65 protein-coding genes and 2 CRISPR repeat arrays (2 of these 67 running past the window's edge) are annotated in these 57,671 nt (G+C 31.8%); of the genes, 50 read left to right on the forward strand and 15 right to left on the reverse strand.

Annotation, left to right across the window (positions count from 1 at the left end; genetic code table 11):
- On the reverse strand, positions 1–690 hold the 5' portion of the coding sequence (gene aroE / locus HZC47_09540) for a shikimate dehydrogenase (protein MBI5681124.1). Its footprint begins 153 nt before the window's first position; only the first 690 of its 843 coding nucleotides appear in the window; the start codon lies at positions 688–690; the stop codon falls past the left edge of the window.
- A 236-nt stretch (positions 691–926) separates the two neighbouring features.
- On the opposite strand from aroE, the gene HZC47_09545 reads away from it, so the two are divergent.
- The 30 genes from HZC47_09545 (at position 927) to HZC47_09690 (ending at position 23,933) form a co-directional block, all read left to right on the forward strand.
- On the forward strand, positions 927–1,601 hold the full coding sequence (locus HZC47_09545) for an RNA ligase partner protein (protein MBI5681125.1): 675 nt from the start codon (positions 927–929) through the stop codon (positions 1,599–1,601).
- Between the two features lie 132 nt (positions 1,602–1,733).
- Complete coding sequence (locus HZC47_09550) at positions 1,734–3,026, forward strand: histidine--tRNA ligase (protein MBI5681126.1); 1,293 nt, start codon at positions 1,734–1,736, stop codon at positions 3,024–3,026.
- A 5-nt stretch (positions 3,027–3,031) separates the two neighbouring features.
- A complete protein-coding gene (gene hisI, locus HZC47_09555; protein MBI5681127.1) occupies positions 3,032–3,427 on the forward strand; it encodes a phosphoribosyl-AMP cyclohydrolase in 396 nt (131 codons plus the stop codon).
- 42 nt (positions 3,428–3,469) lie between these two features.
- The gene (tadA, locus tag HZC47_09560; GenBank protein MBI5681128.1) at positions 3,470–5,293 is read left to right on the forward strand and encodes a Flp pilus assembly complex ATPase component TadA; all 1,824 of its coding nucleotides are present in this window, start codon (positions 3,470–3,472) and stop codon (positions 5,291–5,293) included.
- Between the two features lie 58 nt (positions 5,294–5,351).
- On the forward strand, positions 5,352–6,104 hold the full coding sequence (locus tag HZC47_09565) for a sugar phosphate isomerase/epimerase (protein MBI5681129.1): 753 nt from the start codon (positions 5,352–5,354) through the stop codon (positions 6,102–6,104).
- Positions 6,105–6,314: 210 nt separating this feature from the next.
- Positions 6,315–6,821 (forward strand): DUF308 domain-containing protein, encoded by a 507-nt coding sequence (locus tag HZC47_09570; GenBank protein ID MBI5681130.1) that lies wholly within the window; start codon positions 6,315–6,317, stop codon positions 6,819–6,821.
- A gap of 68 nt (positions 6,822–6,889) precedes the next feature.
- Positions 6,890–8,293, forward strand: a complete 1,404-nt coding sequence (locus HZC47_09575) for a glutamate decarboxylase (protein MBI5681131.1) — start codon at positions 6,890–6,892, stop codon at positions 8,291–8,293.
- A 233-nt stretch (positions 8,294–8,526) separates the two neighbouring features.
- Positions 8,527–9,201 (forward strand): NADPH-dependent F420 reductase, encoded by a 675-nt coding sequence (npdG, locus tag HZC47_09580; protein MBI5681132.1) that lies wholly within the window; start codon positions 8,527–8,529, stop codon positions 9,199–9,201.
- 29 nt (positions 9,202–9,230) lie between these two features.
- Positions 9,231–9,818 carry a 6-phospho-3-hexuloisomerase gene (hxlB, locus tag HZC47_09585; protein ID MBI5681133.1) on the forward strand — a complete coding sequence of 196 codons (588 nt, stop codon included), beginning with the start codon at positions 9,231–9,233 and terminating at the stop codon, positions 9,816–9,818.
- 102 nt (positions 9,819–9,920) lie between these two features.
- The gene (gene endA, locus HZC47_09590) at positions 9,921–10,424 is read left to right on the forward strand and encodes a tRNA-intron lyase (GenBank protein MBI5681134.1); all 504 of its coding nucleotides are present in this window, start codon (positions 9,921–9,923) and stop codon (positions 10,422–10,424) included.
- 103 nt (positions 10,425–10,527) lie between these two features.
- Positions 10,528–11,634 carry a tryptophan--tRNA ligase gene (locus HZC47_09595; protein ID MBI5681135.1) on the forward strand — a complete coding sequence of 369 codons (1,107 nt, stop codon included), beginning with the start codon at positions 10,528–10,530 and terminating at the stop codon, positions 11,632–11,634.
- Positions 11,628–12,281 (forward strand): stage II sporulation protein M, encoded by a 654-nt coding sequence (locus HZC47_09600; protein ID MBI5681136.1) that lies wholly within the window; start codon positions 11,628–11,630, stop codon positions 12,279–12,281. The genes HZC47_09595 and HZC47_09600 overlap by 7 nt, the downstream gene beginning before the upstream one ends.
- Before the next feature lie 80 nt (positions 12,282–12,361).
- Positions 12,362–13,558, forward strand: a complete 1,197-nt coding sequence (locus tag HZC47_09605) for a threonine synthase (GenBank protein MBI5681137.1) — start codon at positions 12,362–12,364, stop codon at positions 13,556–13,558.
- A 237-nt stretch (positions 13,559–13,795) separates the two neighbouring features.
- Positions 13,796–13,999: a histone family protein gene (locus HZC47_09610; protein ID MBI5681138.1), complete on the forward strand. Its 204-nt coding sequence runs from the start codon at positions 13,796–13,798 to the stop codon at positions 13,997–13,999.
- Positions 14,000–14,531: 532 nt separating this feature from the next.
- Positions 14,532–14,903, forward strand: a complete 372-nt coding sequence (locus HZC47_09615; GenBank protein ID MBI5681139.1) for a 50S ribosomal protein L7ae — start codon at positions 14,532–14,534, stop codon at positions 14,901–14,903.
- 58 nt (positions 14,904–14,961) lie between these two features.
- A complete protein-coding gene (locus tag HZC47_09620; GenBank protein MBI5681140.1) occupies positions 14,962–15,168 on the forward strand; it encodes a 30S ribosomal protein S28e in 207 nt (68 codons plus the stop codon).
- 16 nt (positions 15,169–15,184) lie between these two features.
- Positions 15,185–15,346 carry a 50S ribosomal protein L24e gene (locus tag HZC47_09625; GenBank protein ID MBI5681141.1) on the forward strand — a complete coding sequence of 54 codons (162 nt, stop codon included), beginning with the start codon at positions 15,185–15,187 and terminating at the stop codon, positions 15,344–15,346.
- Complete coding sequence (gene ndk / locus HZC47_09630) at positions 15,343–15,795, forward strand: nucleoside-diphosphate kinase (protein ID MBI5681142.1); 453 nt, start codon at positions 15,343–15,345, stop codon at positions 15,793–15,795. Before HZC47_09625 ends, ndk begins: the two co-directional genes overlap by 4 nt.
- Before the next feature lie 36 nt (positions 15,796–15,831).
- Positions 15,832–17,610 (forward strand): translation initiation factor IF-2, encoded by a 1,779-nt coding sequence (gene infB, locus HZC47_09635; protein MBI5681143.1) that lies wholly within the window; start codon positions 15,832–15,834, stop codon positions 17,608–17,610.
- An 81-nt stretch (positions 17,611–17,691) separates the two neighbouring features.
- On the forward strand, positions 17,692–18,078 hold the full coding sequence (locus tag HZC47_09640; protein ID MBI5681144.1) for a 30S ribosomal protein S6e: 387 nt from the start codon (positions 17,692–17,694) through the stop codon (positions 18,076–18,078).
- Between the two features lie 35 nt (positions 18,079–18,113).
- Positions 18,114–19,340 carry a translation initiation factor IF-2 subunit gamma gene (locus HZC47_09645; GenBank protein ID MBI5681145.1) on the forward strand — a complete coding sequence of 409 codons (1,227 nt, stop codon included), beginning with the start codon at positions 18,114–18,116 and terminating at the stop codon, positions 19,338–19,340.
- A 27-nt stretch (positions 19,341–19,367) separates the two neighbouring features.
- Positions 19,368–19,727, forward strand: coding sequence for a twitching motility protein PilT (locus HZC47_09650; GenBank protein ID MBI5681146.1), 360 nt, complete (start codon positions 19,368–19,370; stop codon positions 19,725–19,727).
- 199 nt (positions 19,728–19,926) lie between these two features.
- Positions 19,927–20,448: an inorganic diphosphatase gene (locus tag HZC47_09655; protein MBI5681147.1), complete on the forward strand. Its 522-nt coding sequence runs from the start codon at positions 19,927–19,929 to the stop codon at positions 20,446–20,448.
- A 16-nt stretch (positions 20,449–20,464) separates the two neighbouring features.
- Positions 20,465–21,019 (forward strand): DNA-directed RNA polymerase, encoded by a 555-nt coding sequence (locus HZC47_09660; protein ID MBI5681148.1) that lies wholly within the window; start codon positions 20,465–20,467, stop codon positions 21,017–21,019.
- Complete coding sequence (locus HZC47_09665; GenBank protein MBI5681149.1) at positions 21,019–21,201, forward strand: DNA-directed RNA polymerase, subunit E''; 183 nt, start codon at positions 21,019–21,021, stop codon at positions 21,199–21,201. Before HZC47_09660 ends, HZC47_09665 begins: the two co-directional genes overlap by 1 nt.
- Positions 21,202–21,232: 31 nt before the next feature.
- The gene (locus HZC47_09670; protein ID MBI5681150.1) at positions 21,233–21,736 is read left to right on the forward strand and encodes a GTP-dependent dephospho-CoA kinase family protein; all 504 of its coding nucleotides are present in this window, start codon (positions 21,233–21,235) and stop codon (positions 21,734–21,736) included.
- Positions 21,736–22,047: a 30S ribosomal protein S24e gene (locus HZC47_09675; protein MBI5681151.1), complete on the forward strand. Its 312-nt coding sequence runs from the start codon at positions 21,736–21,738 to the stop codon at positions 22,045–22,047. The genes HZC47_09670 and HZC47_09675 overlap by 1 nt, the downstream gene beginning before the upstream one ends.
- Positions 22,047–22,202 carry a 30S ribosomal protein S27ae gene (locus HZC47_09680; protein MBI5681152.1) on the forward strand — a complete coding sequence of 52 codons (156 nt, stop codon included), beginning with the start codon at positions 22,047–22,049 and terminating at the stop codon, positions 22,200–22,202. Before HZC47_09675 ends, HZC47_09680 begins: the two co-directional genes overlap by 1 nt.
- A gap of 37 nt (positions 22,203–22,239) precedes the next feature.
- On the forward strand, positions 22,240–23,649 hold the full coding sequence (argH, locus tag HZC47_09685) for an argininosuccinate lyase (GenBank protein MBI5681153.1): 1,410 nt from the start codon (positions 22,240–22,242) through the stop codon (positions 23,647–23,649).
- Between the two features lie 143 nt (positions 23,650–23,792).
- Positions 23,793–23,933: a hypothetical protein gene (locus HZC47_09690; GenBank protein MBI5681154.1), complete on the forward strand. Its 141-nt coding sequence runs from the start codon at positions 23,793–23,795 to the stop codon at positions 23,931–23,933.
- Positions 23,934–23,974: 41 nt separating this feature from the next.
- On the opposite strand, the gene HZC47_09695 is transcribed toward HZC47_09690, so the two are convergent.
- Both HZC47_09695 and HZC47_09700 read right to left on the reverse strand, forming a co-directional pair.
- A complete protein-coding gene (locus HZC47_09695) occupies positions 23,975–24,997 on the reverse strand; it encodes an ATPase (protein MBI5681155.1) in 1,023 nt (340 codons plus the stop codon).
- Positions 24,998–24,999: 2 nt separating this feature from the next.
- The gene (locus tag HZC47_09700; protein MBI5681156.1) at positions 25,000–25,911 is read right to left on the reverse strand and encodes a phosphoadenosine phosphosulfate reductase family protein; all 912 of its coding nucleotides are present in this window, start codon (positions 25,909–25,911) and stop codon (positions 25,000–25,002) included.
- 213 nt (positions 25,912–26,124) lie between these two features.
- Here HZC47_09700 and HZC47_09705 point away from each other — a divergent pair, with 213 nt between their 5' ends.
- Together HZC47_09705 and HZC47_09710 are read left to right on the forward strand one after the other, a co-directional pair.
- A complete protein-coding gene (locus HZC47_09705; protein MBI5681157.1) occupies positions 26,125–26,736 on the forward strand; it encodes an N-acetyltransferase in 612 nt (203 codons plus the stop codon).
- Positions 26,737–27,157: 421 nt separating this feature from the next.
- On the forward strand, positions 27,158–27,364 hold the full coding sequence (locus HZC47_09710; GenBank protein MBI5681158.1) for a histone family protein: 207 nt from the start codon (positions 27,158–27,160) through the stop codon (positions 27,362–27,364).
- A gap of 164 nt (positions 27,365–27,528) precedes the next feature.
- On the opposite strand, the gene HZC47_09715 is transcribed toward HZC47_09710, so the two are convergent.
- Positions 27,529–28,125: a CRISPR locus-related DNA-binding protein gene (locus HZC47_09715; protein MBI5681159.1), complete on the reverse strand. Its 597-nt coding sequence runs from the start codon at positions 28,123–28,125 to the stop codon at positions 27,529–27,531.
- A gap of 268 nt (positions 28,126–28,393) precedes the next feature.
- Here HZC47_09715 and HZC47_09720 point away from each other — a divergent pair, with 268 nt between their 5' ends.
- The 11 genes from HZC47_09720 to HZC47_09770 all read left to right on the forward strand — a co-directional run bounded on the left by HZC47_09720 (position 28,394) and on the right by HZC47_09770 (position 42,315).
- Entirely contained in the window at positions 28,394–28,717 is a 324-nt protein-coding gene (locus tag HZC47_09720; GenBank protein ID MBI5681160.1) for a zinc ribbon domain-containing protein, read from the forward strand.
- A gap of 169 nt (positions 28,718–28,886) precedes the next feature.
- Positions 28,887–29,609, forward strand: coding sequence for a CRISPR-associated endoribonuclease Cas6 (gene cas6 / locus HZC47_09725; GenBank protein MBI5681161.1), 723 nt, complete (start codon positions 28,887–28,889; stop codon positions 29,607–29,609).
- 61 nt (positions 29,610–29,670) lie between these two features.
- A complete protein-coding gene (locus HZC47_09730; GenBank protein ID MBI5681162.1) occupies positions 29,671–31,149 on the forward strand; it encodes a hypothetical protein in 1,479 nt (492 codons plus the stop codon).
- Positions 31,150–31,162: 13 nt separating this feature from the next.
- Positions 31,163–32,116, forward strand: a complete 954-nt coding sequence (gene cas7i / locus HZC47_09735; protein MBI5681163.1) for a type I-B CRISPR-associated protein Cas7/Cst2/DevR — start codon at positions 31,163–31,165, stop codon at positions 32,114–32,116.
- Between the two features lie 12 nt (positions 32,117–32,128).
- Entirely contained in the window at positions 32,129–32,794 is a 666-nt protein-coding gene (gene cas5 / locus HZC47_09740) for a CRISPR-associated protein Cas5 (GenBank protein ID MBI5681164.1), read from the forward strand.
- 58 nt (positions 32,795–32,852) lie between these two features.
- Positions 32,853–35,306 (forward strand): CRISPR-associated helicase Cas3', encoded by a 2,454-nt coding sequence (gene cas3 / locus HZC47_09745; protein ID MBI5681165.1) that lies wholly within the window; start codon positions 32,853–32,855, stop codon positions 35,304–35,306.
- Positions 35,307–35,520: 214 nt separating this feature from the next.
- Entirely contained in the window at positions 35,521–36,972 is a 1,452-nt protein-coding gene (locus HZC47_09750; protein ID MBI5681166.1) for an ATP-binding protein, read from the forward strand.
- Positions 36,973–36,981: 9 nt separating this feature from the next.
- Entirely contained in the window at positions 36,982–37,497 is a 516-nt protein-coding gene (gene cas4, locus HZC47_09755) for a CRISPR-associated protein Cas4 (GenBank protein MBI5681167.1), read from the forward strand.
- A 34-nt stretch (positions 37,498–37,531) separates the two neighbouring features.
- Positions 37,532–38,497, forward strand: coding sequence for a type I-B CRISPR-associated endonuclease Cas1 (gene cas1b, locus HZC47_09760; GenBank protein MBI5681168.1), 966 nt, complete (start codon positions 37,532–37,534; stop codon positions 38,495–38,497).
- A gap of 25 nt (positions 38,498–38,522) precedes the next feature.
- Positions 38,523–38,786, forward strand: a complete 264-nt coding sequence (gene cas2 / locus HZC47_09765) for a CRISPR-associated endonuclease Cas2 (GenBank protein ID MBI5681169.1) — start codon at positions 38,523–38,525, stop codon at positions 38,784–38,786.
- Positions 38,787–39,140: 354 nt separating this feature from the next.
- A CRISPR array of direct repeats spans positions 39,141–41,041; the repeat unit is 30 nt; unit sequence GCTTAAATCAGACTATTTTAGGATTGAAAT.
- A 3-nt stretch (positions 41,042–41,044) separates the two neighbouring features.
- Positions 41,045–41,929: a CRISPR direct-repeat array (repeat unit 30 nt; unit sequence GCTTAAATCAGACTATTTTAGGATTGAAAT).
- Positions 41,930–42,051: 122 nt separating this feature from the next.
- The gene (locus HZC47_09770; protein ID MBI5681170.1) at positions 42,052–42,315 is read left to right on the forward strand and encodes a hypothetical protein; all 264 of its coding nucleotides are present in this window, start codon (positions 42,052–42,054) and stop codon (positions 42,313–42,315) included.
- 115 nt (positions 42,316–42,430) lie between these two features.
- Here the strand turns inward: HZC47_09770 and HZC47_09775 are convergent, their stop codons facing one another.
- Positions 42,431–43,075: a YkgJ family cysteine cluster protein gene (locus HZC47_09775; GenBank protein MBI5681171.1), complete on the reverse strand. Its 645-nt coding sequence runs from the start codon at positions 43,073–43,075 to the stop codon at positions 42,431–42,433.
- Between the two features lie 255 nt (positions 43,076–43,330).
- On the reverse strand, positions 43,331–43,468 hold the full coding sequence (locus tag HZC47_09780) for a hypothetical protein (GenBank protein ID MBI5681172.1): 138 nt from the start codon (positions 43,466–43,468) through the stop codon (positions 43,331–43,333).
- 304 nt (positions 43,469–43,772) lie between these two features.
- On the opposite strand from HZC47_09780, the gene HZC47_09785 reads away from it, so the two are divergent.
- Together HZC47_09785 and HZC47_09790 are read left to right on the forward strand one after the other, a co-directional pair.
- Entirely contained in the window at positions 43,773–43,994 is a 222-nt protein-coding gene (locus tag HZC47_09785; protein MBI5681173.1) for a hypothetical protein, read from the forward strand.
- A gap of 75 nt (positions 43,995–44,069) precedes the next feature.
- Positions 44,070–44,471 carry a cupredoxin family copper-binding protein gene (locus tag HZC47_09790; GenBank protein ID MBI5681174.1) on the forward strand — a complete coding sequence of 134 codons (402 nt, stop codon included), beginning with the start codon at positions 44,070–44,072 and terminating at the stop codon, positions 44,469–44,471.
- Positions 44,472–44,691: 220 nt separating this feature from the next.
- On the opposite strand, the gene HZC47_09795 is transcribed toward HZC47_09790, so the two are convergent.
- The 6 genes from HZC47_09795 to HZC47_09820 form a co-directional block, all read right to left on the reverse strand.
- Positions 44,692–45,591: a PAS domain S-box protein gene (locus HZC47_09795; GenBank protein MBI5681175.1), complete on the reverse strand. Its 900-nt coding sequence runs from the start codon at positions 45,589–45,591 to the stop codon at positions 44,692–44,694.
- Between the two features lie 5 nt (positions 45,592–45,596).
- The gene (locus tag HZC47_09800; GenBank protein MBI5681176.1) at positions 45,597–46,040 is read right to left on the reverse strand and encodes a response regulator; all 444 of its coding nucleotides are present in this window, start codon (positions 46,038–46,040) and stop codon (positions 45,597–45,599) included.
- A gap of 61 nt (positions 46,041–46,101) precedes the next feature.
- Positions 46,102–46,404 carry a hypothetical protein gene (locus tag HZC47_09805; protein MBI5681177.1) on the reverse strand — a complete coding sequence of 101 codons (303 nt, stop codon included), beginning with the start codon at positions 46,402–46,404 and terminating at the stop codon, positions 46,102–46,104.
- A 310-nt stretch (positions 46,405–46,714) separates the two neighbouring features.
- Positions 46,715–49,189 (reverse strand): PAS domain S-box protein, encoded by a 2,475-nt coding sequence (locus tag HZC47_09810; GenBank protein MBI5681178.1) that lies wholly within the window; start codon positions 49,187–49,189, stop codon positions 46,715–46,717.
- Positions 49,190–49,413: 224 nt separating this feature from the next.
- Positions 49,414–50,067 carry a ribonuclease III gene (rnc, locus tag HZC47_09815; GenBank protein MBI5681179.1) on the reverse strand — a complete coding sequence of 218 codons (654 nt, stop codon included), beginning with the start codon at positions 50,065–50,067 and terminating at the stop codon, positions 49,414–49,416.
- A 192-nt stretch (positions 50,068–50,259) separates the two neighbouring features.
- Positions 50,260–50,646 (reverse strand): hypothetical protein, encoded by a 387-nt coding sequence (locus HZC47_09820; protein ID MBI5681180.1) that lies wholly within the window; start codon positions 50,644–50,646, stop codon positions 50,260–50,262.
- A gap of 355 nt (positions 50,647–51,001) precedes the next feature.
- On the opposite strand from HZC47_09820, the gene HZC47_09825 reads away from it, so the two are divergent.
- Positions 51,002–52,777 (forward strand): ribosome biogenesis/translation initiation ATPase RLI, encoded by a 1,776-nt coding sequence (locus HZC47_09825; GenBank protein MBI5681181.1) that lies wholly within the window; start codon positions 51,002–51,004, stop codon positions 52,775–52,777.
- A 42-nt stretch (positions 52,778–52,819) separates the two neighbouring features.
- Here the strand turns inward: HZC47_09825 and HZC47_09830 are convergent, their stop codons facing one another.
- The 3 genes from HZC47_09830 to HZC47_09840 all read right to left on the reverse strand — a co-directional run bounded on the left by HZC47_09830 (position 52,820) and on the right by HZC47_09840 (position 55,681).
- Complete coding sequence (locus HZC47_09830; GenBank protein MBI5681182.1) at positions 52,820–53,977, reverse strand: pyridoxal phosphate-dependent aminotransferase; 1,158 nt, start codon at positions 53,975–53,977, stop codon at positions 52,820–52,822.
- Between the two features lie 204 nt (positions 53,978–54,181).
- Positions 54,182–54,877, reverse strand: coding sequence for a DNA repair and recombination protein RadB (radB, locus tag HZC47_09835; protein MBI5681183.1), 696 nt, complete (start codon positions 54,875–54,877; stop codon positions 54,182–54,184).
- A 192-nt stretch (positions 54,878–55,069) separates the two neighbouring features.
- Positions 55,070–55,681 carry a threonylcarbamoyl-AMP synthase gene (locus HZC47_09840; protein MBI5681184.1) on the reverse strand — a complete coding sequence of 204 codons (612 nt, stop codon included), beginning with the start codon at positions 55,679–55,681 and terminating at the stop codon, positions 55,070–55,072.
- Between the two features lie 118 nt (positions 55,682–55,799).
- Between HZC47_09840 and HZC47_09845 the strand changes: the two genes are divergently transcribed.
- The 4 genes from HZC47_09845 to HZC47_09860 form a co-directional block, all read left to right on the forward strand.
- Positions 55,800–56,381: a CDP-alcohol phosphatidyltransferase family protein gene (locus HZC47_09845; GenBank protein MBI5681185.1), complete on the forward strand. Its 582-nt coding sequence runs from the start codon at positions 55,800–55,802 to the stop codon at positions 56,379–56,381.
- Between the two features lie 15 nt (positions 56,382–56,396).
- Positions 56,397–56,642, forward strand: coding sequence for a DUF357 domain-containing protein (locus HZC47_09850; protein MBI5681186.1), 246 nt, complete (start codon positions 56,397–56,399; stop codon positions 56,640–56,642).
- A gap of 80 nt (positions 56,643–56,722) precedes the next feature.
- On the forward strand, positions 56,723–57,376 hold the full coding sequence (locus HZC47_09855; GenBank protein MBI5681187.1) for a DUF434 domain-containing protein: 654 nt from the start codon (positions 56,723–56,725) through the stop codon (positions 57,374–57,376).
- A 119-nt stretch (positions 57,377–57,495) separates the two neighbouring features.
- Positions 57,496–57,671, forward strand: partial view of a hypothetical protein gene (locus tag HZC47_09860; protein MBI5681188.1) — the 5' portion only. The gene runs 169 nt beyond the window's last position; only the first 176 of its 345 coding nucleotides appear in the window; the start codon lies at positions 57,496–57,498; its stop codon lies beyond the right edge, outside the window.

Below are 57,671 nucleotides of genomic sequence, written 5' to 3' on the forward strand. Positions count from 1 at the left end.
AAGAGGATTATAAACAAGATCATTTACAACCAGATTTTCATGCATCATATTGGACTTAACTAATGGCTCTTGATCAATATTAGGATACATCCCAATAGGGGTGGTATTTATTAGAATATCTGCATTTAAAAGATGATTTTCAAGCTTTTTACCAAGACCAATACATTCCACATTTCCATCAAGCTTTTCAATAATATCTTTTTGAAGATCTAATGCATTTTCTGGAGTTCTATTTGCAATCACCAGCTTATCAGCACCATTTAATAATATTTGGAAAGAAACTGCCCGCGCTGCACCGCCTGCACCTAATACGACTATTTTTTTATTTTTAACACTTTTTATTTCTTCAATAGCATTTACAGCACCGATACCATCTGTATTATAACCTTTTGCATGATCACCAGTGAATTTTATGGTGTTTACTGCCCCAATAAGTTCTGCTGCAGTATCAAGTGAATCTAAATATTTTATTACATCTGTTTTGTGTGGGATTGTTACATTAAGTCCTTTTATATTTAAAGACTTTGCACCCATTATTGCAGTACTAAGCCTATTTTTATCCACTAAAAAGGGTATATAAACATAATCCATGTTTAAATATTTAAAAGCAGCATTATGCATTATGGGGGACATACTGTGTTCTACAGGGTTGCCTATTATTCCTACAACATTTGTTTTACCAGTTATCATGCTATCATCTAAATTAAATTATAGAATACTTTATATTTATTGATTAATTAAAGATTAATGGTAATTAATGAAATAAATTAATAAAAATAAAATAATTAAATCAATATGACTGAATAGTGACTTTGTGCAAAATCTTTGATTGCATATTCAGAATGTAATAAGCTTTATAAGGCTCAGCTCATGATTAAATCAGATTTAAACTTTTTAAATCACTTAAAAATGTTAGGGGAGATATAATGCCTGTAAAACAGAGGTTTGTTTTGGATACAACTGCATTTACAGATAATAAGCTTAGAGATGAATTTGGGGAAGGCCAACTGACAAATACTGCTAATTTTTTAATAGATTTAATTGCAGAATCAAGAATAAAGCTTAATATGAGCTGTCACATGCCTCCAATTACTTATAAAGAACTTGTAGATTATCTGGGAAGGTATGAATGTCCTGAAGAGGTGCTGGTAAAGGCTGAAACATGGATTGTAAAAAAATCTCCCAATAGATATGATACTAAAATACCCTCAGAAATATTCTATGAGTATGTGCAGGACATGAGAGAAAGAATGAACAAGGGCATGAGAATATCTGAGAATGCAATATGGGAGTCTGCTGCAGAGTCCATGGTAATGTTATCTAGAGGCGAAAAAAAGTCAGATATTGAATTAAATATTGTTGGAAATGCAATAAAAGACTTTAGAAAAAAATATCGGGCAGCTTTAAGGAAAGGAACTCTTGACAGCGCTCCTGATCTGGATGTTTTGCTTCTTGCCAAAGAATTAGGTGCAGGGGTTGTAGCAGCTGATGAAGGAATAAAAGTTTGGGCTGAAAGACTTGGACTAAGATTTTTAAGTGCTAAATCATTTCCAAAGATGGTAAATGAATATTTAAAGTATTATGAGTTGAAAAATCCTTAAAACTCAACCTTTTTTTAAAGATTAATCCCAAATTATTTTAAATAAATTTTATAAATACTTATGAGTATTGAAAAACTGTCATTTTCAAATTAATAACAAATAAAAAAATTTATTCTGATTGGACTGATTAAAATGGAAATATCAAGACCCCGAGGAACACGCGATTTTCTATCTAAGGAAATGAAACAGAGAAAACACGTAGAAAACACACTAAAAAAAGTATTCGAAAATTATGGGTATGGTGAAATAAAAACACCAATATTTGAAGATTTAACACTTTTTACTGAAAAATCAGGAGAAGCAATTAAAGAAGAAATATATCACTTTAAAGACAAGAAAAAAAGAGATTTAGCTCTTAGACCTGAGCTTACAGCTCCTGTCGCACGACTTTATCTTAATGAACTTCAAAAACATGTAAAACCAATAAAAATGTACTATTTTGGGAGTTGTTTTAGGTATGAACGGCCTCAAGCAGGTAGATTTAGGCAGTTCTGGCAATTAGGCTGTGAACTAATTGGAGGGAAATCTCCAGAAGCTGAAGCAGAAGTTATAACTATGGCTGCACACTGCCTTGACGAAATTGGCCTGAAAGATTACGAATTCCATATCGGAAGCTTAGGCATCATCAGAAGTCTATTAAACGACGCAGGCATTTCTGGGGAAGAACAGGGACAAATAATGGGTTTAGTAGATAAGGGTGATGTCGAGGAACTTCAAAAGTTTTTAAATAATATGGAAACTTCTGCATCACTTAAAGAAATTCTATTACAGCTAATTGAAATTAAGGGACATAATGAAGTGATAGATGAAGTTAAAAATATTATTAAAAATTGTGACGAGGCCTATAATGCATTAAATGACCTTGAAAACTTATTAAACCACCTTGAAGCATTTGGGTTTTCTAATTACATTGTAAATATGGGAATAGCACGTGGACTGGATTATTACACTGGAATTGTATTTGAAATTTATGTACATGGGCTGGGAGCACAAAAACAAATAAGTGGTGGAGGAACATATAATTTAATAGAAATATTTGGCGGTGAGCAAGTTGAATCCACTGGATTTGCATTTGGCTTTGACAGGGTTATGGAAGCCCTTAAAAAGCAAGATGTGGTGATTCCAGTTGAAAATAATGTAGATGTATTTGTTGCCCCATTTTCAGATGATATGAGGAAAGAATCATTTAAAATAACTCAAAATCTAAGAAGGAACGGAATTTCGGCAGATGTAGACCTTGCAAGGAAAAAAATCAAAAAAGTTTTAGCATATGCAGATAATTTAGGAGTTAAATATGTTGTTTTGGTTGGTGCAAGGGATATTGCAGATGGAAAAGTAGCTTTGAAGGATATGGAATCTGGAGATCAGGAATTAATCGATCTTGACAGATTATCTCAAGAATTAATGGATAAGATCCAGGGATGATTATTATGGATATTGGAGAATCTAATTTAAATTTCAGGCATAAAATAGGGGATCAGGACCTTATTATAGCCATAGCTCAAGATTATAAAAGCAATAAAGTTCTTATGGTGGCTTATATGAATCGTGAAGCTTTCCAAAAAACAGTAGAAACCAAAAAAGCCCATTATTGGAGTACGTCACGCCAAAAATTATGGCTTAAAGGTGAAAGCTCCGGAAACTTCCAAAATGTTAAAGAAATTTATGTTGACTGTGATGAAGATGCAGTCCTTATAAAAATCAGCCAAAAAGGCGGCGCTTGCCATGAAGGGTATGAATCATGTTTTTTCAGGAAACTGGAAAATAATAAGTTAGAGGTAGTTGGAAAAAAGGTTTTTAACCCTGATGAAGTTTATAAAAGCTAAATAAATAAAATTAATTAATTCAAGGAGTAGGAGAGAAAATAAATGAGAATAGTTCCAGATACCAGCGTAATTGTAGATGGGAGAATAACCAAAATAGTTCAAAAAGAAGAATTTAAGGGTTGTGAAGTTGTAATCCCTGAAGCAGTTGTATCTGAATTAGAAAATCAGGCTAACAGGGGAAGAGAAACAGGATTCAACGGTTTAGAAGAATTAAAGAACTTACAGAATTTATACAGTGAAGGTGCCATTGATTTAATTTATGTTGGGAAAAGACCAACACTAGAGCAGATATCTCTTGCAAGAGGCGGAGAAATAGATGCTATGATAAGAGATACGGCTCAAGATAATGAAGCAACATTAATAACAAGTGATAAAGTCCAGACAGAGGTTGCAAAGGCACAGGGACTTGATGTAATGTATATGCAACCTGAAATGCTGGAATATAAAGACCTGGAACTAACTAAATTTTTTGATGAAAATACAATGTCTGTCCATTTAAAGGAAGATGTAATTCCAATGGCCAAGAAAGGAACTCCTGGAAACATTAAACTTGTTAAAATAGGTTCTAAACCCATTAAATATCATCAAATAGAAAGTATGGCCCGAGAAATTGTAGAAAGAACAAAAAGTGATTTTAAAAGTTTTATTGAGATAGAAATGGAAGGCGCAACTGTTGTTCAATTTAGAGAATACAGGATATCCATTGCTAGACCTCCATTTTCTGATGGATTTGAAATAACTGTAGTGAGGCCAGTTGCAAAAGTATCTTTAAGTAATTACAGGCTTCCAGATAAACTTATTGAAAGATTAAGGGAAAGAGCAAAGGGAGTATTAATTGCAGGACCTCCTGGAGCCGGTAAAACCACATTTGCTCAAGCTATTGCAGAATTTTACAGCAGAGACTTAAATTCCGTTGTTAAAACAATGGAATCTCCAAGAGACCTTCAAGTTGGAGCAGAAATAACTCAGTATGCACCATTAGAACGTAGCATGGAAAAAACAGCAGATATACTGCTTTTAGTCCGTCCAGATTACACTATTTATGATGAATTAAGAAAAACAAGGGATTTCAGGATATTTGCAGACATGAGGCTTGCAGGAGTGGGAATGATAGGTGTTGTGCACGCCACAAGACCAATAGATGCAATTCAAAGAGTAATTGGAAGGGTAGAGCTTGGAATAATTCCCTCAATTGTTGATACAACCATATTCATTAATGAGGGGAATGTTGCAGCAGTCTACGATGTTTCTCTTACAGTAAAAGTTCCAAGCGGAATGTTAGAAGCGGATCTTGCAAGGCCAGTCATAGAAATCAAAGATTTTGACACAGGAGACCTTGTAAATGAAATTTACACATATGGTGAACAGACAATTGTTATGGAAGTTGGAGAAACTTCTTATGAAAAAACTCCTGTCCAAAAGATTGCAGAGCGCGAAATAATAAAAGAAATCAAAAAAACAGTTCCTAAAGCCCATATTGAAGTTGAAATGAAATCAGATAAACGTGCAACAGTTTGGATGGATGAAGAACACATCCCGCGATTAATTGGTAAAAAAGGAAAAACCATAGATGAAGTTGAAAAAAGAATAGGTATAAGCATAGGTGTTGAACCATTTAAAGCCCCTCAAATCGGGGAAAAATTTGGAGTTGATGTTGAAATTGCAGGAAATTATGTGGTTTTAAACTTTGGCAAAGACGCTATTGGCACACCATTTGATATTTTAGTGGATAAAGAATATTTATTTACAGCTACAGTTGGTAAAAAAGGAACAATTAAAATTAAAAAAGATATAGAACTTGCAACCATAATATTAGAAGCCCTTAAAAATGGAATAAACATTGAAGCAAGAATAAGGAATGAATAATCTATCTATTCATTTAAATTCTTTTTTTTAAAAATTAACTAATCAATAAAGCGATATTATGAAAATAGGAGTTTCAACATTAGCATTATTTCCTATGAATTTTGAGGAAATATTGAATTATCTAGAACAGATTAATGTGGAATATTGTGAAATAATAAAGGAATATCCATATGAATGTGTAGATTATAAGCTTGTAAATTCTTATAATTTTAAAACAAGTGTACATGCGCCTCTTTCTGATTTAAATATTGCATCTTTAAATGAAACCATAAGAAAAGCTTCAGTTAGGGAAGTGAAAGAATCAATGGATTTAGCTTCAAAAATTGGTTCAGATGTGGTGGTTGTGCATCCTGGACAAATGGCATTTTTAACACGGAAATTTAAAACCCAAATAATGGACATGGCTTTAAAATCACTATATGAATGCTCAAAATATGCTGAAGAGCTTGGATTAAAGATGAGTGTTGAAAACATGCCTGATATGGAATGTATGATCTGCAAAGACCTTGATGAGCTCCATGAATTAACTGGGAAGATAGATTCATCAATAACCCTTGATGTTGGACATGCACATAATATGGGATATTCTATCCATGAAATGCTTAAATATGATAATATAGGTCATATTCATCTAAGCGATAATGACGGCTCCTTTGATAATCATGATGCAATAGGCAGCAAAAATATTGACTTTAAAACACTTTTTAATGAGTTAAAAGGCATTAATTTTGATGGTGTATGTGTAATAGAAGTTAAAAAACGAGATGAGATTTTAAAAAGCCTTGATTATATAAAAAATTTAATTATTTAATGAAATGTATTTTTCAAGTTATATATTCTAATTTATTCTAACTGTAATTTACAATTATCATGTTTTAAGCCTTTAAATATCTTTAATTAATTATATTTGATTTATATTTTTAATCTCGTCTAATTTACGCATTTAAAAACGATAATTATTTATATTAATTAAGATAATTAACATTTAAAGATATATTGTTTAATTAACGGGGGTTTATTAATGGCGGATGAAAGAAATGTTTTTGTGGGTATTCTGGCAGTTATATTGGGATTGATTGTTATAACATTCCCTTTAATCAGTGTTTCAACATTAAATGTCCTTACAGGAATTGGTTTAATATTTGTAGGAATCTGGCTAATTGTTCAATGCATTACTATCTGGGAGAAGAATCCAGCTGCAGGAATATCTGACTTTATACTGGCTATTTTTGCTATACTGTTTGGAATAGTGTTTGTTGGGGATATAAAGCTATTTGAATTCTTCACATTCTTAGCACTTTATATTGTAGGATTCTTTATATTTTTAGTAGGATTAGTAACTATATTTTCAGGTAAAGGAATTAAAGGAAAAGCTGTTGGTATTATAGGAATCATATTCGGTGTTATATACATAATAATCGGTACTTACATGGGAAATCCTTTCTTTTTAGCTGCAATAATTGGTGCTTTCTTGATAATTGCAGGAATAATGGAACTTTTGGATATGTTCGGGGAAAATAAAGAATAAAAATCTAAAATTATCTCCTAATAATTTTATTTAGTTATTTTAAGTGGAATGTAGTGAAGGGAGAATAAATGCTGTCTGGAAAAAAGAATTTGGATAAAATGAAGAAATCTGAAAAGGATGAAACTATTACTACTACCACTACTTATGGAAGTAGATATTTCACTAAAAGCATTCCTAAATTTGAACTACCAGAAGAAGGAATGCCTGCAAGGGCTGCATACCAACTAATTCATGATGAACTAAATTTGGATGGTAATCCGTCGTTGAATTTAGCTAGTTTTGTTACAACATGGATGGAACCTGAAGCAGACATGCTTATCGCTGAAAGTATGGATAAAAACTTTGTGGATAATGATGAATATCCTCAAACACAGAAAATACAAACAAGAATAGTTAATATGCTTGCTAGATTGTTTAATTCTCCTAAAAACTGCCATTCTATTGGAACTGGAACTATTGGATCTTCAGAAGCCATTATGTTGGCTCTTTTAGCTCATAAATGGACATGGAAAAAGCGTAGAAAAGAGGAGAGTAAACCTTACAACAAACCCAACATTGTTATGGGGGCAGATGTCCATACAGTTTGGGAGAAGTTTGCCCTTTACTTTGATGTGGAATTGAAGCTTATACCTCTAAAGGATGATAATTATACGATATCAGCAGAGAATGTTGCAGCAGAAGTGGATGAAAACACAATTGCTGTAGGTGCAGTTGTAGGAACCACATTTACGGGACAAATGGATCCTGTAGGAGAAATTAATGATTTATTGATTGAAATTAAGGAAAGTAAAGGATGGGATATTCCTATTCATGTTGATGGTGCAAGTGGAGGGTTTATAATGCCTTTTATGTATCCTGATTTAGAATGGGATTTCAGGCTGGAACAGGTGAGATCAATCAATGTTTCTGGTCATAAATATGGGCTTGTATATCCTGGAATTGGCTGGTTAATCTTTAAAGATAAAAAAGACTTGCCTGAAGAACTTATATTCAACATAAACTATTTGGGAGGATCAATGCCCAATTATTCTTTGAACTTCTCTAAAGGTAGCAGCACAATCATAGCACAATATTACAACTTTATAAGGCTTGGATTTGATGGTTACAAGGATATTATGCAAAATATGTCTGTAAACGCACATTATCTTGCATATAAATTAAAAGAATCAGGAAAATTTGAGTTGATAAATAAAGATGTTGAATTTCCGTTGGTAGCTGTAACATTAAAAAACTCTGAATTTAGTGCGTTCCAACTTTCAGAAAAACTCCGAGAGAAAGGATGGATAATACCAGCATATACACTTCCTGCTAATGCACAGGATGTTACGGTCTTGCGTATGGTTATTAAAGAAAGTTTCAGCAGAGATATGGTGGATTTGCTCTTTGAAGACATAATGGGAGCATGTAAAAAGCTGGAAAAAGTATATGTAGAAGAACCAATGAAAGAAAAAGATCATTCCTTACTTTATTGAACTTATTTTAACTTAAACTTCTATTTTTCTTTGTTTAACTATTATATTTCAGTATACGTCTCTATACTGCTTAATTAAAATAAAAAAATATATTTTAACATTATTTTTATAGAAAAATTAATAAAATTTATCATATTTCATGATTGAATAATAGAAATATTTATTTATGCTAAAAGAATTAATTCTAAAGAGAGATTATTAACTCTACTTGTATTTAAATGGGGAATTTTTTCATGAAAATCGCAATAATTGGTGGAACAGGAGATCAAGGAATAGGATTAGCACTGCGGTTTGTAAAAGCCGGCGAAAAGGTTATAATTGGTTCAAGAGACATTAAAAAAGCTGAAAACACTGTTAACATGATCAAAAATATGTTAGATGGTGATGAAGTCAACAATGTTACTAGTGGAACAAACGAAGATGCAGCAAAAGAATGCGAAATAGCCGTATTAACAGTGCCTCTTCAAGCTCAAATGGCAACCCTTAGAAGTATAAAGGAGATGTTAGAAAATAAAATACTTATTGATGCAACAGTTCCTTTAGACGGATGCCTTGGGGGAAAACCAACCAGATACATTGATGTTTGGCAGGGTTCTGCTGCAGAAAGATCTTCAGAGTTCCTTAAGGACAAAAATGTAAAAGTAGTATCTGCATTCAATAATATAAGTGCTGCAAGCTTGATTAACGATGATTGCGAGGTTCAATGTGATTGCTTAATTTCAGGGGATGACTTAGACTCTAAAAAAGAAGCAATGATACTTGCAGAGAAAATTCCAGGAGTAAGGGCTATAGACTGCGGCCCTCTTGAAAGTGCAAGGATTGTAGAAAAGATTACTCCTCTTCTTATAAATCTTAATATTAAAAATAAAATAAAATTAGCAGGTTTAAGAATAACAGAATTAGATTAATCTTAAATTAAATTTAAAGGGAAGTAAAGATGAAATATATAAAAAAAACAGCTAAAGAAATAACAAAACATGCTCTTGCAGTTATTGATAAAATTGATGAAAAAGAAGTCTCTAATATGATAGATACAATTGTAGATTCTGATTGTGTCTTTATTGTAGGTACTGGAAGGTCTGAACTTGTTGGAAAAATGTTTGCAATGAGACTCATGCACCTGGGATTTACAGTTTATGTGGTGGGGGATGTTACAACCCCTGCAATTAAAGAAAAAGACTGTTTAATTGCAATATCTGGCTCTGGAGAAACTAAAACAGTTACACTTGCAGCAGAAACAGCAAAAGAAGTTAATGCCAATGTTGTGGGAATAACTGGAAATCCTGAATCCAGATTAAGGAAAAGTTTGGATGTAACCATAAATATAAAAAGTAAAACAAAAGTACCATGGAAATATTATACATCCAATGTTTTAAAGGGCGATTATGATGATTTGACTCCTATGGGAACTCTTTTTGAAGACAGTACTCATTTATTCCTTGATGGCCTTATAGCAGAGTTTATGGCTCATCTCGGTAAAAAGGAAATTGATCTAAAGAGGAGACATGCCATAATAGAAAAATAAAGGGTGATCATAATATTTCTTTATTTTTTTTATCCCTAAATTGGTTATTATAACATTATATTATTAATTTCATCATTTATTTTTAGTTTATCAGGTGGAAAAATGAATTCAGAGCTATCTGGAAAGTTAATAATTATCAAAGATAAAAAAGCAACCAAGCTGTATGAAAAAAGTCATTATGGAAACATGGCCCCTGAAGGGCTTCAGCTATCACTTATTGAAGCTGTTCATCTGGCTGAAAAAGGAAAATTAAACATTTTAAAAAAGGGAAAAACAATTTCATTAGATGAAATGTTTCAAATGCTCCGCAGGGAGGAATTAGAAACAAAATATCTTGTTTTCAGCGACCTTAGAAACAGAGGATATATAGTAAAAACAGGATTTAAATATGGCTCAGAATTCAGGCTTTATGAGAGAGGAAAATCACCAGGAAATGGTCACTCAGATTATCTGGTAAAAGTAGTATCAGAGGATTATGAGATTAAGGCATCTGATTTTTCAAGTTATGTGCGAGTAGCACACGGAGTTAACAAAAAGCTCCTTTTTGCAGTTGTTGATGAAGAAAATGACATTACTTATTATAATATAGAATGGACACGTCCATAAAACTGATTTTTTATTAGAATATCACCATTATTTATAAAATGAAAATGTAATGGTAAAATATAATCATTTTTATAAACATATATTCAATTTATCAGGTGATCAAGTGATAGATCCATGGAGTTCAGCCATAATCGATTATGAAAAACTAACCGAGCAATTTGGAATCAAACCATTTGAAGATTTCAAAAAAGACATAGAAAACCCTCATATTTTAATGAAAAGAGGCGTTATATTTGGTCAAAGAGATTATGGGCGAATAGTAAAGGCAATGAGAGAAAAAAAAGAATTTGCAGTTGTAAGTGGCATGATGCCTAGTGGTAAGATGCATATTGGCCACAAAATGATTGTAGACCAGCTGAACTGGTATCAAAAGAATGGGGCAGATATTTATATTCCAATAGCAGACATGGAAGCTTATTCTGCAAGGGGCGTTGATTTTGAAGATTCAAAGGAACTTGCAATCTTTGAATACATCACAAATTACATAGCACTGGGTCTGGACTTTGAAAAAGATAATATTGATGTATATTTACAGTCTGAAAATCAAATCGTTGTAGACCTTGCCTATATATTGTCAAAAAGGGTTAATTTCAATGAAATGAAGGCAATATATGGTTTCTCAGGGAGCGCAAACTTTGCACATATGTATGCTCCATTAATTCAGGTGGCAGATATTCTTCATCCTCAAATTAAAGAATGTGGCGGTCCAAAGCCAGTTGTGGTTCCAGTAGGGCCAGATCAAGACCCCCATATAAGACTAACCAGGGATGTTGCAGAACGATTTAAAAGCAAATATGGATTTATAACACCGTCTTCAACTTACCACAGGTTTATCACTGGACTTACAGGAGATAAAATGTCAAGTAGTAAACCTAAAACTGCCATATTTTTAAGTGATTCTCCTCAAACGGCTCAAAAAAAGGTTAAATCTGCTAAAACTGGTGGAAGAGAAAGTTTAGATGAGCAGCGTGAATTAGGAGGTATTCCGGAGGATTGCACAGTTTATGAACTGCTTTTATATCACTTAACTGGATCAGATGATGAACTTAAAGAAGTATATCATAACTGCAAAAACGGAAATATTATGTGTGGGGAATGCAAAAATAATGCATCAAGCATGATGAAAAACTTCTTTGAAGATTTTAACCAAAAAAGAGAAAAAGCAAAGAAAAAAGCTCAAAAAATTTTAGATAGGGAATCCAAATGTTAGACAAAAGATTTGATACAACAGGTACTGAATATGAAGGATTTTTAAATGGCATATACAAACGTAATGAAACTTTTTTAATTATATCTGCAGCAATATTCTTGTCCTCTCTTTTTGTAGGTTATTTATTCTCTGGAGTCATTGACTCATTTATGGCCAGCGTGCTTAAATCATTTAAGCAAAGCGTGAGCAAAGGTGAAATTAAACTTACAACCCTTTCTATATTTATGAATAACTTAAAAATTGCATTCTACATTTATGGTGGCGGAATAACGGCAGGATTATTAACAGTTTATTTCCTGGTTTTCAATGGAATTTTTATTGGATATGCCGCATCAAAATTTGCTCTTGGAGATTTTCTTATTTATACAGTGCCCCATGGAATATTTGAAGTTGTAGGCATTATAATAGCGGGTGCAGCAGGTTTCAGGCTTGCAAGTATGATTATTAATTTAATAAGGGATTTACTAAGAATGAAACGATACATGCCTATGGGAGATCAAATTAGTCAGGTATTAGATGTAAATTACCCTGAATTTAGAGAATCAGTAATCTTATTTGTAATTGCAATAGTTTTAATTCTTATTGGGGCAGTTATAGAGGCTAATTTTACTCTTGCATTGGGAAATTACATTAAAGGATCAATTTAGAACATTTTAAGCTTTTAAATTAAATAAAAAATCAATTAGATTTAAATTAATTACTTAAATATTTTTACAAAGGTGAAATAATGATAAAATGCATAACTTGTGGTGCAGAATATGACTTAAATGAAATAATATACACATGTCGTGAATGTGGCTCAGTTTTGGAAGTAATATGCGAGCCAGAAGTTTCTAAAGATATTTTTAATTGCAGAAAATCTACTATGTGGAAATATAAAGAATTCATGCCTGTAGATCCTGCTAAAATAGTTTCATTAGAAGAAGGTGGAACTCCTTTCTGTAAATGCGATAAACTTGGCAAAAAGCTGGGAATAGATCTTCATGTTAAAGTAGAAGGTTCAAACCCAACAGGAAGCTTTAAAGATAGAGGAATGAGTGTAGGAATAACAAAGGCCATTGAATTAGGTGTAGATACTGTGGGATGTGCATCAACTGGGAATACATCTGCATCACTTGCAGCTTATGCCGCAAGAGCAGGATTAAGATGTATAGTATTATTACCTTCTGGAAAGGTGGCTCTTGGTAAGCTTGCACAGGCTATGTTTCACGGTGCAGAAGTGTTATCAGTAAGGGGAAACTTTGATGAGGCCCTTGAAGCTATAACTGCGCTTGCACTTAAAGGTAAATTATATCTTTTAAATTCAGTAAATCCTTTTAGATTAGAAGGTCAAAAATCGATAGGATTTGAAATAGTGGATGATTTAGGATGGAAATCGCCAGATAGGATTATATTACCTGTTGGAAATGCAGGGAATATCTCAGCTATATGGAAAGGTGTTAAAGAATTCCATAAAGCCGGATTTATAGAAGATCTGCCTATGATGACTGGGATTCAAGCAGAAGGTGCTGCGCCTATTGTTAGGGCAATAAGGGATAACAAAGATGATATAATTCCATTTGAAAATCCTGAAACAGTTGCAACAGCAATAAGGATTGGAGCACCAGTCAGTGCTAAGAAAGCATTAGCAGCAATCTATGAATCTGACGGATTTGCAGAAACTGTAACTGATGAAGAGATTTTAAGCGCACAAAAATTACTTGCAAGAACTGAAGGAATAGGGGTTGAACCAGCGTCTGCAGCGTCCATTGCAGGCCTTATAAAGCTCGTAGAAAATGGTGAAATAGATAAAAATGAACAGATAGTATGTGTTGTTACTGGACATCTATTAAAAGACCCTAACACAGCAATAAATGCATGTGTAGAGCCTGTTGAAGTTAATGCAGATATTGAAGAGCTTTCTCGTATAATAGCTAAAGGATAACTGATTTCTCTTTAGATTTATTCTTGGAGAAATTCAACATTTCTACATATTCTATTTTTTTATGACTCTGTGAAAATCATATGATTTGCAACATGGTGTCTAAAAATCATATGGATCGCCTCCAAGTGACTAAAAATCATATAGTTTTTGGAAAAATTGGAGTAAAAAACGATAAATATATATAGGAGTATCTCAACAGTGTAATATAACAATTATACAAAAATGAGGTGATTAAATATGGAATTACCAATTGCTCCAATTGGAAGAATAATAAAAAACGCAGGTGCAGAAAGAGTCAGTGATGACGCAAGAGAAGCTTTAGCAAAAGCTCTTGAAGAAAAAGGGGAAAAAATAGCTTCAGAAGCTGTTAAACTCGCAAAACACGCTGGAAGAAAAACTGTAAAAGCATCTGATGTTGAATTAGCTGTTAAAAGGTTATAAACCTTTTACTTTCTTTTTATTTTATTTTTATGCAACTTTAAATTGTTTATTCTCTCTTATTTTAAATCAAAATTAATCTTTTTTATAGGAAATATTTATCAATCACTCATTTTAGAAAGTTTGATCAATAACCTTAAAAATATCTAAATAGATTAAATAATCAATCTTTAAACTAATCTGACGATTATATCATTATAAAATCGAATTATATCCTATTTGCTATCTTTTCAAAAGCCAAGATAAAGTATATATGCAATGATTTTATACAGTGTATATAACTAATTCTTTTAGTGTTTTTATTCAAAACTGTTTTAGAATTGGAATTCCACATTTTTAGTAATAACCGTTTAAAATCTCAGATTTTTGGTAGTTATGAAGAAATATTTATAATTTTAAGGATTATATAAATTGGAATTTACATTTTTAATGCTTTGAAAATTCTATTTGGCAACAACTTTATATATACAATAAGTTAAAACTAAGAGTATGCCGATGGATGGTATAAAAACCAGATGAAAAAGGAGGTAAATTCATGGCAAAAGCAATATATGTAAAATTTGACGTACCACAAGAGATAGCTGATAAAGCTGCTGAAGCTTTAGAAATAGCAAAAGATACTGGAAAGATAGGAAAAGGAACTAACGAAGTAACCAAAACAATAGAGAGAGGTAACGCGTTATTAGTACTTATAGCAGGGGATATTGATCCTCCAGAAATAGCAGCTCACTTACCTGTTTTAGCTGAAGAAAAAGAAACTCCGTATGTTTACATCCCAACAAAGGATGAATTAGGAGAAGCAGCAGGTTTAAATGTTGGTACAGCGTCTGCAGTTATAATTGATGCAGGTGAAGCTGAAGATTTAGTCAACGAAGTTGTTGAAAAAGTCGAAGAACTCAAAAAATAATTAATTTTTTTATGAAAGGCAATAGCCTTTCTCACTTTAACAATTCAGGGTGATTTATATGGCAGAAGCAACTCCTGCTGAAGTAATTGAAGTTCTTAAAAGAACTGGTATGACTGGCGAGGTCATGCAGGTAAAATGTAGAATACTCGATGGAAGAGACAAGGGAAGAATACTAACAAGAAACATTATGGGGCCAATTAGAGAAGGTGACATTTTAATGTTGCTGGATACAATTAGGGAAGCTAAAGAAATCCGTACTCCATAATTAAAAGGTGTTTAATATGAGAACATGTTCATTCTGCGGAGAAGAACTCCACGAAGGTACAGGAAAAATGTATGTAAAAAAAGATGGAACTGTATACTTCTTCTGCAGCAGCAAATGCGAAAAAAATAGAATTAAACTTGGACGAGTTCCAAGAAAGGTCAAGTGGGTAAAAGAATGATTGAAAGAAGTCTTGTAATGCTTAAACCTGATGCCGTACTAAGAAGGCTAATGGGGACAGTACTTACCCGATTTGAAGAACGCGGACTTAAGGTCGTAGCCGTAAAAATGATGAACATCTCCGAAGATCTTGCAAAAGAACACTACGGAGAACATGAAGAAAAACCATTTTTCAATGACCTTGTAAGTTACATTACATCTGGCCCAGTCCTTGCAACAGTGATTGAAGGCGATGAATGCATAAGTCTTATAAGGAAAATGGTTGGAGCTACAAATCCAAAAGAAGCAGATCTTGGAACTATAAGGGGCGATTATGCTCTTGAAACTGGTAGAAACATAATTCATGCATCAGATTCTTTAGAATCTGCAAAAAGGGAAATAGAACTATTTTTCAATGATTCTGAAATCTGTAACTACGATCTACCGGATGAAAGCTTGATATATGAATAAATTTTTCTTATCTTACTTTTTTAGGAAGGTTAAACATTGAAAATCAGATCACCAATAGTTTCTGTACTTGGACATGTAGACCATGGGAAAACTTCACTCTTAGATTATATTAGGGGAAGTGTCATTGCCCAAAAAGAAGCAGGGGGAATAACCCAGCATATTGGTGCAACAGAAATTCCTATGGAAGTCGTAGAGAACATTGGGGGAGATTTTCTAAAAAAATTAGATATTAAAGAATCACTTCCAGGACTTTTCTTTGTGGATACGCCTGGACACGAAGCATTCACCACTCTTCGTAAAAGAGGAGGGGCGCTTGCTGATCTGGCAATTTTAATTGTGGATATAAACGAAGGGTTCAAACCACAAACCTATGAAGCTCTTAATATCTTAAAAATGTATAAAACTCCTTTTATAGTTGCAGCCAATAAAATTGACAAAGCATATGGATGGCAACCATCAAAAGGCACTTCATTCTTAGAAACATTTTCTAAACAAGCTCCAAGTGTCCAGGAAAAAGTGGATATGGGGCTATACGAATTGGTGGGAATATTACACCAAGAAGGATTTGAATCTGAAAGATTTGATAGAATAAGCAATTTTGCAAAGCAAATAGCTATAATCCCTATAAGCGCAAAAACAGGTGAAGGATTACCGGAACTTTTAGCAATGCTTATGGGACTTGCACAACAATATTTAAAAGAGCAACTGAAGATAGAAGAAGATGCTCCCGCTAAAGGAACCATTCTTGAAGTAAAAGAGGAAGTAGGGCTGGGAGTTACAATAGATGCAGTGATTTATGATGGTATAATAGAAAAAAATGATACTATTGCTATTATGACAATGGACGATGTAATAACTACAAATATCAGGTCTCTTCTAAAGCCAAGACCTCTTGAAGAAATAAGAGAGTCTAAAAAAAGGTTCCAAAAGGTTGATGAAGTTGTTGCAGCTGCAGGTATCAAAATTGTAGCGCCCAATATTGAAAATGCAGTAGCAGGATCACCACTTCGTGTTGCAAGAGATGATCTTGCCAATGTCAAAGAAGAGATTTTAAAAGAAATCGAAGACATAAAAATAGATACTGATGAACTTGGAATTGTAGTAAAAGCAGATACATTAGGATCTCTTGAAGCACTTGTTAACCTGTTAAGAGGTATGGAAATTCCAATAAGGGCTGCAAATATTGGTGATGTCTCAAGAAGAGATGTTGTGGATGCAGGAATTGTCAAAAAGGAAGATCCTCTTTATGGTGTTATAGTAGCTTTCAATGTTAAAATACTCCCCTCAGCTGCCGAAGAAATAAAAGCGTCAGAAATTAAGCTTTTCTCTGCAAATGTTATATACAAATTAACTGAAGATTATCAGGAATGGATAGACGCTGCAGAGGAAAAAAAGAAAAAAGCTTATCTTGATGCCATAATCAAACCAGCTAAAATAAGAGTTATTCCAAAACTAATCTTTAGAAATAGTAAACCTGCTATAGTTGGTATTGAAGTCTTAGCAGGTACAATTAAGCAGGACTATGGACTTATAGGGAAAGATGGGTCAAAAGTTGGAAAAGTTGAAGGTATGCAGGATAAGGGAGACAACTTAAAATCAGTGCCAAGGGGCAAAAAAGTTGCCATGAGCATAAAAGATGCTATGTTCGGCAAGAATTTTGATGAAGGGGATGTTCTTTATGTGGATATACCTGAAAATCATTATAAAATCCTTGAATCAGAGCTTAAAAATAAGCTTTCTGAGGATGAATACGAAACATTTAATGAGATAGTGGAGATAAAAAGAAAGGGAGACCCTGACTGGGGAAAATATTAATACCTTTTGATTATGTTCCACTTTAAACTAATAATAAATATAATATAAAGGATAAAAAGACAATATATGGAGGAGATTTGATTGGCATTTAAATTAGTTATTTCAGAAGACAGTAAAAGTCACCAGGTTGAAGTTGACACAGCAAAGGACAAAAAATTAATTGGTTTGAAAATAGGGGATGAAATTGACGCTTCTTTAGTTGGTTTAGATGGTTACAAGCTTAAAATAACTGGCGGAAGCGATAAAAACGGATTTCCCATGAAAACAGATGTTGAAGGGCCAAGAAGGATAAAAAGTTTATTATCTAGCGGTCTTGGATTCAAACCAAAAAGAGATGGTCAAAGAAGAAGAAAAACCATTCGTGGAAACACAATATCTGTAGATATAGTTCAAATTAACACTATTGTTACAGAAAAAGGTGCTAAAAGTATAGATGAACTTTTAGGTGCCTCAGAAGCTGAAGAATAATTAAATGTCTTAAACGATGGGATTTAGGTGTAATTGTGAAAATACAATCTGAAATAAATATAGGGCTTGTAGGGCACGTGGACCACGGTAAAACTACATTAACAAAGGCTCTATCGGGCATATGGACTGATACTCATAGTGAAGAAACAAAAAGAGGAATTTCCATAAGATTGGGTTATGCGGACATAACTTTTAGAAAATGTACAGAATGCCCGGCCCCCCAATGTTATACAACAGCTCTTGTATGTGACAATTGCGGAGGAGAAACAGAAACCCTAAGAAGAGTTTCATTTGTAGACTCTCCAGGGCACGAAACACTCATGGCAACAATGCTGTCAGGCGCAGCAATAATGGATGGAGCAGTTTTAGTAATAGCTGCAAACGAGCCATGCCCACAACCACAAACAAAAGAGCACCTCATGGCACTGGACGTTATTGGAGTAAAAAATGTCATAGTGGTCCAAAATAAAATTGACATTGTATCCAAAGAAAGAGCCATAGAAAGCTACAATGAAATAAAAGAATTTGTAAAGGGCACATGTGCTGAAGAAGCACCAATAATACCAATATCAGCCCAACAAGGTGCAAATATAGATATCTTAATTGAAATGATTCAAGAAAGAATCGAGACACCTGAACGTTTAATAGACAAACCTGCAAGAATGTATGTTGCAAGATCATTTGACATAAACAAACCAGGATGTGCTCCTCAACAAATTTCTGGAGGAGTAATGGGCGGTTCCTTAATTCAGGGAAAACTGAAACTTGGGGATAAAATTGAAATCAAACCAGGTATTCAGATTAAAACCAAAGGAAAAACAGAATGGACAAGCTTAACCTCTGAAATAGTGGGTTTAAACACAGCCAGCGAACATGTTGAAGAAGTGAATCCTGGAGGACTCATAGGAGTAGGAACAAAACTTGACCCTGCACTAACCAAAGCAGATTCCCTATCAGGATCTGTTGCTGGAGAACCAGGAACACTACCGCCAATATTACACCAATTCACAATGAAAACACAACTTTTAGATAGGGTTGTAGGTACCAAAGAAGAAAAAGATGTTGAACCTATAAAATCATCAGAACTACTTATGATAAACATAGGAACTGCAACCACAATTGGTGTTGTATCAAGCGCCAGGAAAGACACAGCAGATGTAACTCTTAAATTGCCAGTTTGTGCCGAAACAGGTCAAAGAGTGGCTTTAAGCAGGCGTGTAGGTGCAAGATGGAGGTTGATTGGTTATGGTATCATCAAATAACGAGGCAGTGTTAGACGCAAATTTTTTATGATACCTGCTCAATTTCATGTTGATATATTAACTGAACTTGGGCAAATTATACCTAATTACAAATATTCAGTTCCATCATTTGTTATTGATGAACTGGAAAAAATAAAGAAAAGATCAAAGGGTAAAGATAAAATTGCAGCTTCAGTTGCCCTTAAAATAAGTGAATCTCCTGAAATTAATGTGATATCTGTTGATTTAAAAAGAAAAGAAAGGGTAGATGATGCTCTTCTGCGTATTTCAAAAGTTTTATGTACAAATGATATTGGACTTAAAAGAAGAGCAAGAAATAAGGGAATAACCGTTATATATTTACGCCAGAAGAAATATCTGGATGTTGACGGATATTTAGGCTTATAAATCATAATTAAAATCATTTAATAATATTAAATTATAATTTTTTGGAAAAATGAAATGACTATCACTTTTCATTTGCATATTTATTTAAAAAATGAAAAATAGATTAGTAAAAGTTTTGATCAACCGCTCAAAATTTATGATTTTGGCGCCACGAAACAGAGTTTCGTTGGCTTTTCTAAAAGGTTGGAGGAGTGATTATATGAATCTTTGGAAGGATTTAGAACCAGGACCATCAGTTCCAGAAGTGATATATGCAGTAATTGAAATACCAAAAGGATCAAGGAACAAATATGAGTATGATAAAGATATGGAAGCATTTGCACTTGATAGAGTGTTATACTCGCCATTTGTTTACCCTGCAGAATATGGGATAATTCCCCAAACACTTTATGATGACGGAGACCCTATGGACATCATGGTATTAATGGAACAACCAACATTCCCGGGATGTGTAATTGAAACACGACCAATTGGAATAATGAGAATGATTGACGGCGATGATAATGACGATAAAATATTAGGCGTACCTATTAATGATCCAAGATTCAAAGATATAAATGATATTGGGGATGTTCCAAGCCATCTTTTAGATGAAATCGCACATTTTTTCAAAGAATACAAGTATCTTGAAGGTAAAGTTACAGAAGTAAACGGATGGGAAAACGCCCAAAAAGCATTTGAGGCAATAAAACATTCTATAGAATTATATAAAAAAGAATAAACCGAAGAGGGGTTTAATGTATTTAATATCCAAAATTGAAGACACTGTTAGAGTTCCACCATCCATGTTTGAGGAGCCTTTAAAAGAGGTTGCATTCGATCTTTTAAATGAAAATTACGTTGGAAAAATCGATAAAAAAATGGGATTAATGGTTACAGTAAAAGAAGTTGAAGAAATTGGTGTAGGTAAAGTAATAATGGGTGATGGTGCAGCATATCATGATGTAACATTCACAGCTCTATTCTTTAAACCAGACTTACAAGAAATTGTAGAAGGCGAAGTAATTGAAATAACCGAATTTGGAGCATTTATCCGAATAGGTCCTATGGATGGTCTTGTGCACGTATCGCAAGTTACAGATGATTATATTAACTACGATGCAAAAAGAGGCGCTTTACTTGGAAAAGAATCCAAAAAGACACTTGAAGAAGGAAATAAGGTCCGTGCAAGGATTGTTGCATTAAGTCTGAAAGGAAAATCATCTAAAGAAACTAAAATAGGCCTTACTATGAGACAACCGGGTCTTGGAAGAGAAGAATGGATTGAAGAAGAGAAAAGGAAGAAGAAATAATGGTTACAAAAGCATGTACAAGATGTCATAGAATAATGGAAGATGATAGATGTGCAATATGTAATGTGCAATCCTCAAAAAACTGGAGCGGTTTTTTAATAATTGTCGAACCAGAAAAATCAGGTATTGCAGAAGAATTAGGCATAACTCTTCCTGGAGAATATGCTTTAAGAGTAAGATAAATAAAATTATAAAGATTTTCAGGTTAAGAGAGTGTTAATATTAAAAAAAGAAAGTCGAGAAGTTTTTAAAAAGCCATTTGGTAAACTCTACTCTGCTTTAGATGATATTGATAAATCTTATCTTGAAGATCATTTCATAATCTCTATTGGGGATGCAACAACAAAAAATCTTTTAGATGTGGGCATAATCCCTAAAATTGGCATTATTGATAATAAAATTGAAAGAAAAACTTCAAATCATAATATAAAATACGATGCAATCACATTAAACGCTGATAATCCGTCAGGGACCATAACAGATAGTCTACAGGCAACTATCAAAGAAGCATTGGACCTTACTTTGAAATCTAATGTTTTAATAGTTGTAAATGGTGAAGAGGATTTGGCAGTGATTCCCTGCGTATTGATGGCTCCAAAAAGCTCCATAATTTTATATGGGCAACCTGGAGAAGGAATTGTGGTTGTTAAAGTTGATAAATTAAAAGAAACAGCAAAAAAAATGCTGGATAATTTTAAGGTTGAGGAGGTTAAATAATGGAAATCGAAATAAGAGAAAAAATTGAGAATCCACTTTTAAACAGAACTGAAATACACTTTGACTGCATATATCAAGGAGAATCTACTCCAAAAGTATTAGATATTAAAAATAAGCTTGTAGCATTATTAGATGCTGATAAAAATCTTCTTGTAGTTGATAAAGTCTTACCTAACTTTGGTGAAGGTAAAGCTGACGGATATGCAAAAATATATGACTCCGAAGAGAATTTAAATGAAATTGAAACAGAACATGTTTTAGCTAAAAATAAAGAAACTCAAGAAGAAGAGGAAACATCGGAGGAAGAATAATGAAAAAATGTGACCTTTACGAAGTTAAAGATAACAAAATCATTAGAAAAAATCCTGAATGTGTCAGATGCTCACACGGTGTTTTCATGGCAGACCATGGAGACAGATATGCCTGTGGAAAATGCGGATACACAGAATGGAAAAACAAAGACTAATTTCATTTTTTTTACTAATTAAATATAGGTGAAAACCTTGAATTTAAGATCAGGACGGCTTAAAGGAAAGATGAGCAATGAAGCTGCATCTTTTACTTCTTCTTTAGAGTTTGATAAACGAATTTTTAATGCAGATGTTGAATTAAACATAGCACACACAACAATGCTTGCAAAAAAAGAGATAATAGACTCTAAAATTGCAGATAAAATTATAAATTCATTAAAAGAACTAAAAAAAGAAGGAATTGAAGCCCTTAAACTTGATCCATCTGTAGAAGATATTCACATGGCTGTTGAAAACTATGTGACCTCCAAAATAGGGGACGATGCCGGATTTATGCATACAGCTAAATCAAGGAACGATCAAGTAGCCACAGATCTTAGACTGATTTTAAAGGAAGAAATCAAAATAATAGGTAAATCTATACTTAATTTTATCCAAAAAATCATTAACATGGCAGATGAGCATAAAGAAACTGTTTTTATAGGATATACTCATTTACAACATGCTCAACCCACAACTTTTGCACATCACCTGCTTGCATATGCCCATGCACTTAAAAGAGATTATGAAAGGCTTATGGATGCATATAAAAGGGTGGATATGAATCCTCTGGGATCAGCAGCCATGACCACAACCAGTTTCAATATAGATAGGGAAATGACAACTGAAATTCTGGGATTCAGTCAAATTATGGAAAATTCCATGGATGCAGTAAGTTCAAGGGATTTTATAGCAGAAACTGTATTTACACTTACAATGCTTGCTTCAAACTTGAGTAAAATTTGTGAAGAGCTTATAATATGGAGTACATTTGAATTTAGGGTTGTAGAGATTGGTTATGAATATTCATCAACATCATCTATAATGCCTCAAAAAAAGAATCCAGATGTAGCTGAAATAGCAAGAGCTAAGAGTGCAATTTTAACTGGAGAATTAATGACCATATTAACAATTTTAAAAGCATTACCCTACAGCTATAATCGTGATTTACAGGAAGTAACTCCCCATCTATGGAATTCTGTAGATAATGCAAAAGAAATGCTAAGCATTATGCAGGGAATGTTACCTGCAATTGAAGTTAATAAAGAACGTGCAGCAGAACTTGCAAAATCGAATTTTGCAACTGCAACTGAACTAGCAGATATACTGGTTCGTGAAAAAAACATGCCTTTTAGAACTGCCCATAAGATCGTTGGAAGAATGGTCACAGAAGCACTGGAGAACGATGTTTCACTTCAAGATATTGACTCTATTTTTTTAGATAACGTGGCACAAGAAGTCATGGGTAAACCCCTTAATCTAAATGATAAACTCATAAAAAAAGCTTTAGATCCATATCAAAACATTAAATCAAGAACAGTAATAGGTGGATCATCTCCTGAAGCCGTGAAAAAAGCTATTTTAAATTTAAAATCATTTTTAGATTATGAAAATAAAAAATAAAGCTTTTTTTCCATTAATTTTTATTCATTTTATTTTTAAAATATAATTTACTTCTTTTAGTTTTTAATCAAAACAAAATAGTTTAGAATTAGTGTTTAATTGTCATAAATTTTATATATGATCTATTACAAAACATAATAGACATGAAGAGTGATTCAACACCCCAATTATTGGGAGTACTGGCCATAGTAATAGGTATTTTAATGATAATATATCCGCTGCTAGTAGGATACCTTGCTGGAATTTTCCTTATAGCCTACGGAATATTAGAAGTCATTAAATAATTCAGGGAACCCTAAATTTTTAATTTTTATTTATATTAATTTTAAATAGTTTTCATTATCATTTCAAGAGCCTCGCCAGGCTCTAAAATCCCTGCCCTTGTCTCCCTTAAAACTCTTTGAATAGAAAACTTACGCATATGAGGATATTTCTTATGTACCTCAGTAAGTAAAGGGCAACCATAACCACCTTTTTTAAAAATACCGTATTTAGAAACTAAACTTTTAATTTCACCCTTGCTAACAGAAAACATTGCAGGTAAGTTTATTTTAAAAATATTCTCATCCACTACAACTGACTGAGCTCCAGTTGATAAAAGATCTCCATAAATCAAAAATGGAACATTATTCTTTTTGGTATAATCTAAAACAGCTTCTTTAATCACTTTAGAACATCTGCCACACGGATGAAACCTCCCATCAAGAGAGTCCTTAATAATGTCCTCCATATCTACATTTACATACGTATGATGGACATCAAGTTTATGAGACAGTGTTTCTACATTATTCTGGAAATATTTAGGAAGAATTATGTTTCCAGGATTTACAGTAACTGCAACTGGGTTAAAACCCATAATTTTAGCAACTATAAGAGAAAAACTGCTATCAACACCACCAGACAATGCAACAACTGCTTTATGGGTCTTTGATTCTTCAATATCATCAAAATTTTTTAAAATAGCTTCAAAATCATAAATATTTTCAATTCTCTGATTTAACAAGTTGCAAAGGTTCTCTAAAAGTTTTAGGTCATTTGAACTGACATTTTTTAACATTTCTTTTAAATGTTTGTGGGTCAATTTCATTTTATATTCTTTAAGTAAAATATCAGTGTAGGCTTCTACATGAATCGAGTTTATATTCAGCTCTTCTTTAAGTTTTCCAACAACCCAACCACCCTTTCCGATAACCACGGATTTTTCAGGCCGGTCTGAAGTTATAATAAGCAAACTTCTATTATTTTCATTAAAAATAATCTTTTTAATATCAGGCGTCACTTTTTGGTGGCCAATTTCTTTTCTTATCCTACAGATATGGTTTATTATGTCTTCTGTATCGAATTTCAATTTTATTCCTCTTTATTGGGTACTAATTTCAATGTATTTGTATGATAGGGGAATTCAGCAATTTCACCAATGGGATAACCATTTTTCCCGAGTTCATCTTTAACTAAATTCATATATTCCTCTTTTTGGGGAATAGTGGCAATTGAAAGGGACGGTGCAAAGACAGATGCCTTAAAACCATGACTCCTTGCAATATCTGTAGCTATTTTATTTACACAATATGCATCATTTAGAAGTTTTCCAGTTACAATTGCATCAGGATTAATGTATTGGACAGGACAACCCTCTCTAAGTTTATAATTAGCTTCACCAACCCGTTTCATGCTAATATCATAATATTTAGATACTTTATCCACATCTTCATAGCGAATTCTTATTAAAGGCCTTAAAAAAAGCACACCTTCGCCAGCAATTCTTCCAGGAACTGGCGCAAGCTCCATATTATCAAAGGATAATCCATATTTGTTTAAATATTCCATTATTGGCCCGGATATTCTTTCAGTGGCAGTATCACCAGTTGCTATAACTTCTATGTTATTTTCTTTGGCGATTTTAAGGCATTCTGCCTTCATAATATCCTTACAAATCCGGCAAACATTCTTTCCTTTAGAATTTATAACCCTTCGTTTAATTTCATCTCCAATATAATGGAATTTAAGAGGAATATTTAATGATTCTGCAATTTTGGATGCTTCTTCTTTATGCAATTTCCAGCTCCAATCATGATAAAAATGCACACAAAGTTCTACATTAAGATCCAACTCTTTTAAGAGTGAAACTGCTGTAGCGCTGTCATTTCCTCCAGATAGCATCATAATGATTTTTTTATCCTTAACAAACTTTTTTATGTTATGCTTAAGTTCAGGGAAGTCCTTTAACTTTCTTTTATTCTGTGTAAACTCTGAAAAGATCACGGTATCATCTTGGTATGTTTTATAAAAAATATGAGATTTTATATTGATTGTTAAATTATGATATTGTTTTTGTTGATTTATAAAATAAAGACTCTAAATATGATATCAAATATGATAAAAAATTGTTCATTACAAAATTTATTTAACTTGGAAAACACCACTAAAATATAGGGATAGATTATGCCAATTTTTAACAATTCAGGAAGAGAAAAAATGCAAAATTTAAGAAACATTTTCACAGGATCAGATGACTCTGAAATTAATGAAAACTCAAATAATAAAGAAAATGTTACAATAGGCCTTAAATATAAAAAAGGCAGTAAATCTCCTGTAATTGGTAAAAAACCCCAAATTCGCTCAAATACAATTATTTATGACGATGTTGAAATTGGGGATAATTTTAAAACTGGACACAATGTCTTAATCAGGGAAAAAACTAAGATAGGTGACAATACACTTATTGGAACTAATACAGTAATTGAAGGAAACTGCACCATCGGAAGCAACGTAAGCATACAATCAAATGTTTATATCCCCACAAAAACAGTAATAGAAGATTACGTGTTTATAGGGCCATGTGCATGTTTTACTAATGATAGATATCCTGTAAGAATTGATTTCAAGCTTAAAGGGCCGATAATTAGAAGAGGAGCTTCTATTGGTGCAAACTCAACTTTCTTATCTGATATGGAAATAGGTGAAGGTGCAATGATTGCAGCAGGCGCCATTGTTACAGGGGACGTACCATCATATTATCTGGCAATAGGTGCTCCAGCCAGAATTAAACCACTTCCAAAGCATCTTAAAACACTTAACAAAATATAACTCCTTTTTATTCTTTAATTTTTTTAGATATGTTTTTGTTTTAAATATGCCATTTCATGGCGTTAAAACAGCCTTATTCTCATAATAATTAAAAATAAATCATTCTCTATGGGTTTAAGACTTAAATAAAGATAAAAATAAAGATAATCAATATATTATTACATTAAAAACGTTATTTGGACATTTTTTTTAAGATGAAAGGTTAAATTTGAAGTTGATTTCATTTTTCAAATTGTACATGATTTTAAAATATGATAATCAATTTTAATTAGAACCACCAAGAGGAACTAAAAGTGACTCAAGGCACATATCTTATAATGGATTTAGTTGAAGTCACAATCAAGATAAGCATTATAAATAAGCTATAAAATCGACAAATTTATATACTATGGGGTACTGATAATGAATTGAGGTGATATGTATGGCTGAATTACCAGTTGCTCCAGTTGGAAGAATCATAAAAAATGCTGGTGCACCAAGAATAAGTGACGACGCAAGAGACGAACTAACAAAAGTTCTCGAAGAAATGGGTGAAGGAATAGCTTCAGAAGCTGTTAAACTTGCAAGACACGCCGGTAGAAAAACCGTAAAAGCATCAGACATAGAATTAGCTGTTAAAAATTTATAACAGCGCACTTTTTTCTTTTTTATTTTTAAATTCAAATATCTATAATCAAAATAGGCCTTTTTAATCGACTAAAAAATGATTTAAAGGATGTTATTAACACATTTTTTAATTAAGCACTGTTATTTTAGACCTAAACTATATTAAAATTAAAATGTGTATTATTTTTAGCCAATAATGGCTAATTCTCCTGCAGTGGTGATTTTAAGTTCATCATGTGCAATGAAGCCCATTTCTCTTAATTCTCTTATATGGTTGTAGGTCATGCCTCTGCTTATACCTACTTTTATTGAAAGATTTTTTACAGAACTTTCACCTTTTTCAAGCTCTTCTAAGATTATTCTTTTAGTTTTCGAAATTCCAAAGTTCAATATGGGAAGATCAATTATTTCACTGTCTTCTTCTGTTACATAAACAATTCTTTCAACATCACTGTGCCGGGCATAGCAGCCAAAGAGAGCTCCAAGAGCCTGAGGCTTCCTGCCACCGCTAACATTCACTATAACCTTTCTGCCATGGGCACATTCTTCATCAATGATATCTGCAGTGTCATTAGCAATCATCACAACATTATAAAGGCTTGTGAATTTGCTTTCTATTGTTATAACTTTTCCAATGGTTTCTTTAAGTATTCTTTCAGCTTCAACCACCTTTTCATTCGCATCTTCTTCCCGTAAAAGAATAATCTTTTTAGGGGCAAATTGAGTGATGCAGAACATTACAGGTTCTAATTTATAAATTGTAGAGATTAATGTATAATCCATTATTCACACCAGTTTCAATAGAATAAATCAAACTATTTGTTGATTAAATGTATTTTTGTATCCTATTTATATTTCTTTTTAATTAATCACCTACTCTTTACTGGTTTTGGATTTAAATAGGCTTAGATAACATTGAATTGTGAATATAAAAACTATCTTATATATATTTAATATATTCTTACATGTATATTTGTACATTAATACATATAAAACATATACATTTAAATATAAGTACAATACAGTTATAGTACAAGGGAATATAAAAAAAATGATTGGATGTGAACATAAAATGTTTTGTAAAGAATGCGGGTCTGAAATAAATGATAAAGCAGTTATATGTCCTTCATGTGGTGTGCCTGTTGGGAATATAGATGTGCTAAAAAAACCAGGTATAAGCCGTGGCTGGGCTGCGGTGGCAAGTCTTTTAATTGTCGGTTTGGGTCAAATACTTCAAGGACGTGTGGGACGTGGCGTGGCATGGCTAATTGGAAGTATAATAATAAGCATAGCAACAATGGGTATTGCTGCCCCTATCATGTGGATTGCAAGTGCTATTGATGCATATAAGTATGAAGCATATGATATCACTTGAAATTAAGGTTAGTTTCCATTTTTTATAGAAAAGTAAAAATATATAAGGACATGTATGGATTTAGGGGCGAATGGCAGTTATAATGGATTAGCTGTATTATCATATGGCGATAAAATAACAAAATATATATTATCATATAGTTAAGTAATAAACAGAGGCATAAAGAAAAATGAGATTAAAAATCAGCTTATCATCATCGAAGAGTAATTATTTGATCCCTTTTAATTATAATCATATTTTATCTGCTATTATTTATCGTAAGATTGCAGACCTTGATTTAGCAGCTAAACTTCATTTTTCTAATGATTTTAAGTTTTTTACTTTTTCACAGATTTATGTTCCACAATTCAAGCTCACTAAAAGAGGTGTTCTTTCAAGGGATGGCAAATTAGAGTTTTATATTAGTTCTCCAAACGATGATTTAATAAAAAGTCTGGTTGAAGGCCATCTTGAAAATTCTGAAGTTGATTTTAAAGGCGATAAATTGCTGGTGGAAGAGATTGAGCTATTAAAAAGCCCCATATTTAGTGAATGCATGAAAATGAAAACCATGTCGCCAGTTATAGCTAGAATAAAGCGTGAAATTGATGGAAAACTCAAGATATGGGATTTAGGGCCTGGAGACGAGCGATTCTATGAAAGCGTTCAGAAAAATTTGATTAATAAGTATGTTAAGTTTTATGGCGATTTTGACGGTGATAATTGGGTTAGGATAAGGCCAGATATGAAGACAGCTCGAAGGCGCAGGATTGATATTAAAGGGAATTTTCATAGAGGTTTTATGATGAATTTTGAGATTGAAGCAGATTTGAGGCTTTTGGAGTTTGCTTATGATTGTGGGCTTGGTGAGAAGAATAGTATGGGTTTTGGAATGGTTGAACGTGCATTATAACAAAATTCTGGAAATGGAATGTATTTTTAAAAAAGGCTGAAATTAAGTATCAGGTGAAAAGATGAAAATTGAAATACCCATGTTTCATGATGTATGGATGGATAATGGTGTTGAACATCTTTATAGAATTTTAAAGGAATCAGATGGTGTAAAAACTAATTTATTAAGCAATAAATTTGAATTTGAGATTATAGATAAGGAAAATTTTCTAAAAAGTTTTGTTAAAAAAATAGAAGAGAAAAGGGATTCTGTAATATTCATTGAAGAAAAAAATGAAACGACTAATGAAAAAAGAAATCTAAAAAAGGACTTTGTGCTCATACAATATGGAAAAAAGGTAGATGGAAGAAATGTACTAAAAGAAAAAATTTATTTAAATCCTGAAGAAAGAATAAATGAAATTTTTGATATTATAAATGAAAATGGGAATAATAAATGCATAATATGTGGTAAAAACTACAAAAAAAGAGTAGATAATTTAAAACAAGCAGTATATCCGCTAGTAACTAAAATTAAAAGTTTGAATGGAATAAGATCAACAAGAGAACAATATGTGGAATTATGTCCTTTATGTTATTTAATTGGGACATTGGAATGGTGTGATGAAGGCATTATTTATAGAGTATTTCCTAAATCTCACTCTTTTGTTCTTTTACCAAAAGTATATGATTTTAAGACTCTTTATGAGTCAAAATCAAAATGGATAAACACAGTTCTGAGTGGCGAGAGATTCTCAAATATTAAAGTTTCAAAAAATAATTATGAAGAAGTTGAATGGACTTCTAGCGAATATAGTACTCTCCTCTGTTTTTTTGAAAAATTTTTGAATTGGGTTTGTTTAGAAGATGAAGGTTTAATGAGCTTCGAAAGTGCTAAGAGTGAAGTTTGCGAAGATTGGGTATATATGAGTATACCGTGGGGAATGGTTAAAAATATAAAATTTGAAGACTTAGATATTGAAAATGAGGTTATGGGTATTATTTATGAGCTAATAAAAGATGAAAAATATGTTTATGGAGATTTTATTAAAAAAATTTTGTATTTTAGAAAAACACCTAATGGTACAACAATTGATAATGATCTTACAAATCAAACTAGAGAAAATCTTTCAAAATATTTTTTAATGGATGACTTTAATAAATTTTCTAATACGTTTATTCCAAGAAAAAAAGGAAGAATATCCATCAATAAAGAATCAAGGGGTGTATTGGAGAATTTGGTTTATTTATGGAGGTTGCAAAAAATGGGCTTTGAAAAGGAGGATTTAGAAACTATAAAAAGTGTAGGAAATATCGTAGCAGAGGTTTCAACAAAGAGCATAGGTCTTTTATATAGATTAGACAAGGCACGATCAATTGAAGAATTTTGGAATTCTTTAAGGGAAATATCCCGAAAAATGATTTCATTAGAAAAACCAGTTAAAGCAAAAAGCATAAATGGACTAATAGAAATGATGAACGAAAAAAGGGAAAATTGGGAAGAAATTAAGAATTTGTTAGTTATTTACAGTTGTATGTATTATTATATAAAAACTTTATAATGGGGCAGATAATATGAAAAGTCTAAAAGGAATAAGTGTAGTTTGGCTAACTAAAACAGATTTAACAAATTTAAATGCAGGAGAAGGAGAAGAGAGTTTTATAGATGTAAAAAAATACAAAATTGGTAGAGAAGAATATCCATATGTAAGTGGACAAGCCATGCGGTTCTATATTAAAGAAGCTATTAGAAGAAATTTGGAAAATGACTCAATGTGTATTCCTAATTCTGAAGGGATCCCTGTATGTCTTCAGGAGATTAACAAGTTAGAAGAATACGATGATAAGTGGAAATCTGCCTTAAAAGGATGCTTGAGTTGTGATTTATTTGGATTTATGAAACCTATCGGATCACAAGGTTCAATAACTAGAGTATCGCCCGTTAAAGTTGCTCCAGCTATAGGTTTGCTTCCTTTTGATGAAAACTCAACAATTGATTTTTTAACAAGAAAAGAGGGCATAAATGTTTCTAAAAAGCAAGGAGGTAAAATTGTAAATGTTGAAATTGGAACTAACATTTACAAGAGCGGAATTTCAGTAGATTTTCAAAGAGTTGGTGGCGAAGAAGACTGGAGCGAAGGCATCGTGAAAATGGATTATGCATTGAATGAGGAGGAAAGAAAAGAGAGAATTAAAAAAGTTATAGAATCATTGAGATATCTAACTGATTATTCAAAACAAGCTAGGCTACTTACAGATTTCACTCCAGATATCATTTGTATAGCTTTCCAAAATAAATATTCTCATAGACTTCAGAAATTATTTGAATTGAATAAGAATGAAGAATTGAATATTAGCAGATTAAACGAAATACTATCTGATGTTAAAGAATATAGCGATAATATAATATTTGGAATGATTTCAGGAGTAATTAATAACGAAGAATCTGTCAAAAAAGTTTTTGAAGATCATAATATTCCTGTAAAAACTCCAAATGAAGCTATTAATGATGCATTATCACAATTTTAAATGGTGAAAGCTTTGAAATGCTTAAGTTTTGAAATAGAAGGCATTTATTTTAATTGTTTCAGAAAACCAACTAGTACTTCTACTATTGTTAGTTATTCGATTCCGCCGTTTACGACTATACGAGGAGTATTATCAAATTGTTTAGGTCTAGGGCAATTCCCTAGGCATGAGGAGTATTTGTTACTTCAAGATGAAATAAAAATAGGTATTCAAAAAATAGCAATAAAAGGAATTTCAAAAGAACTATCTAAAATCCTAAAATTGAAGAAAACTGGCTCGGGATTTAGAAGAGTTTTTCCTTCTTCTCCTATGTTTAGAGAATTTTTAGTAAATCCGGAATATAAGGTTTATGTACTTGGTAACAATGAAAAAATCGAAGATATTTCTAAAAAACTTAAAAATCCGGAGAGGCCACTTTATTTAGGTCAATCTGATGATATGGTTGATATTACAAATATAAAAACAATAAAAACAGAAAAAACAGAGTCTAAGAAAATCCATAGTGTAGTTGAGGGTATTTATGAAAACTGTGAGATTGTAAAAATCCCCTATAAATTTGGAAATGATGGAAAATCATTACAAGAATTAACAATATCACTTCCTATGGGATATCCATTAATAATTGATGAAAAAGTTGAGTGTTACAAATGTGACGACGAATATATCACAGCATATTAGGAAAATAAGACTAATTAATTCTTCAATGTTCTATAACTATTTTTCAAGGGCTGAAATAATGCTAATTGCAAAATATAAGGGAAAAAATGGTAAAAATCATTATCAAACATTATATGGACATTCTATTGATTCTTTAAAAATTCTTTATCATTATTTTGAGAAAAATCATATTTCAATAAAACAGTTTTGCAAAAGATGGGATTTAAATTGTGGAAATTTTATGCAAAATTTATTCATTACAATTTATTTTCATGATATAGGCAAAGCTACAAAACAATTTCAAGATAATATTAAAATTGGTAAACATTCACAATATTATCCTCATTCTTTTTTTGCGTTCCCTATTTTTCTTAATTTTTACTTAAATGGAATTTTAAATTCTTTTTTAAAGGAAAATGATCCTATACTATTAGAATTTTGTTCAGTTTTAGGACATCATACACAGCTCCATAAGAATATTTATGAAGATATTTACAATGATGTAAATTATCAAGAGAATGAAATAATTTACTTTATTAATTCATTAAAGACGGTTTATAAAGAATTGAAATTTTATAATTTTTTTGAATTAGAAGAAAAAAGAATAAATGAATTAAATATTTTAAATTCTAGTCAAATAAAGGGCAAAATTAAACAAATTATCCATAATAGCGATATATATCCAAATAAAATTAAATTAAAATCTGTTTTCACCTATTTTTTCTCAATTCTCCAGCTTTGTGATGATTATTCCAGTGCGAATTTCTCTAAATTTATTGAAAGTTATAATGGGGATATTAAGCTTTTTGATTCTGTTATAGAGAATCCTGAAGAGTATGTTCTTAAATTAAACATAAATAATCCTGTAGAGGTTGTTTTAGGTGATCATCAACCTCATGATTTCCAATCGGAACTTTTCGAAAAATCACCCAAATTTTCGGTTTTATTTGCTCCTTGTGGAAGGGGAAAAACGGAAGCATCTCTTTTATGGGCCTTAAATTCCATGGAAAATTATGATAGAAACAAAATAGTTTTTGCTTTGCCCACACAAGTAACAAGTAATGCTATGTGGGAACGTTTATGCACAATGTTTGGCAAAGGGGAGTCCGATAAAGAAAAAATGGAAGATGGTAAGAAATACGTTGGATTATTCCATGGTAAAAGCTTTATAAAACTTAAATCCGAAGTTATGAAAGAAAATGAAGATCTAAGTGATAAAGATATTTCAGAAATACAGGGGGATGTATTTAAAGGAAATGTATTTTTTAAACCCATAACAGTAACGACTATTGATCATTTGATTTATTCTTTTGTTCATGGCTTTAGACAGGCCGATTTTGCTTTAGGAAACCTACAAAATGCTACAATAATTTTCGATGAAGTGCATTATTATGAAAAAAACACTCTTAATCATTTAATCACTTTATTTAGACTCCTCAAACAATTTGACATTCCTCATTTATTAATGTCTGGAACATTACCTGATTTCCTCCGAGATGAGTTAGAAGACTATGTTGAAGTTATTGATAAAGAAGGTATTGAATATACTCCATTTTCTTTTAATTTAAGTGATGAAAACATAATAAAAATCCCAAAATCCACAGATGAAAATGAAGAAGATCCCTTAATCAATCAAGAAATTCTTGATGATATTGTAAATAAATATAATCTTGGTTTAAAACAATTTATCATTTTGAATACCATAAAAAGAGCTCAAGAATTTTATAAGATATTAAAAAATAATTTAGAAGAAAAGTATGACGATCCAAATGTAATCTTATATCACTCTCAGTTTATTTACAATGATCGAGTCGAAAAAGAATCAGAAATAAAAAATAGATCTAAAAAAGGACCATTTATTTTAATAGCGACTCAAGTAATCGAAATATCATTAGATATATCGTGTGATGTGATGTATACAGAAATAGCGCCTCCTGATGCAATTGGCCAAAGAGGTGGCCGTCTTAATCGAAAAGGAAAAGTTTACTCTACTGATGGAATTCTCCATGAAATGAAGATATTTGCACCTGAAAGTCATCTTCCTTATAATGAAGAATTATTGCAAAAGACAAGAAATAACATTTTAAAGGGCCCAACTTCCTATAAAAAGATTAAAAAATTATGTGATGAGATATATGATGATTATAAATTGGAAAAAACCAATTTAGAAAAAATTTTCAAAGAATGCACATTATTTGGTTATAGGCCAATTGAAATTGCATTTGGAGAAGATGAAGGAAGATTATTACAAATTAGGGAAGAAAAAGTACAAAAAATTGATGTTATTCCCTGTAAATTTTATAAAAACGAAGAAAAGAACCTTAATGTCGAAAATCAGGTTCAAATTCCACTTTGGTGGTATCAAAATGATCAAAAAGAGCATGGTGAAGAATTAGAATATTTTTATATTGTTTCAAAATTGGTTGGAAGGAAAGAAAGATATTACATGATTTGTAAAATGGATTATAATAATGAAATTGGTTTTAATTATGGTAAAAAAGCTCAATGTACTTCTGATGATAATATTTTTTAAATTAGCTCATTTTGAGATTGAAATGATATGATTGCAGGAGATGTTGAATCTGTATTTGTGTTTAATCAGATCAAATTGAGCTTTATTTAATAAATTTATGATATTTAATTGATGATTTCACTCATAAACTTGAGCAACCATTTATAAGTAATCACTCATAAAGTTGAGTAACTATTTATATAAGGTTACTCATAAAGTTGAGTAAGGCGATAATATGAAACCAAACACAGATGACCTTTTAGATTACATCCTGGCAAGACTAAGGGAAGGACCCAGATTAGCTCAAGACCAAATTCAAAGAAATGGAAAGAAATTCAGACATAGAAACGCTTTTTTTAAACTTAAAAAGCACACTGATAACTTTTTAGATAATTCCAACGAAAACAGATTTATAATTATGCCCGGTTTAAGAGGCGTTGGAAAAACCACACTACTTTTCCAAATATATGACTATTTAACAAATGAAAAAGGTATTGCACAGGATAGAGTCCTTTATATTTCTGCAGATCATCTGAGCGAATACTTAGACGGTAAAATAATCGATGCAGCAGATGTTTTTATTGGTGAAGTCCATCAAAAAACCCCAGTAACCTTAGATGAAGAGATATTTATCCTTATAGACGAATCTCAGCATGATAAAGAATGGTCAAATGCAGGTAAAATATTATATGACCAGAGTAAAAAGATTTTCATGATATTTACCGGCTCTTCAGCATTGAGTTTGGAATCAAACGTTGAAGCAGTCAGAAGATCAAAAAAAGAGTCAATATTTCCCCTGAATTTTTCAGAATACTTGCTTTTAAAACATGATATTTATGCACCCAAAGGAACATCAGCAAGCATTAGAAAGTTAATTTTCATGGGAGACATAGAGGATGCCTCTAAAAAAGAAAATGAGCTAATGAAGAAAATGCTAAAACTGGAGCGGCCCATTGAAAAGGAATGGGAAAATTATTTACATTGTGGAGGCTTCCCCTTTGGAATTCACTTAAATGATTATGATATCCATGAAAAAACCTTTAATATGCTGGATCGCGTGGTTGAAAAGGATGTATCTCTTATCCGGTCTTTTAGATCAGAAACTCAAAGCTCAATTTTTAGAATACTTATGTTTTTAGCCCTTCAAAAAGCAGGTGAAACATCTGAAGGTAAATTAGCAAATGATATAGGAATTTCTTCAGCTCTCGTAAAAGATATACTAAGTATCCTTGAAAAAACTCATCTGATATTCCATATCAAACCATATTCTGGAAGTGCTAGAACATCCGTAAGAAAGGCATGGAAGTATTATTTTTTATCTCCATCCATAAAAACAAGTATAAATTTCGAACTGGGTAAATATAACCCTAAAAAGAGGGAATTTTTGGGTGAACTTGCAGAAAACATGGTGGCGTCCTATTTTTTCAGACTCAAAGAAACTATTAATATGCCGCATGGAATATTTTATGCTGCAGAAAAGGAAGGTGTTGATTTTCTATTAAGTGATATAACTGGTGAAATCATACCTGTTGAAGTGGGAGTTGGAAATAAAGATAAAAGGCAAATAAATAAAGCAATTAATAAATATAATTCGGAATACGGCATAGTGGTGTCTAATAAAACAAAAAGGATTACACTTGAAGATGATGTGATTCATGTTCCACTAACCACATTTTCATTTTTATAGTTGGTTAAAATGCTTTCAGACTCCGAAAAAGAACTAAGAATCATTGGAACTCAAATCAATTACTATTTCATCTGCAAGACTAAACTATGGCTTTTTTCTCATCATATCCAGATGGAACAGGAATCTGAACTCGTATCTCTTGGAAAATTACTGCATCAAAAAAGTTACAAGGATGAAAAGGAGTATACAATTGATAATTTAATCAGTGTTGATTTTATTAAAAAAAGGGATTGTCTGGAGCTTCATGAAGTTAAAAAGAGTAATAAAATGGAAAAATCTCATGAATACCAGCTTCTCTATTACATGTATTATTTAAAAGATAAAAAAGGTATTGAGAATATCAAAGGCATAATTAATTACCCTAAGATGAGAAAAAAAGTTACCATAGATTTAGATGAATCTAAAGAAATGGAATTAATGGATATAATTAAAGACATTGGTAATGTTATTAATAATGAGGCTCCAAAACCTGTGAAAATGAAGATTTGTAAGAAATGTGCATATTATGAGTTCTGTTGGATATGAATTTTCATTAAATGAATTATTAGGCGGATAAACTATGAAAAAGAACTACTATTTACTGTCTGATGGACTACTTAAAAGAAGGGAAAACACAGTATATTTTGTGAATAAAGACGGTAAAAAACCAATTCCAATAAATAAAATTTATTCTATTTATGCATATGGATCATTAACATTCTCATCACAGGCTATTCACCTTCTTGCAAAGGAAGGAATACCAGTTCACTTCTTTAATTATTATGGATATTATGACGGTAGTTTTTATCCAAGAGAAAAGCTATTATCGGGAGATTTAATTATAAAACAGGCAGAACACTACTTAAACCATGAAAAAAGGATTATTATAGCTAAAAAGTTCGTAGAAGGTGCTTCCAAAAATATGGAAAAAGTTCTTAAATATTACAGCCTTGAAAACAAAATAAGCACTATATTACTGGATTTAACTGGATGTAACATGATAACAGAAGTTATGAATGTTGAAGGGAGGATACGTGCCAATTATTACCAAAAAATGAATGAAATTCTCCCAGAAAACTTTAAAATGGAGAAGAGAGTTAAAAGACCTCCAGAAAACATGATAAACGCCCTTATAAGCTTTGGGAACTCTATGGTTTATTCAACAGTTCTATCAGAAATTTATAATACTCAGCTTAACCCTACAATTTCTTATCTTCATGAGCCATCAGAGCGGAGATTTTCCCTTGCTTTGGATTTAAGCGAAATATTCAAGCCCATACTTGTGGATCGGCTGATTTTCTATCTTGTAAACAAGAGAATGTTAAGTGAAGATGATTTTGAAAAAAATTTGAATTACTGCCTCTTAAATGATAAAGGAAGAAAAAAATTCATTAAAGAATATGATGAACGGCTCAAAAAGACTATTAAACACAGGGAACTTAACAGGAAGGTTTCTTACAAGAGACTCATAAGGCTGGAGGCTTATAAGCTTATAAAACATCTTCTTGACTCTAAGGAGTATACTCCATTTGTTATGTGGTGGTAAAAATAGTTTTTTGGAAAGTGGGTTTATGTATGTGATAATTGTATATGACATTAAAGTTGAACGTGTTAATAAAGTCAAAGGATTCCTCAGAAAACATCTTTACTGGATACAAAATTCTGTTTTTGAAGGAGAAGTCACTAAAAGCGAGATGGAACAAATAAAAAGTGGTTTATTAAATATTATAGAAAAAGATGAAGATTCTGTGATAATATACAGGTTTAGAACCTCTGACGCTTTTAACAGGAAGGTTTTAGGTGTTGAGAAGGCACCAATAAATGGTATTCTTTAATATTTAAGTTTTTACTATATTTAATTATATTTCAACTATTTTTTTCACTTTTTAAAGGCCATAAACCCCATCGTTTATCACATAACTTTTTAACTCCAGATTAAAATTACTTTAAGTTACTTTATTCTCAAATCGTTTTAAAAACAGTAATACATTCCTATTTTAATTTTACCTTGTCATTTTATTTTTAAATAAACAAAAAAGTTATTTTATATTTTAATTTCTCTAAAAACACATGATTTTAAAGTCGTTGATCCATATAAAAGAATCTGGGAATTGGACATCGACAAATATAAGTGTTTGAGGGGCCAAAGGATATTATGTATTTGGGGAAATGGGGCAAATTTCCGCCCTGCTTAAATCAGACTATTTTAGGATTGAAATAGTATTTATGTAACATTTTTAAACAGTGCTTTTCACGCTTAAATCAGACTATTTTAGGATTGAAATTGTTTTAACTTTAAAGAAAGCAGTCACTGGAGATGGCTTAAATCAGACTATTTTAGGATTGAAATGGCAACAATACACACGAAACAATACAAGTTTGCATGCTTAAATCAGACTATTTTAGGATTGAAATTGTGTCATGCGATAGTTGTTTTAATAATCATTTTAACAGTTATGAGCTTAAATCAGACTATTTTAGGATTGAAATTTATATAATGAAGATTACCCACTTGCATTTTATGATATGCTTAAATCAGACTATTTTAGGATTGAAATCTAACTGCTCAATCTGTTAAGGCAGCTGGAAAGGCAGCGCTTAAATCAGACTATTTTAGGATTGAAATATTTTAATATGGTTATATTGCTTGTATAAAATTGTTGAAAGCTTAAATCAGACTATTTTAGGATTGAAATAACAAACAAAAAAATGAGATAAGTCTTGAAAAAAGGCTTAAATCAGACTATTTTAGGATTGAAATTTAGCTGATATGAAGTTTATTTATGTTGGTATGGAGCTTAAATCAGACTATTTTAGGATTGAAATTAAAAAAATAAAATAAAAAAATTAAAAAATTTTATCCGCTTAAATCAGACTATTTTAGGATTGAAATCTAGCTGGACAAAATAGGGTTTTACATAGATGTGCTTAAATCAGACTATTTTAGGATTGAAATTAATCCGTTTACACCCGCTCCTATGCTTATGTTTAGCTTAAATCAGACTATTTTAGGATTGAAATAGAGGAGAACGAAACGAAATAGCTATTGCATGGGAAAGCTTAAATCAGACTATTTTAGGATTGAAATGGAGATAGTTATACAATACGTGAAAAAGCAGAACCCGGCTTAAATCAGACTATTTTAGGATTGAAATTCCATATATTCACAGGTGCGGGTAAACTGTCACTTGGCTTAAATCAGACTATTTTAGGATTGAAATTTACATTTAAGACATTTAACAACACCCTTGTAGTTTGGCTTAAATCAGACTATTTTAGGATTGAAATACAAATGCTAGTGTACTGTTTGCAAACACTACCGGCGCTTAAATCAGACTATTTTAGGATTGATATCCAAATCCCCCCTTGGGTTTTCAAGATATTTTGCTTAAATCAGACTATTTTAGGATTGAAATACGTGATAATAAATTCTGGTTTGAAACCACGGATGAAAGCTTAAATCAGACTATTTTAGGATTGAAATCCTGTACACTGATAATCATAATCAGTGTTAATAAGCTTAAATCAGACTATTTTAGGATTGAAATTTACTCGTGTAAATTCTCTTCCAGATTTCTCTGCTTCAAGCTTAAATCAGACTATTTTAGGATTGAAATAATGGATTACATAAGTTTACATGTGGATATAAAAGGCTTAAATCAGACTATTTTAGGATTGAAATTAGGTAATGAAGACGAAGTAGGTGTACTTGAATCCAGCTTAAATCAGACTATTTTAGGATTGAAATTCATAAGTCATTGCTACATGATGCCAGTTATGTGTTAATGCAGTCGGCTTAAATCAGACTATTTTAGGATTGAAATACATTAATGTATGCAAACAATATAACCATAATTATTAGCTTAAATCAGACTATTTTAGGATTGAAATAGTTTTATTAATTGATTATTTTCAAGTTCTTTAGGTAATTGCTTAAATCAGACTATTTTAGGATTGAAATCCTACTCGTTTATATAGTCGTGTTTATACCGCATTAGCTTAAATCAGACTATTTTAGGATTGAAATCTAAACAAACTTGCGATTTCCAAGGGAGAACGCGCTTAAATCAGACTATTTTAGGATTGAGTTAATGCTTAAATCAGACTATTTTAGGATTGAAATGAAGCAATAATAACTGTTTTAGATTTAGAGAATATGCTTAAATCAGACTATTTTAGGATTGAAATGCTTTTTCTACTAACTCATCAATTTCATTGATTAAGCTTAAATCAGACTATTTTAGGATTGAAATTTGGTAGGGTAATGAATATTAAAAGAAATGGGAATAGCTTAAATCAGACTATTTTAGGATTGAAATAAAGGCATACCAGTCTTCTTATCAGCTAAACCTGTTGGCTTAAATCAGACTATTTTAGGATTGAAATCTCATTAATGGTCTAACTCCATAATTATCTATCATTGGCTTAAATCAGACTATTTTAGGATTGAAATTTCGTAAACCGTTCGTAGTCCATTGCTTAGAATATTAGCTTAAATCAGACTATTTTAGGATTGAAATTTATATATTTGCAAAGCTAAATTTAAAGTACCCTCAGCTTAAATCAGACTATTTTAGGATTGAAATAGCAATGACATATTAAGAACTAAATTTTATAACAAGCTTAAATCAGACTATTTTAGGATTGAAATTATGATGGAAACATGTCGCTTAAGGGTGCTTTAGAGCTTAAATCAGACTATTTTAGGATTGAAATATGGCAAAGTATTATCTGTATTAGTATCATGACTAGCTTAAATCAGACTATTTTAGGATTGAAATTAGCTACAGTTAACCTTGAACCATTCAATGCTCCAGCTTAAATCAGACTATTTTAGGATTGAAATCATAAAAATCGTCGAGAAGCACGATCCAAAACCATAGCTTAAATCAGACTAGTTTAGGATTGAAATGTAAATATAACAGAATTGCAGACAGTATTGGTTCTAGCTTAAATCAGACTATTTTAGGATTGAAATTCTTAGAGTTTAAATTTAGTATAGAATGATTAGTTTATTCGAAATTTGGATACGATTATTTGTTTAGTTAAGTTCAAAGTAGTAACACGAAAGTATAAATTACTTAACAAAAGGTGATAAATATGGCTATGAAACTCTATGATTTTGTGGAAAAAGTGACTGAAATTGAAAATGCAACAATATATGTGGAACATTACACTAACGAAGAAGATTCTGATGGAACAGAAATTCACAGGGTTGAAATGAATGTGGAAGATACTGACACTGAAATTATAACAGCATCATATATCATTGAAGCAGAATCCAAATTAGCCCTGGACCAACAAGTGAAATTCACCCTTGGTGGGTATTTCAATAAAATTGATGTTGTAAACAAATTGTATTAATAAGTTTTTTAAGGATATATAAAATGAGATATATTATTTAAAAAAAAATAAGATAATTTCGGAACCTAAAACTCATTCAACACAACTTATAGTAGCATTCTGCTCTAGATAATCTTTATTTTTCTTCAAGTCTTCTGATGGCATCATCAAAAAGAATCATTGATTTTTCCAAAATCAGGTTAACAGAATAATTACAGGTGCTACGCAGGTTGATGATGTTACGGGCCTTACCTCCGGATTCAATGAGTACAAGGGGGTAACTTCGACAGACTTGTGGTCTTGAATGGTATATTCCACATTTATTTGTCTCAGGGTCGATGAATTTGCATGGCTGAATATCTTTAAGCTCAAAATGTTCAGGGAAAAGTTTGTTAGGTATGATTCCCTTTTTTAACTCTGGATTGAAATTTAGAAGAAGGTTCAATTCATCTTTATGTATAAATATAGATTCTGATTCTCTGCAGCATCTTCCGCAAATAGTGCACCATTCTTGATGTTCCTTGGCAATTTCATAGTTTGATGGGCCGCCTAATGCATCTAAGCTAAGGATGTCAGCAAGTTCTATTATTTCTTTAAGGTCCCCTTTAGTAACTCCCAATTTCTTATATTTTTTAACAGATCTTTTCTTTTTCAATCTTTTAAAGACTGCCTTCTCCAGGAGTTCAACCTCCTTAGAAGAATTTTCTCCTTCCTCTGATTCTAAAGCTTTTTCTCTGAGGTTTTTAAACAGTTCTTTGTCTATTAGAATATCTCTTAACATTTATGGCACTCACTTCGTTGATTGGTTGTAAATTTACTAATATTGCAATAAGAAACATTGGTCTTGTAGTGGATAAATTAGTTTTGATGATTTAAATAATTAATTCATAAGTCAGATCCAGACAGTCTTGATCACATAATTGTTTTAATTCAGATTTATAATCCTAAAAAAACAGTAAGCTGTAATTAAAATTGATAAAATTAAATATGAAGTTTGAAAAATTGATTAATAATATGGAGGATGATAATAGTTTCATCACCCAAATCTTTTTTTAAGCTGGAGGATTATGGCTTGCATGTCCTCTTTACTCATATTGCACAAAGCATCTTCCATTTCATCCCACAGCATACCTTTGAAGTTTTCAACAAAATGTTCTACTTTTTTTTCATCCATTTAATGTCCCCCTAAATTTTTTATATATATATAGTTAATTCACCTTATTACACTTTAATACATACTAACTAATAAATTTTTCTCGAAAAAGTCATTAAAAAAAATCCCTAAGTAGATTTTTACTTGGAACCGCCTGCATATTCATTCATTGGGCTATAATCTGATTTTTTATTTATTAAGGAGTTACATAAATTATTTAAATAATGGTGTATTAAAATGTAATAGGGCTAATTAGAATGATCCAACAAAGAATTAATTTTAAATTAAGTATATAATTCGGCCCCAAAAAAGATGGGTGATAGATATGCATGGAGAAGGCAAACATATGGGAATGCATGGAGAAAGCAGCCACATGGGAATGAAGAAAGATTGGATGATGAAAAAATGGATAATGAAGATGATGACTGAAGATGAAATGAAGATGATGGCAGTCAAAAAATTAGACATGAAAATATCAGAATTAGAACAGAAATTGGAATACAAAAAATGGTTACGAGATACGTTAAAAAGTAAAATTCAACAATAAAATGAGAAAATCATAATAAAAGGAATTAGAGGTTATCTCTCATGTGGATAATCAATTACTAAGGAGTTGGTATAATTGTTGGAAAATAAATATTTATTTTTGGCTATTTTAGGGATTATGGGCGTGGTTGCAGTTTCTGGGTGTACTTCACAGACCACCACCAGTGCAAATACTGTTACCATACAAAATATGGCTTTCAATCCAGCTACACTTAATGTTCAAGTTGGTACAACTGTTACCTGGACAAACAAAGATTCTGCAACTCATCGTGTAGTGAGTGATACAGGATTATTTAATAGTGGCGATTTAACTACTGGGATGAGTTATAACTACACTTTCAATCAAACTGGATCCTTTTCATATCACTGCTCAATACATCCATCCATGACTGGAACCGTTGTAGTTTCAACTAATGATCCATCAAACAGCAACACTTCAACAAATACTAATTCCGGCGGATCTGGACCAAAATATTAAATAAACACTCTCAAATAAATAGAATTTTTTAGGAGCGGAAACAAATCACTATGAGTTTTTATTTCGCTCCATTAATTTTTACTTTTAATTATATAAAATGATGAAAAAAGAAGAATGTAATTAAATTCTCTGAAATAAAAAAAAACCATATTATGATGGTATCTTTTGTTCTAATTTGATTAATGATTTAATGGCATAAATTAATGTGTCTATTCCATCATCAGGCAAATTTATCAAAATATTCCTCTTCTTTGTATTCGTTTTGGATTAAAGGCTTCATAGCTTCTATCATACTTCCCATGATCAAAAATAAATTTTCATCTTTATCTTTCAATGCGTTAACCAATGATCGTTCTACACTTTTTCGTGAGCTGATGTCTATTAAAATTGAGATAGCACCTAAATATGTGCCATCTGCTTTAAATAGGGGATTCGTGGATACTAAAACGTGCGAAAATACACCTTGTTTGTTCAGCAATTTTAATTCATAAGTTTGGCCCGTCAATTTCTCAGTTTTATTCAAATAATAATTTATTAGCTCTTCACCCCTTCTGTCTGTAAAATTAGATATGTCCTTTTTAAGCATTTCAGACACGGTGTAGCCTAACATTTTAGCTATAGATTGGTTAACGTAGGTTAATTTATTATTTGAGTTCATTAAAAAAACGCCTGATTGGGCTTTTTCTACTATTAACCTATATTTCTCTTCACTTTCTCTTAATTTTCTTTCTATGTTTTTGCGTTCTATTGCATATTTAATGGATTTGGCCAATAACTGACTCTCAATCTGCCCCTTAACAAGATAATCCTGGGCACCTTCTGCAACAGCGTTGATAGCTAATTCTTCATCAGTAAGACCTGTGAGTATGATTATGGGCATGTTGGGAGCATTTTGGTTCATTTTAATGAAAGTATCAATCCCATGACTATCAGGGAGGTTAAGATCGAGGAGTAAGATATCTATATCCTCTTTAACGAGAATTTTCAACCCATCACTTAGATTACCAACATTTAATAGATTAAAATGAATACCAACAGCGTCTTTTAACATCTCTCGGATTATAATAACATCTCCTGGATTATCTTCGATAATCAGGACATTTGTTATATTTTCACGCATACGATTCACCGTGGAGGTAGTTTTACAATATTGAGCCAAAAGTCTTCAATATTACTAATTACTTTAATGAAATGGTCAAAATCAAATGGTTTAGTAATATAACAATTAGCATTATGTTTATAAGTCTCAATAATATCTTCTTCAGCTGTAGATGTGGTTAAAATTATTACTGGAATGCATTTAAGGCTTTTATCTTCTTTAATTTCTTTTAAAACTTCTCTTCCATCCTTTCTAGGCAAATTTAAATCTAGTAGTACTATATCTGGACGAGAGGCCTGAGAATATTCGCCTTCCCTTCGAAGCATTTTCATGGCTTTTTCGCCGTCTAGTGCCACCTGCATCTTGTTATCGATCTTAGCATCTTTGAAAACTTCTTCAATTAAACGAATGTCGCCAAGATTGTCTTCTATTAATAATATTTCAATAGGGTTTGCCGAGTCCGGCCGCATATTATCAAATCCTTACTGATATTCTTTAGCACTATTCATAAAATGGAATTAATTGGAGTTATCATTTTTTGCTCTTCATTGTTTTTTTGGAAGGAATGGGAGGCATATTCTGTTCTAGATTTCTTAGTCTTTCTGATAAGAAGTCTAGAACTTGCTTTCGTTCTTCAAAAGTTACGTCTTTTTTGGAAAGCATGTTAATTAATTCTGTGATGCTTCTGACAGATTGTGTTCCAGTACTTTCATCCATAAGGAGGATGTCTCTTTTGCCAATTTCCTTTGCTGGGGCTACACATACGGCTCCTAAGATATTCCCGTTCTTATCCTTTACATCCATAGTGCTGGTAAATTTTTTCTCTACTTTCATACTAAATCACCTAATTACATTTTGATACATTATAATAAATAAAGTTTTTCATTAAAACTTATTCACATATGCCTGTTAGAATTGATAATGTAAAAAAGATGTTTCCTGGAGTTTTAAGACTCCAAGAACACTTCATCATGTCTTCCTTACTTCGGAGGCGGTAAGGACATGAAATTTAATTAATTGAATTACAACTTATTTCAACCAATTACATCTTATGACGATATAATTTATAAACATTTCTATATTTTAACAATTATTTTTAAGAGAAGAAAAAAGGAGATAATGAGTTTAAAATATGATTGTCCTATTAAATTTTTATGGTAAATTTGAATGTGCTGCCTTTTCCTGGTTCAGATTCTGCCCAGATTTCGCCACCATGTTGATGAACGATCCTCTGGGCAATAGACAAACCAATTCCAGACCCTTCATACTCATGGTGGGTGTGTAATCGCTGGAAAATGGTGAAAATACGTTCTAAGTGTTCAGGATTTATACTCATTCCATTATCCTTCACATTGAAGAGATATTGATCATCTTCCTTTTCAGCGGATACATGGATTTCAGGTCTTTCATTGCTTCGATATTTGATAGCATTGGTAATGAGATTTTGGAATAATAAGATCATCTGATTTTCATCAGCTCTGATATTTTTAGGTAATTGATCATATGTTATTTTGGCATTATTTTCATTAATTATAACATTGAGATTTAAATTGATCTGATCCAATACTTCCACAAAGTCAACTTCACTGAACATCATTTCTTTGTTTGCTACTCGAGAATATTCTAACAAATCAATGATCATTGTATCCAGACGTTTGGCACCATCCACTGCAAAAAATATGAACTCTTGAGCGTCATCATCTAATTGGTCTTGATATCGTCGCTCTAATAATTGTAAAAAGTTGATAATCATTCGCAGAGGTTCTCTCAGATCGTGAGAAGCTACGTAGGCGAATTGTTTCAGATCTGCATTAGATTTTGCAAGTTCTGAAGTGCGTAGTTTAACTTGTTCTTCCAGATTTTCCCAATATTTCTTGAGTTCTTTTTCTGCTTTTTTACGTTCAGTTATATCACGTGCAGCAGCGAAAACACCTACTACGTCATTAAACTCATCCTTATAAACTGATGCATTGTACAAAACAGGAGTTAAACTACCATCTTTATGTTTGATCTCCAATGGATAATCCCTTACCATTCCCGATTTAAAAACATGCTGATACCCTTTCTTAGCTTCCACAGGATTAGTGAAATAGTCTGCGAAATCGGTTCCTATAAGTTCTTCACGTGAATAGCCAGTAACATTTTCAGTTGCTTTATTCACGTCAGTAATCTTACCATCAGGTCCAATGGTAACCAAAGGATCTAAAGCTGTTTCAATCAGATTACGGTTATAATTATTTGCTAAAAATAGATCTTTAGTACGTTCTTCAACCATTTCCTCAAGTTTATTTAAAGTTTCTTTTAGTTCAATTTCTACATTTTTGCGCTTGGTGATGTCTATAAACGCTGAAACAGATCCACGAGGATTTCCGTCATCATCAAATAGTGGTGTAGAATTACCTAACATGTTCTTTTGCGTACCATCTGAATAGACTAGATCAAATTCGTAATCACGTAGTTCCTTACCGGATGCGGATAGTTGAACTGGCATTTCCTCTGGAATCATTTCAATGCCATCTTTAAATATCTTAAATGTTTCAGGCCTCTCATTTTCCGGAGCTGATTTAGATGCTTCAACACCTTGAGGAAGCTGTAGCAATTCGTAAGAGAGTTTATTACCAGTGATATGGCGTCCTTCAGGATCTTGTGCAATCCAGACAGCAGCAGGCACGGCATTCAATACCTTTGTCAACTCTTCCTCACTTTCGCTCAACTCATTCTCAACCCGCTTGCGTTGTGTGATATCACGATTGGATTCAATAACAATTTTTTGGCCAGAAGTATCTTGAATTAACTGTAATTGACTTTCAACAATGATTTTCTCACCATCTTTTTTTGTATGGATTAATTCACCAGCCCACATTTTGTCATTAACCAGCTTTTCTATAATTTCATTAAATTCAAGCGGAAACTCAGTTTTAAGCAATTCATGGCTGCTAAAACCTATAGTTTCTTTGTCACTATATCCATACAACTCCTCAGCACCCTGATTCCAAGATAATATTTTTCCCCCATAGTTCCAAGAAAAAATAGCTTCATTAGAAACATCTAATAAAGCTGCGTGCATTTTTAAATCTTCTCCAATTTTTGTACTTGCTGTGATGTCTGTGGCAGTTATTCTGAATTCTTGTAAATTTCCATCAGCATCTTGGACAGGTAAAATCTCCAAATGGGCATAAAATTGGGTTCCATCTTTTTTAATGAGTTTAATTTCACAATTTTGAGAAGTCCCATTCTCTAAAACTAGTTTTAAATGTTTATAAAAATTATTTCTGAATTCAGGAGGGATAAAACGAATGAATGCATTATTAATCAGATATTCTCTTTCATAATTGAGTAATGTGGCACCAGTTATATTAATATCTTTGATTAACTCTTTTTCATCCAAGGTTAAATATCCAACAGGTGCAAAATTGTATAGATCAAAATATTTCTGACTAAATTCTTCTAATCTTGATTCAACATCTCTAAGCTCTTTGTTTTGTAGTTCTAATTCAATCTGATGTACTTGGAGTTCATGGATAAGAGAATCGACGTTTTCAGGCTTTAAAATTGGTTTACGCTCGCTTAATAATTGTTCTGCCTTTAAACGCCTATTATTAGTTTCGTTATCTTTCAATGATCAACTACCCCCTCCAATTATATTATGATTTAAATCATACTCAATATATTAATTTTATTGAAATAAACAAAAAAATTTCAAAATCGAAAACGAAATTGTTAATATGATATGAAAAATGCAATAATTTGTTGCGATTTTTAACAGGAAAATACTATTTAAATTGCTTAATTTTCAAAATAATTTACGGCACTTTGCTCAATATATGAAAAAAATAAGAGAATCTAAAACTCACTCAAAGCAATCTTAGCAGCATTTTGCTCAGCTTCTTTTTTGCTTCCACCATTACCTATCCCACATTTCTCACCATTAATCATGGCAGCCATGGTAAATATTTTATCATGTGGTTCTCCTTCTTCATGGATTAACTCATAAATTAATTCAAAACCGTTTTGATCACATAATTGTTTTAATTCAGATTTATAATCATAAAAAAAGATGTCTTTATTCTTTATATGGGGGATGACGGTTTTAAAGAGAAATTCTTTCACACTTTCCATGCCTAAATCCAGATATAAAGCTCCAATAAAAGATTCAAATACATCACTAATAACCGAATCAGTTTCTCGTTTTGTTAATTCAACACCAGCACCTAATTTTATGTATTGATCTAATCCTAATTCAATTGAATAAGTGTAAAGTGCTTTTTTACATACATAATTAGAACGTATACGGGTTAATTGGCCTTCAGTTAAATCAGAATCCATATTATATAAAAATTCAGATACCACCAGGTCTAAGGCAGCATCACCTAAAAATTCTAATCTTTCATAGCATTCTTCCAGGTTATTTTCATTGGAATAAGACTCATGAAGAAAGGCCAGCTCATATAGATGAGGATCAAGTGGTTTAATTGAAAACTTTTTTAGTAATTCCATAATTATCTATTTATTATTAGGATATATAGGTTGATAAGTCATTTATTATAATCATTATATGGGAGATATTTTAAAATAGAAGTTATATAACCTCACCAATACATATATGATCCTTGAAAACGTTTTATATGGATACAGTCAGCAGTATATGGTGCCATAATTTAAATATGATGAATTATAAATGATAATTCATCAATCGAAGTTGGATTTTGCTGTTGCTGCCCAATTACTTGGTAAATTATCAGTAACATTTCCATTATATTTATCAATATACACGTCAAAATCAGGTACCATTGCACCTACACCTGGTACATGGACTGAAATTGTGTAAATGTTACCATTTAGAACTGGTTTAGAAAGCCAAGACCTTCTAATTTGATTTGTTAAAGTTTGTGAATTTGCTTCAGCAATTCGATGCCTTACATGCGTATATGCTATATCTTCAGCATATTCTGCAGTAATATTGGAATCTTTAAAAATAGGATATATAGTATTCATTTTATCAGCTTCAATACATCCAGAAGTGCTTAACACCCCTAAAACCATTACAATCACAAATAAAATTGCTATTTTTTTCATTGTTATCCTCCTTTATGCATAATTTATGTTTTTTTCCATGCTACTTATAAATTTATAGTATGGACTCACATGTACACCAACTAATGGTGGAATGATTGTAATATGAAGATATTAACCAGAAAAGAAAACTAAATTGGAGCTAACGATTAAAATTTGTTAATATTTCAAAATTTTTCACAAATTAACTAAAATTGGAATTAAATATTGAAATATAAAAAACGTATATTTTTATATATTACGCGCATCAAAATAATATAACTGTATAATTATACATTTTCTAAAAAAAAGTTGATAGGATGCTTATTATCATTATAAACTGATTAATTTAATTTAAAAAACTAATTCTGGTGATACATTGACAAGAATTGCAATATTAGATCATGATCGATGCCTACCCAAGAAATGTAACTACGTGTGCATTGAATACTGTCCTGGTGTTAGAATGGAAGAAGACACCATCACCATTGATCCGAAAACCAAAAAACCAGTAATCTCTGAAGAATTATGTTCTGGATGCGGAATATGCACAAAAAGATGTTATATGGATGCTATAACAATCATCAATCTCCCGGAAGCTCTAAAAGACCCTATACATCGATATGGGCAAAATATGTTTGAATTATTCGGGCTTCCAAATATTAAGGACGGTTCTGTTGTGGGAATTTTAGGTCCAAACGGAATAGGTAAATCCACCATCATCAAAATCCTTTCAGGCGAATTAAAACCTAATTTAGGAAAATATGAAGATTCTGCCTCTTGGGATGAGATTATTAACTATTTTAAAGGTTCACAGCTTCAATCTTACTTTAAAAAGCTTTCAGAAGGTAATTTAAAAACATCCCATAAGCCGCAGATGGTGGATATGCTGCCTAAAGTAGTAAAAGGTGATGTTGGAAAGCTCTTAGAAAGTGTTGATGAGCGAAATAAATTAGAAGAAGTTTCAAAAACACTTGAAATAGAACATATAATGGATAGGGACATTTCCAAGCTGGGCGGAGGAGAACTTCAAAGAGTTGCTATTTCTGCAGCAGCCCTAAAAGATGCTGATTTCTATTATTTTGACGAACCCACATCATGGCTTGATGTTAGACAAAGATTAAACGCTGTTAAGGTTATAAGAAATCTTTCAGATGAAGGTAAATCTGTAATGGTCATAGAACACGATTTAGCTGCCCTTGATGCCATATCAGATTATGTGCATATTTTATACGGCCATCCTGGAGCTTATGGGGTCGTGGCCCAGATGAGGGGTGTACGGGTTGGAATAAATACATATATTGGCGGATTTTTAAAAGAAGAAAATGTCAGATTCAGAAAACAGCCCATTGTTTTTGATGTAAGGCCTCCTACTGAAGAAAGGGAAGGAGATGTTCTTGCTGAATACACAACACTTAAAAAATCCTATGATGGATTTTCAATTGAAGCTGAAGAAGGTGAAGTTCAATATAATGAAATTGTAACTGCATTTGGCCCTAATGGTATTGGTAAAACCACATTTGCCAAGATGCTAGCAGATGCCATAAAACCAGATGAAGGAAAGATTAAAAAGAAGATAGCTATTGCTTATAAACCTCAATATTTATCATCTAACTTTGATGGGACTGTTCAGGAACTTTTAATGACAACAGCACCTACTTATGGTACTAATATATTTAAAACCGAGATTATAAGGCCATTTACCCTTGATGAGATTATGGAAAAAACAGTCAAGGATTTAAGTGGCGGGGAGCTGCAGCGACTGGCAATTGCAACCACACTTTCAAAAGATGCCGATGTTTATCTTTTTGATGAGCCAACAGCGTTTTTAGATGTTGAACAGAGATTAAGAGCTGCAAGAGCTGTAAGAAAAATTATAGAAAATCGTCATGCAGCATCAATTATAATAGACCACGATATAGTCTTCATTGATTATATTTCTGATCGTGCAATGGTCTTTTATGGCGAGCCGGGAGTTAGTGGGCATGCCACAAAACCAATGGATTTAAGGAATGCAATGAATAAATTCCTTTCTGATGTGGGAATAACCTTTAGAAGAGATAAGGAAACTAAACGTCCACGTGTAAATAAGTTTGAAAGTTATCTTGACCGTGAACAGAAAGAAAAAGGAGAATACTATTATCTGGAAAGTTAGTTCTCCAGATTTTTAATTTATTTTAAAAATAAAAAAAGAGGATTATTTGTGTTTTAATGTTTTTATGGCATCTTCAAAGTCCACTGCAAACTTTTCAACACTTTCAGTAGGTATGGAGAAGCTTACTCTTAAATATCTGTGTCCAAATAGTTTGCTTGTATAAGCGCCTTCTCTTGCAAATATTTTTCGGCCTAAGAGGAACTCTGTAACATCTATTGGTTCAATTCCAAGCTCGTACATGTCAATTGCAAGCATATTCCCATCAGAAGGATACACAGGTATAAATAAGCCGTCTATTCCATCAACTGCATCTTTTATAATTTTTTGATTTCCTCTGGTTGTATTGCGTATTCTATCCAGCCATTCTGGCTTGGATTTCACTGCTGCAAGCGCACCCTTTTGGGCGATTACATTTGTTCCCAGATCGTTTATAATTATACTTTTTACAGAAGTAACAACGTCTGGAGCAGCTATTAAAGCCCCGACACGTAAACCAGCCATTCCATATATTTTAGAGAAGCTGTAAACTGTTATGGTATTTTCGGGAGCGTATTTTGCTGCTAAATGGTGTTCTCGTGCAAAGTCTCTGTAGGTTATGTCATGGAGCAGGTAAAGGTCGTTATCAATAGCTATATCTGCAAATTCTTTGATTTCTTCCTTCGTGTAGCATGATCCCAGAGGATTAAGAGGGTCTACAAGGGATATTATCTTTGTATTTTTGTCCATGTTTTCTTTTACAAGTTCAGGGGTTAATTTATAACCACATTCCTCGTTGTAGATTGGAATTGATTTTACATGGTCTGCGAATCTGCTTGCAAAGTTATCTATGATAAGATATCCTGGATCACAGGTTATAACGTTGTCTGTAGGTTCTAATATGTCATTCATGCAGAGATAGAGGGATTCTGTACCTCCTGCTGTAATTAAAATATCATAACCTTCCGTAAGACCTAAATCTTGAAGGATAAGGTTTTTAAGTTCTGGAAATCCTTCTGGCGGAGGATATTTACAGTAATCCTTGTTTTTAATGCTTTCCAGCATTTCGTACATGATGTCGTTTTCTTCATGTAAATGATTAGTGTTTTGACCCATCCAGATCATTTCTTCATCATGATAAACACAATTAAAGAATTCATTTACACTTTTAAAGCCTTTTGGCAGTCTTTTTGCTACTCTTGCGTATTTCTTCGGTGAAATCATAAATCTCACAACACTTTAAAATAGTATTTATTTCTAAGATTAAAATCTAAAAATGCTTTTAAATCATATAAATCTTTTTAAAAACTCTTATTTAAAATCTTAGGTTTACTATATTCATAAATTTAACTTGTTTTTAATTATATGTCCAATTGGGTATGTTTTATAAGATATTTCATCTTAGTAAATTTAAAAGTATCGGATTGCTTATCTTAGGCCATTATCAATGATTTCAAATCTAACTTTAAGACCTTCAGGTTTGCTTTTATGCCTTTTTAATATGGCGTATCTTTCTCCTTTCTCATTTTTTTCAAGTTCAACTATAATTTTACTCCAATATTTCAGTATAGTGCCACCTACAGGCTCAATTACACCTTCTTCATCAAAAAGAGAGTAAATATGATTGGTGATGATTACCGCAATATTATGTTTTCTTGCAAGCCTTGAGAGAAGTCCCATTTGCTTTCCAAGTTCTCTATTAATCTCGGTTTGGCCGCCTTCTTTTAATCTGTATAGTGCTACTGCTGAATCAAGAATTAAGAGGTCTATTTTATGTTCCTCAGATTTTAAACTGTTATCGATGCGTTTTAAGCTTTCATTTTGTTCTTGAAAGTTTGTAGGTTCCATAACTATTATATTACCTGCAAATTTATCAAAATCTTCTCCAGCTATTTGTTTAATCCGTTCAATGGAGAGCCCACCTTCAGTATCTATAATAACTGCTTTTTTATCATTTTTTGCACATTGTACAAGCATTTTAAGTGCTATATTTGTTTTTCCTGATCCTGGCGGTCCATAGAATTGGGTTATGGATCCTTTTTCAACTCCACCACCTATTATGGAATCTATTCCACATTCTAATGGTATTTTACCGTTTTTCTTTATATTGGCTAATGTATTCAATATTAATTCCTCTTAAATTCTTTGATTGATAAAATTTAGCTTAAATTAACTATTTTAAAAGATTTTTAATTTACATAATTAGTCAGCTATTCTAATTAACTGTTTGCATATTATAATAAAAATAATTTGGGTGCATCTTTTTTAATTAATTTAGTATTATATTTAAGTTAAAACTCTATTTTTGGATTTAAATTAAATATAATTGAATGAAGGCATTGATGCACCTTCTCTTAATATTTTTGGCGGAGAAATGGTCATATCAATAACTGTGGAGTGAACACCATGTTTACATATTCCCGCATCAAGAACAACATCAATATTATTATCCAGTTGACTTAAAACACCATTTACAGATTCTGAAACTTTTTTCCCTGAAATATTGGCACTTGTTGTGGTTATTGGAAATTCTCTGGAAAGTTCCATGCAAATCCTGTTGTCTGGAATCCTTATTCCAATTTTATCACTACTGGAAGTTACTAGGGATGGAACGACTTCTTTTTTCTTTAAAATAACTGTAAAGGGACCTGGAAAAATTTCAGCTAATTTCCTTTTTATATTTTCATTTACATGGGCAATTTTGGATATATCATCTATTTTAGACACACAAACAGATAACGGTTTAGTTAAATGCCTTTTTTTTACTGAATAAACCTTTTTAACAGCTTCAACATCAAATATATTTGCCCCAATGCCGTAAACAGTATCTGTGGGATATATAATTGTTTTTCCTTCATTTAATGCTTCAATTGCTATTTTAAGCATTTCTTTTTGTGGATTTTCAGCATTTATTTTGAGTAATTTCATATAATCTTCCCTGGAGCTTTTCTATAATTTCCATTTTTATACTGTTATTTTAGTGGTAATTGGGCTTACTATTAACTTTATACAAACATATATCTTTGGGAACGTACATCTAATGTATATGCTTAATAAACTACGTCCACGGGTTAAAATCTATATAGACCCTATTGCAAATAAAATTAGTGTACATCCCAATATTTTGACTATAATTGGCCTTATTATGGGTATTTTTTCTGCGTATTTATTTGCAACTGGAAATCTGCTTGCAGGTGGAATTTTTATACTTTTAAGCGGTTTTTTTGATATTATAGATGGTGCTGTCGCGCGAAATCATAAAACACAATCTCCATTTGGTTCAATACTGGATTCAACCACTGACAGACTTACAGATGCATTTATTTTAATTGGAATTGCATATGGCGGATTTGTAAACTGGGTAATAGGTGTTTTAGCCATAGTTGCATCCTTCAGTGTAAGTTATGTAAGGGCACGAATGGAAGCAGAAGGTGTAAAAGGCGATGTGGGAATAGCTGAAAGAGCAGAAAGACTTGTTATAATTATGATAGGTGCATTTTTAACCTATGCGTTAGGTTTCAACTTCTTAAATTATGCTGTTATTTTAATAGTGATCCTCGGGTTTTTCACAGTTTCACAAAGAATATACTATGCATGGAAACAATTAAAGGATAAAAAGCCAGAATAACACAGGATAGATATTATGGGTGATGATTCAAGTACAATAAGCCGTATTAATAAAGATATTGAACTATTTACTAAAAATATAAAAGAAATAGAATCAATAAATTTAAATGACAACGAAAATGAAGTTCTTCTAAGAGCTCTAAGTTACTTTGAAGATACAAAATACTATCTTGAAAAAGGAGACCTTGTAACTTCATTTGGATGTATAACCTATGCACATGGATTACTGGATGCAATACGGCTCTTACATAACATAATTTGATATTTAAATTTTATAGAACTTAAAAATATTTATTCAAACCTATAAACTTAAAATAATTATTTATATTAGCTATTATGCAGATTAAAAAAGATAAAATCAATGAAGCAGTATATGATTTAAGATTTCTTCTAAATAGAGGTTATAGGAAGAAAAATGCCCTTCAATTTGTTTCAAATAAATATTTGCTAAGTAAGCGGGAACGTAATTATCTGGCCCGATCTGTTTTTTCTAACTTAAAATCTGAATCCAGAGGAGAAAAAATAGTTGAAATCACCCAAATAGAAAACAAATATCTTCTTGTGGATGGTTACAATGTTCTTATCACCACTGAAAGCATATGCCAGAGGGATTATGAATCTCTAATTCTATGCGATGACATGATTTTAAGAGATTTAAATGCTGTTTTTGGTAAATATAAATTTAAAGACTCTACAAAAAAGGCTTTAAATGCTATTTTGGAGCTTATAAATGAATATAACCCTGCTTATGTTAATTTTTTATTTGATAGTCCTGTAAGTTTCAGCGCTAAGCTTGCAAAACTTACAAATGAAATTATGCAGCATTATGGAATTCAAGGAAGTACAAATGTCTCTAAAAATGTTGATTTTGAAATTATAGAGTCATCAAAGACAAATAATGGAGTAGTTGCAACAGGGGATAGTGTAATAATAGATAAAATAGATAAAGTTGTGGATATACCTTTTATTATCCTGCAAAAATACAAAACTAAATAAAAATCATTTTTTTTACATAAAATACTTTAAAATTAAATTAAATAAAAGTAATTAACTCTTATAAGATTCTAAATACATTAAAAAATTAAAATCAATTAAATAAAAAAAGTGGTGATATTATGGAAAATAACAATGATTTATATGCAGAAAAGGCAGGAGAAGAACTTAAATCAAGAATTGAATGGTTTAAGGAAGCTCTTCAAGACGATGAAAAACGGGAAGAAATTCATGATAGTGTTCAAGGTTCAGAAATACTTGTTAGACTTGAAATTTTTCTACCATCAGATGATCCTGA

The sequence above is a fragment of the Methanobacterium sp. genome, assembly GCA_016222945.1.
Classification (GTDB): Archaea; Methanobacteriota; Methanobacteria; order Methanobacteriales; family Methanobacteriaceae; genus Methanobacterium_D.

What these genes read in the sequence shown, in the direction of transcription:
- cas6 (MBI5681161.1), top strand. Translation starts at nt 28,887, where the DNA reads ATGAGATTAAAAATCAGCTTATCATCATCGAAGAGTAATTATTTGATC.
- HZC47_09570 (MBI5681130.1), top strand. Translation starts at nt 6,315, where the DNA reads ATGGCGGATGAAAGAAATGTTTTTGTGGGTATTCTGGCAGTTATATTG.
- HZC47_09795 (MBI5681175.1), bottom strand. Translation starts at nt 45,591, where the DNA reads ATGCGTGAAAATATAACAAATGTCCTGATTATCGAAGATAATCCAGGA.
- HZC47_09730 (MBI5681162.1), top strand. Translation starts at nt 29,671, where the DNA reads ATGAAAATTGAAATACCCATGTTTCATGATGTATGGATGGATAATGGT.
- HZC47_09805 (MBI5681177.1), bottom strand. Translation starts at nt 46,404, where the DNA reads ATGAAAGTAGAGAAAAAATTTACCAGCACTATGGATGTAAAGGATAAG.
- HZC47_09600 (MBI5681136.1), top strand. Translation starts at nt 11,628, where the DNA reads ATGTTAGACAAAAGATTTGATACAACAGGTACTGAATATGAAGGATTT.
- hxlB (MBI5681133.1), top strand. Translation starts at nt 9,231, where the DNA reads ATGAAATATATAAAAAAAACAGCTAAAGAAATAACAAAACATGCTCTT.
- HZC47_09780 (MBI5681172.1), bottom strand. Translation starts at nt 43,468, where the DNA reads ATGGATGAAAAAAAAGTAGAACATTTTGTTGAAAACTTCAAAGGTATG.
- HZC47_09690 (MBI5681154.1), top strand. Translation starts at nt 23,793, where the DNA reads ATGAAGAGTGATTCAACACCCCAATTATTGGGAGTACTGGCCATAGTA.
- HZC47_09705 (MBI5681157.1), top strand. Translation starts at nt 26,125, where the DNA reads ATGCAAAATTTAAGAAACATTTTCACAGGATCAGATGACTCTGAAATT.
- HZC47_09605 (MBI5681137.1), top strand. Translation starts at nt 12,362, where the DNA reads ATGATAAAATGCATAACTTGTGGTGCAGAATATGACTTAAATGAAATA.
- HZC47_09550 (MBI5681126.1), top strand. Translation starts at nt 1,734, where the DNA reads ATGGAAATATCAAGACCCCGAGGAACACGCGATTTTCTATCTAAGGAA.
- HZC47_09785 (MBI5681173.1), top strand. Translation starts at nt 43,773, where the DNA reads ATGCATGGAGAAGGCAAACATATGGGAATGCATGGAGAAAGCAGCCAC.
- hisI (MBI5681127.1), top strand. Translation starts at nt 3,032, where the DNA reads ATGGATATTGGAGAATCTAATTTAAATTTCAGGCATAAAATAGGGGAT.
- HZC47_09665 (MBI5681149.1), top strand. Translation starts at nt 21,019, where the DNA reads ATGGTTACAAAAGCATGTACAAGATGTCATAGAATAATGGAAGATGAT.
- HZC47_09620 (MBI5681140.1), top strand. Translation starts at nt 14,962, where the DNA reads ATGGCAGAAGCAACTCCTGCTGAAGTAATTGAAGTTCTTAAAAGAACT.
- HZC47_09850 (MBI5681186.1), top strand. Translation starts at nt 56,397, where the DNA reads ATGGGTGATGATTCAAGTACAATAAGCCGTATTAATAAAGATATTGAA.
- HZC47_09565 (MBI5681129.1), top strand. Translation starts at nt 5,352, where the DNA reads ATGAAAATAGGAGTTTCAACATTAGCATTATTTCCTATGAATTTTGAG.
- cas4 (MBI5681167.1), top strand. Translation starts at nt 36,982, where the DNA reads ATGCTTTCAGACTCCGAAAAAGAACTAAGAATCATTGGAACTCAAATC.
- rnc (MBI5681179.1), bottom strand. Translation starts at nt 50,067, where the DNA reads ATGGAATTACTAAAAAAGTTTTCAATTAAACCACTTGATCCTCATCTA.
- HZC47_09715 (MBI5681159.1), bottom strand. Translation starts at nt 28,125, where the DNA reads ATGGATTATACATTAATCTCTACAATTTATAAATTAGAACCTGTAATG.
- HZC47_09775 (MBI5681171.1), bottom strand. Translation starts at nt 43,075, where the DNA reads ATGTTAAGAGATATTCTAATAGACAAAGAACTGTTTAAAAACCTCAGA.
- endA (MBI5681134.1), top strand. Translation starts at nt 9,921, where the DNA reads ATGAATTCAGAGCTATCTGGAAAGTTAATAATTATCAAAGATAAAAAA.
- HZC47_09610 (MBI5681138.1), top strand. Translation starts at nt 13,796, where the DNA reads ATGGAATTACCAATTGCTCCAATTGGAAGAATAATAAAAAACGCAGGT.
- HZC47_09615 (MBI5681139.1), top strand. Translation starts at nt 14,532, where the DNA reads ATGGCAAAAGCAATATATGTAAAATTTGACGTACCACAAGAGATAGCT.
- HZC47_09845 (MBI5681185.1), top strand. Translation starts at nt 55,800, where the DNA reads ATGCTTAATAAACTACGTCCACGGGTTAAAATCTATATAGACCCTATT.
- HZC47_09655 (MBI5681147.1), top strand. Translation starts at nt 19,927, where the DNA reads ATGAATCTTTGGAAGGATTTAGAACCAGGACCATCAGTTCCAGAAGTG.
- HZC47_09750 (MBI5681166.1), top strand. Translation starts at nt 35,521, where the DNA reads ATGAAACCAAACACAGATGACCTTTTAGATTACATCCTGGCAAGACTA.
- HZC47_09660 (MBI5681148.1), top strand. Translation starts at nt 20,465, where the DNA reads ATGTATTTAATATCCAAAATTGAAGACACTGTTAGAGTTCCACCATCC.
- cas7i (MBI5681163.1), top strand. Translation starts at nt 31,163, where the DNA reads ATGAAAAGTCTAAAAGGAATAAGTGTAGTTTGGCTAACTAAAACAGAT.
- cas3 (MBI5681165.1), top strand. Translation starts at nt 32,853, where the DNA reads ATGCTAATTGCAAAATATAAGGGAAAAAATGGTAAAAATCATTATCAA.
- HZC47_09720 (MBI5681160.1), top strand. Translation starts at nt 28,394, where the DNA reads ATGATTGGATGTGAACATAAAATGTTTTGTAAAGAATGCGGGTCTGAA.
- HZC47_09625 (MBI5681141.1), top strand. Translation starts at nt 15,185, where the DNA reads ATGAGAACATGTTCATTCTGCGGAGAAGAACTCCACGAAGGTACAGGA.
- HZC47_09840 (MBI5681184.1), bottom strand. Translation starts at nt 55,681, where the DNA reads ATGAAATTACTCAAAATAAATGCTGAAAATCCACAAAAAGAAATGCTT.
- HZC47_09800 (MBI5681176.1), bottom strand. Translation starts at nt 46,040, where the DNA reads ATGCGGCCGGACTCGGCAAACCCTATTGAAATATTATTAATAGAAGAC.
- ndk (MBI5681142.1), top strand. Translation starts at nt 15,343, where the DNA reads ATGATTGAAAGAAGTCTTGTAATGCTTAAACCTGATGCCGTACTAAGA.
- HZC47_09575 (MBI5681131.1), top strand. Translation starts at nt 6,890, where the DNA reads ATGCTGTCTGGAAAAAAGAATTTGGATAAAATGAAGAAATCTGAAAAG.
- HZC47_09770 (MBI5681170.1), top strand. Translation starts at nt 42,052, where the DNA reads ATGGCTATGAAACTCTATGATTTTGTGGAAAAAGTGACTGAAATTGAA.
- HZC47_09820 (MBI5681180.1), bottom strand. Translation starts at nt 50,646, where the DNA reads ATGAAAAAAATAGCAATTTTATTTGTGATTGTAATGGTTTTAGGGGTG.
- npdG (MBI5681132.1), top strand. Translation starts at nt 8,527, where the DNA reads ATGAAAATCGCAATAATTGGTGGAACAGGAGATCAAGGAATAGGATTA.
- cas1b (MBI5681168.1), top strand. Translation starts at nt 37,532, where the DNA reads ATGAAAAAGAACTACTATTTACTGTCTGATGGACTACTTAAAAGAAGG.
- HZC47_09545 (MBI5681125.1), top strand. Translation starts at nt 927, where the DNA reads ATGCCTGTAAAACAGAGGTTTGTTTTGGATACAACTGCATTTACAGAT.
- tadA (MBI5681128.1), top strand. Translation starts at nt 3,470, where the DNA reads ATGAGAATAGTTCCAGATACCAGCGTAATTGTAGATGGGAGAATAACC.
- HZC47_09680 (MBI5681152.1), top strand. Translation starts at nt 22,047, where the DNA reads ATGAAAAAATGTGACCTTTACGAAGTTAAAGATAACAAAATCATTAGA.
- HZC47_09650 (MBI5681146.1), top strand. Translation starts at nt 19,368, where the DNA reads ATGATACCTGCTCAATTTCATGTTGATATATTAACTGAACTTGGGCAA.
- HZC47_09675 (MBI5681151.1), top strand. Translation starts at nt 21,736, where the DNA reads ATGGAAATCGAAATAAGAGAAAAAATTGAGAATCCACTTTTAAACAGA.
- HZC47_09830 (MBI5681182.1), bottom strand. Translation starts at nt 53,977, where the DNA reads ATGATTTCACCGAAGAAATACGCAAGAGTAGCAAAAAGACTGCCAAAA.
- cas2 (MBI5681169.1), top strand. Translation starts at nt 38,523, where the DNA reads ATGTATGTGATAATTGTATATGACATTAAAGTTGAACGTGTTAATAAA.
- HZC47_09710 (MBI5681158.1), top strand. Translation starts at nt 27,158, where the DNA reads ATGGCTGAATTACCAGTTGCTCCAGTTGGAAGAATCATAAAAAATGCT.